This window comes from Haloleucobacter albus (assembly GCF_052492075.1).
The window spans coordinates 57,672-113,882 of the sequence record NZ_JBQWAS010000029.1 but is presented as its reverse complement, the minus strand read 5'-3'; the positions used below and the strand labels follow the sequence as shown (position 1 = coordinate 113,882).

Annotated in this window: 51 protein-coding genes, 1 tRNA gene and 1 riboswitch (2 of these 53 running past the window's edge); of the genes, 22 read left to right on the top strand and 30 right to left on the bottom strand. The window is 60.3% G+C overall.

The window, feature by feature from the left end; all coding sequences use genetic code 11:
- The 3 genes from ACT6QH_RS13015 to ACT6QH_RS13005 all read right to left on the bottom strand — a co-directional run.
- Positions 1-77, bottom strand: partial view of an SDR family NAD(P)-dependent oxidoreductase gene (locus ACT6QH_RS13015; RefSeq protein ID WP_444975249.1) — the start only. Its footprint begins 715 nt before the window's first position; only the first 77 of its 792 coding nucleotides appear in the window; it begins with the start codon at positions 75-77; its stop codon lies off the left edge, out of view.
- Between the two features lie 27 nt (positions 78-104).
- Positions 105-1,091 carry a magnesium transporter CorA family protein gene (locus tag ACT6QH_RS13010; RefSeq protein WP_444975248.1) on the bottom strand — a complete coding sequence of 329 codons (987 nt, stop codon included), beginning with the start codon at positions 1,089-1,091 and terminating at the stop codon, positions 105-107.
- A gap of 141 nt (positions 1,092-1,232) precedes the next feature.
- On the bottom strand, positions 1,233-1,466 hold the full coding sequence (locus ACT6QH_RS13005; protein WP_444975247.1) for a hypothetical protein: 234 nt from the start codon (positions 1,464-1,466) through the stop codon (positions 1,233-1,235).
- A gap of 312 nt (positions 1,467-1,778) precedes the next feature.
- Here ACT6QH_RS13005 and ACT6QH_RS13000 point away from each other — a divergent pair, with 312 nt between their 5' ends.
- Entirely contained in the window at positions 1,779-2,381 is a 603-nt protein-coding gene (locus ACT6QH_RS13000) for a L,D-transpeptidase (protein WP_444975358.1), read from the top strand.
- A gap of 80 nt (positions 2,382-2,461) precedes the next feature.
- Here the strand turns inward: ACT6QH_RS13000 and ACT6QH_RS12995 are convergent, their stop codons facing one another.
- Entirely contained in the window at positions 2,462-3,373 is a 912-nt protein-coding gene (locus ACT6QH_RS12995) for an extensin-like domain-containing protein (RefSeq protein WP_444975246.1), read from the bottom strand.
- A 197-nt stretch (positions 3,374-3,570) separates the two neighbouring features.
- Here ACT6QH_RS12995 and ACT6QH_RS12990 point away from each other — a divergent pair, with 197 nt between their 5' ends.
- Entirely contained in the window at positions 3,571-4,311 is a 741-nt protein-coding gene (locus ACT6QH_RS12990; RefSeq protein WP_444975245.1) for a hypothetical protein, read from the top strand.
- Positions 4,312-4,325: 14 nt separating this feature from the next.
- Here ACT6QH_RS12990 and ACT6QH_RS12985 read toward each other — a convergent pair whose 3' ends face one another.
- The 3 genes from ACT6QH_RS12985 to ACT6QH_RS12975 all read right to left on the bottom strand — a co-directional run bounded on the left by ACT6QH_RS12985 (position 4,326) and on the right by ACT6QH_RS12975 (position 6,789).
- Positions 4,326-5,003: an SOS response-associated peptidase gene (locus ACT6QH_RS12985; RefSeq protein WP_444975244.1), complete on the bottom strand. Its 678-nt coding sequence runs from the start codon at positions 5,001-5,003 to the stop codon at positions 4,326-4,328.
- A gap of 3 nt (positions 5,004-5,006) precedes the next feature.
- On the bottom strand, positions 5,007-5,921 hold the full coding sequence (locus tag ACT6QH_RS12980) for an MBL fold metallo-hydrolase (RefSeq protein ID WP_444975243.1): 915 nt from the start codon (positions 5,919-5,921) through the stop codon (positions 5,007-5,009).
- A gap of 166 nt (positions 5,922-6,087) precedes the next feature.
- Positions 6,088-6,789 (bottom strand): outer membrane protein, encoded by a 702-nt coding sequence (locus tag ACT6QH_RS12975; RefSeq protein WP_444975242.1) that lies wholly within the window; start codon positions 6,787-6,789, stop codon positions 6,088-6,090.
- Positions 6,790-7,105: 316 nt separating this feature from the next.
- Between ACT6QH_RS12975 and ACT6QH_RS12970 the strand changes: the two genes are divergently transcribed.
- Positions 7,106-7,480: a hypothetical protein gene (locus ACT6QH_RS12970; protein WP_444975241.1), complete on the top strand. Its 375-nt coding sequence runs from the start codon at positions 7,106-7,108 to the stop codon at positions 7,478-7,480.
- 72 nt (positions 7,481-7,552) lie between these two features.
- Here the strand turns inward: ACT6QH_RS12970 and ACT6QH_RS12965 are convergent, their stop codons facing one another.
- Positions 7,553-9,469: a propionyl-CoA synthetase gene (locus tag ACT6QH_RS12965; protein WP_444975240.1), complete on the bottom strand. Its 1,917-nt coding sequence runs from the start codon at positions 9,467-9,469 to the stop codon at positions 7,553-7,555.
- A 270-nt stretch (positions 9,470-9,739) separates the two neighbouring features.
- On the opposite strand from ACT6QH_RS12965, the gene ACT6QH_RS12960 reads away from it, so the two are divergent.
- From ACT6QH_RS12960 to ACT6QH_RS12945, 4 genes are all read left to right on the top strand, one after another.
- A complete protein-coding gene (locus tag ACT6QH_RS12960) occupies positions 9,740-11,368 on the top strand; it encodes an acyl-CoA synthetase (protein WP_444975239.1) in 1,629 nt (542 codons plus the stop codon).
- 249 nt (positions 11,369-11,617) lie between these two features.
- Positions 11,618-12,970: a H(+)/Cl(-) exchange transporter ClcA gene (gene clcA / locus ACT6QH_RS12955; RefSeq protein WP_444975238.1), complete on the top strand. Its 1,353-nt coding sequence runs from the start codon at positions 11,618-11,620 to the stop codon at positions 12,968-12,970.
- Positions 12,971-13,035: 65 nt separating this feature from the next.
- Positions 13,036-13,980, top strand: a complete 945-nt coding sequence (locus ACT6QH_RS12950) for an AEC family transporter (protein WP_444975237.1) — start codon at positions 13,036-13,038, stop codon at positions 13,978-13,980.
- A gap of 256 nt (positions 13,981-14,236) precedes the next feature.
- Positions 14,237-15,067, top strand: coding sequence for a universal stress protein (locus ACT6QH_RS12945; protein WP_444975236.1), 831 nt, complete (start codon positions 14,237-14,239; stop codon positions 15,065-15,067).
- A 64-nt stretch (positions 15,068-15,131) separates the two neighbouring features.
- Here the strand turns inward: ACT6QH_RS12945 and ACT6QH_RS12940 are convergent, their stop codons facing one another.
- The 5 genes from ACT6QH_RS12940 to ACT6QH_RS12920 form a co-directional block, all read right to left on the bottom strand.
- On the bottom strand, positions 15,132-15,920 hold the full coding sequence (locus ACT6QH_RS12940; RefSeq protein ID WP_444975235.1) for an ABC transporter ATP-binding protein: 789 nt from the start codon (positions 15,918-15,920) through the stop codon (positions 15,132-15,134).
- Positions 15,917-16,942, bottom strand: coding sequence for a FecCD family ABC transporter permease (locus ACT6QH_RS12935; RefSeq protein WP_444975234.1), 1,026 nt, complete (start codon positions 16,940-16,942; stop codon positions 15,917-15,919). Before ACT6QH_RS12935 ends, ACT6QH_RS12940 begins: the two co-directional genes overlap by 4 nt.
- A complete protein-coding gene (locus tag ACT6QH_RS12930) occupies positions 16,939-17,940 on the bottom strand; it encodes an ABC transporter substrate-binding protein (protein ID WP_444975233.1) in 1,002 nt (333 codons plus the stop codon). Before ACT6QH_RS12930 ends, ACT6QH_RS12935 begins: the two co-directional genes overlap by 4 nt.
- A gap of 173 nt (positions 17,941-18,113) precedes the next feature.
- A complete protein-coding gene (locus tag ACT6QH_RS12925; RefSeq protein ID WP_444975232.1) occupies positions 18,114-20,195 on the bottom strand; it encodes a TonB-dependent receptor plug domain-containing protein in 2,082 nt (693 codons plus the stop codon).
- A gap of 115 nt (positions 20,196-20,310) precedes the next feature.
- Positions 20,311-20,517, bottom strand: a riboswitch (cobalamin riboswitch).
- A gap of 183 nt (positions 20,518-20,700) precedes the next feature.
- Entirely contained in the window at positions 20,701-21,498 is a 798-nt protein-coding gene (locus tag ACT6QH_RS12920) for an enoyl-CoA hydratase (protein ID WP_444975231.1), read from the bottom strand.
- Between the two features lie 266 nt (positions 21,499-21,764).
- Here ACT6QH_RS12920 and ACT6QH_RS12915 point away from each other — a divergent pair, with 266 nt between their 5' ends.
- On the top strand, positions 21,765-22,568 hold the full coding sequence (locus ACT6QH_RS12915) for a proteasome-type protease (protein WP_444975230.1): 804 nt from the start codon (positions 21,765-21,767) through the stop codon (positions 22,566-22,568).
- 88 nt (positions 22,569-22,656) lie between these two features.
- Here the strand turns inward: ACT6QH_RS12915 and ACT6QH_RS12910 are convergent, their stop codons facing one another.
- The 3 genes from ACT6QH_RS12910 to coaD all read right to left on the bottom strand — a co-directional run bounded on the left by ACT6QH_RS12910 (position 22,657) and on the right by coaD (position 24,435).
- Positions 22,657-23,112, bottom strand: a complete 456-nt coding sequence (locus ACT6QH_RS12910) for a peptidylprolyl isomerase (protein WP_444975229.1) — start codon at positions 23,110-23,112, stop codon at positions 22,657-22,659.
- A 172-nt stretch (positions 23,113-23,284) separates the two neighbouring features.
- A complete protein-coding gene (locus ACT6QH_RS12905; protein WP_444975228.1) occupies positions 23,285-23,839 on the bottom strand; it encodes a peptidylprolyl isomerase in 555 nt (184 codons plus the stop codon).
- 86 nt (positions 23,840-23,925) lie between these two features.
- Positions 23,926-24,435, bottom strand: coding sequence for a pantetheine-phosphate adenylyltransferase (coaD, locus tag ACT6QH_RS12900; protein WP_444975227.1), 510 nt, complete (start codon positions 24,433-24,435; stop codon positions 23,926-23,928).
- Between the two features lie 291 nt (positions 24,436-24,726).
- On the opposite strand from coaD, the gene ACT6QH_RS12895 reads away from it, so the two are divergent.
- The gene (locus ACT6QH_RS12895) at positions 24,727-26,367 is read left to right on the top strand and encodes a Na+/H+ antiporter (RefSeq protein ID WP_444975226.1); all 1,641 of its coding nucleotides are present in this window, start codon (positions 24,727-24,729) and stop codon (positions 26,365-26,367) included.
- A 55-nt stretch (positions 26,368-26,422) separates the two neighbouring features.
- On the opposite strand, the gene ACT6QH_RS12890 is transcribed toward ACT6QH_RS12895, so the two are convergent.
- From ACT6QH_RS12890 to ACT6QH_RS12880, 3 genes are all read right to left on the bottom strand, one after another.
- Entirely contained in the window at positions 26,423-27,280 is an 858-nt protein-coding gene (locus ACT6QH_RS12890; RefSeq protein ID WP_444975225.1) for a DODA-type extradiol aromatic ring-opening family dioxygenase, read from the bottom strand.
- A 164-nt stretch (positions 27,281-27,444) separates the two neighbouring features.
- Positions 27,445-28,374 carry a histone deacetylase family protein gene (locus ACT6QH_RS12885; RefSeq protein WP_444975224.1) on the bottom strand — a complete coding sequence of 310 codons (930 nt, stop codon included), beginning with the start codon at positions 28,372-28,374 and terminating at the stop codon, positions 27,445-27,447.
- A gap of 140 nt (positions 28,375-28,514) precedes the next feature.
- Positions 28,515-29,504: an L-threonylcarbamoyladenylate synthase gene (locus ACT6QH_RS12880; protein WP_444975223.1), complete on the bottom strand. Its 990-nt coding sequence runs from the start codon at positions 29,502-29,504 to the stop codon at positions 28,515-28,517.
- 235 nt (positions 29,505-29,739) lie between these two features.
- Between ACT6QH_RS12880 and ACT6QH_RS12875 the strand changes: the two genes are divergently transcribed.
- The 3 genes from ACT6QH_RS12875 (at position 29,740) to ACT6QH_RS12865 (ending at position 34,288) form a co-directional block, all read left to right on the top strand.
- Positions 29,740-31,536 (top strand): acyl-CoA dehydrogenase family protein, encoded by a 1,797-nt coding sequence (locus ACT6QH_RS12875; RefSeq protein WP_444975222.1) that lies wholly within the window; start codon positions 29,740-29,742, stop codon positions 31,534-31,536.
- 453 nt (positions 31,537-31,989) lie between these two features.
- Positions 31,990-33,381 (top strand): c-type cytochrome, encoded by a 1,392-nt coding sequence (locus ACT6QH_RS12870; RefSeq protein ID WP_444975221.1) that lies wholly within the window; start codon positions 31,990-31,992, stop codon positions 33,379-33,381.
- Positions 33,374-34,288: a c-type cytochrome gene (locus ACT6QH_RS12865; protein ID WP_444975220.1), complete on the top strand. Its 915-nt coding sequence runs from the start codon at positions 33,374-33,376 to the stop codon at positions 34,286-34,288. Before ACT6QH_RS12870 ends, ACT6QH_RS12865 begins: the two co-directional genes overlap by 8 nt.
- Before the next feature lie 89 nt (positions 34,289-34,377).
- On the opposite strand, the gene pdxH is transcribed toward ACT6QH_RS12865, so the two are convergent.
- Positions 34,378-35,019, bottom strand: coding sequence for a pyridoxamine 5'-phosphate oxidase (gene pdxH / locus ACT6QH_RS12860; protein ID WP_444975219.1), 642 nt, complete (start codon positions 35,017-35,019; stop codon positions 34,378-34,380).
- Between the two features lie 14 nt (positions 35,020-35,033).
- On the opposite strand from pdxH, the gene ACT6QH_RS12855 reads away from it, so the two are divergent.
- The 4 genes from ACT6QH_RS12855 to pap all read left to right on the top strand — a co-directional run bounded on the left by ACT6QH_RS12855 (position 35,034) and on the right by pap (position 38,898).
- Positions 35,034-35,540, top strand: a complete 507-nt coding sequence (locus ACT6QH_RS12855; RefSeq protein WP_444975218.1) for an RT0821/Lpp0805 family surface protein — start codon at positions 35,034-35,036, stop codon at positions 35,538-35,540.
- A 132-nt stretch (positions 35,541-35,672) separates the two neighbouring features.
- On the top strand, positions 35,673-36,629 hold the full coding sequence (locus tag ACT6QH_RS12850) for a DnaJ C-terminal domain-containing protein (RefSeq protein ID WP_444975217.1): 957 nt from the start codon (positions 35,673-35,675) through the stop codon (positions 36,627-36,629).
- A 196-nt stretch (positions 36,630-36,825) separates the two neighbouring features.
- Positions 36,826-37,293, top strand: coding sequence for a MaoC family dehydratase (locus ACT6QH_RS12845; RefSeq protein ID WP_444975216.1), 468 nt, complete (start codon positions 36,826-36,828; stop codon positions 37,291-37,293).
- Positions 37,294-37,380: 87 nt separating this feature from the next.
- A complete protein-coding gene (pap, locus tag ACT6QH_RS12840) occupies positions 37,381-38,898 on the top strand; it encodes a polyphosphate:AMP phosphotransferase (protein ID WP_444975215.1) in 1,518 nt (505 codons plus the stop codon).
- 81 nt (positions 38,899-38,979) lie between these two features.
- Here pap and ACT6QH_RS12835 read toward each other — a convergent pair whose 3' ends face one another.
- Together ACT6QH_RS12835 and ACT6QH_RS12830 are read right to left on the bottom strand one after the other, a co-directional pair.
- Positions 38,980-41,535, bottom strand: a complete 2,556-nt coding sequence (locus ACT6QH_RS12835) for a PAS domain S-box protein (protein ID WP_444975214.1) — start codon at positions 41,533-41,535, stop codon at positions 38,980-38,982.
- A 331-nt stretch (positions 41,536-41,866) separates the two neighbouring features.
- Positions 41,867-41,941: transfer RNA gene (locus ACT6QH_RS12830), tRNA-Gln, on the bottom strand.
- 162 nt (positions 41,942-42,103) lie between these two features.
- Between ACT6QH_RS12830 and ACT6QH_RS12825 the strand changes: the two genes are divergently transcribed.
- Complete coding sequence (locus ACT6QH_RS12825) at positions 42,104-42,610, top strand: hypothetical protein (RefSeq protein ID WP_444975213.1); 507 nt, start codon at positions 42,104-42,106, stop codon at positions 42,608-42,610.
- Between the two features lie 138 nt (positions 42,611-42,748).
- Here ACT6QH_RS12825 and ACT6QH_RS12820 read toward each other — a convergent pair whose 3' ends face one another.
- The 6 genes from ACT6QH_RS12820 to folP all read right to left on the bottom strand — a co-directional run bounded on the left by ACT6QH_RS12820 (position 42,749) and on the right by folP (position 48,316).
- On the bottom strand, positions 42,749-43,531 hold the full coding sequence (locus ACT6QH_RS12820) for an enoyl-CoA hydratase-related protein (protein ID WP_444975212.1): 783 nt from the start codon (positions 43,529-43,531) through the stop codon (positions 42,749-42,751).
- Between the two features lie 353 nt (positions 43,532-43,884).
- On the bottom strand, positions 43,885-44,703 hold the full coding sequence (locus ACT6QH_RS12815) for a TIGR02186 family protein (protein WP_444975211.1): 819 nt from the start codon (positions 44,701-44,703) through the stop codon (positions 43,885-43,887).
- Positions 44,700-45,626, bottom strand: a complete 927-nt coding sequence (locus ACT6QH_RS12810; protein ID WP_444975210.1) for a sulfite exporter TauE/SafE family protein — start codon at positions 45,624-45,626, stop codon at positions 44,700-44,702. Before ACT6QH_RS12810 ends, ACT6QH_RS12815 begins: the two co-directional genes overlap by 4 nt.
- Positions 45,627-45,796: 170 nt before the next feature.
- Positions 45,797-46,786: a methylmalonyl Co-A mutase-associated GTPase MeaB gene (gene meaB / locus ACT6QH_RS12805; protein ID WP_444975209.1), complete on the bottom strand. Its 990-nt coding sequence runs from the start codon at positions 46,784-46,786 to the stop codon at positions 45,797-45,799.
- 139 nt (positions 46,787-46,925) lie between these two features.
- Complete coding sequence (folK, locus tag ACT6QH_RS12800) at positions 46,926-47,459, bottom strand: 2-amino-4-hydroxy-6-hydroxymethyldihydropteridine diphosphokinase (RefSeq protein ID WP_444975208.1); 534 nt, start codon at positions 47,457-47,459, stop codon at positions 46,926-46,928.
- Positions 47,456-48,316: a dihydropteroate synthase gene (folP, locus tag ACT6QH_RS12795; protein WP_444975207.1), complete on the bottom strand. Its 861-nt coding sequence runs from the start codon at positions 48,314-48,316 to the stop codon at positions 47,456-47,458. Before folP ends, folK begins: the two co-directional genes overlap by 4 nt.
- Positions 48,317-48,701: 385 nt before the next feature.
- On the opposite strand from folP, the gene ygfZ reads away from it, so the two are divergent.
- Positions 48,702-49,583, top strand: a complete 882-nt coding sequence (gene ygfZ, locus ACT6QH_RS12790; RefSeq protein WP_444975206.1) for a CAF17-like 4Fe-4S cluster assembly/insertion protein YgfZ — start codon at positions 48,702-48,704, stop codon at positions 49,581-49,583.
- A 1-nt stretch (position 49,584) separates the two neighbouring features.
- Positions 49,585-50,175, top strand: coding sequence for a DNA-3-methyladenine glycosylase I (locus ACT6QH_RS12785; RefSeq protein WP_444975205.1), 591 nt, complete (start codon positions 49,585-49,587; stop codon positions 50,173-50,175).
- Positions 50,176-50,236: 61 nt separating this feature from the next.
- On the opposite strand, the gene ACT6QH_RS12780 is transcribed toward ACT6QH_RS12785, so the two are convergent.
- The gene (locus ACT6QH_RS12780) at positions 50,237-50,860 is read right to left on the bottom strand and encodes a nitroreductase family protein (protein WP_444975204.1); all 624 of its coding nucleotides are present in this window, start codon (positions 50,858-50,860) and stop codon (positions 50,237-50,239) included.
- Positions 50,861-51,121: 261 nt separating this feature from the next.
- On the opposite strand from ACT6QH_RS12780, the gene ACT6QH_RS12775 reads away from it, so the two are divergent.
- Positions 51,122-52,189, top strand: a complete 1,068-nt coding sequence (locus tag ACT6QH_RS12775) for an RgsD C-terminal domain-containing protein (RefSeq protein ID WP_444975203.1) — start codon at positions 51,122-51,124, stop codon at positions 52,187-52,189.
- Positions 52,190-52,294: 105 nt separating this feature from the next.
- Here the strand turns inward: ACT6QH_RS12775 and thrS are convergent, their stop codons facing one another.
- Complete coding sequence (gene thrS, locus ACT6QH_RS12770; RefSeq protein ID WP_444975202.1) at positions 52,295-54,265, bottom strand: threonine--tRNA ligase; 1,971 nt, start codon at positions 54,263-54,265, stop codon at positions 52,295-52,297.
- A gap of 449 nt (positions 54,266-54,714) precedes the next feature.
- On the opposite strand from thrS, the gene ACT6QH_RS12765 reads away from it, so the two are divergent.
- Together ACT6QH_RS12765 and ACT6QH_RS12760 are read left to right on the top strand one after the other, a co-directional pair.
- Positions 54,715-55,344 (top strand): L,D-transpeptidase, encoded by a 630-nt coding sequence (locus ACT6QH_RS12765; RefSeq protein WP_444975201.1) that lies wholly within the window; start codon positions 54,715-54,717, stop codon positions 55,342-55,344.
- Positions 55,345-55,405: 61 nt separating this feature from the next.
- Positions 55,406-56,211, top strand: partial view of an amino acid ABC transporter substrate-binding protein gene (locus ACT6QH_RS12760; RefSeq protein ID WP_444975200.1) — the 5' portion only. It continues 220 nt past the right edge of the window; the window shows 806 of its 1,026 coding nt (coding positions 1-806); it begins with the start codon at positions 55,406-55,408; its stop codon lies beyond the right edge, outside the window.

Genomic DNA, 56,211 nt, shown 5'->3' with positions numbered 1-56,211 from the left:
ACCTTCCCGGCGAGGGGACGATCGGTAACATGCTCGGCAGGGGCCGGGTTCGGCGTGCCGGCGGGGCTGTCAGTCATGAAAGGATCTCAACTTTGTTGGCGGGCTCAAAGCCAGCCGCGCAATTTGAAGAAGACATAGGGCAGAATGCCGGAGAGCACCATGGCTGCAAGTGTGAGCGGATAGGCAAAGCTGACTTGCAGCTCCGGCATGTGGGAAAAGTTCATGCCATAGATGGAGGCGATCAGCGTGGGTGGCATGAGCACCACGGAGAGCACGGCGAATATCTTGATGATATTGTTCTGCTCCAGCCCCACCATACCGATGGTGGCATCCAGCATGAATTGCAGCTTTCCGCTCATGAAGGCTGCATAATCCGAAAGGCCGGCGACATCGCGGCTCATGGATTTGATGGAAATTTTCGATTCCCTGGTCACCGAAAGGCCGGCCGCATCCGCACCCAGGAACGACAGGAGGCGTTGCAGGGAGGCCAGGCTCTCCCGCGTGGCGGAAAGCAGGCGCTCCTTGCGGCCAATCTCGGCGAGAATATCGCGATAACGCTGGCTGGCGTTGCGCCGGTTGCCGTTTTCATCATGATCGAAGACACGCCGGGAGAGGCCATCCACCTCCATGCCGATCTGCTCGAGCATATCGGCGCCACGATCCACCACGGCTTCCAGAATTTCGATGAGAATTTTTTCGCCGGTCACGTCAAGCGGGCATGTGCGGGCCAGATGTGTGGCGACAGCCTTGAACACGCGGGGTTCGGCATAGCGCACGATGATGAGCTGATTGCCGCAAAGAATGAAGGTGACAGCCGTCCCTTCCGCAATCTGTGTATCCGCATCCCGGCAGAGCAGGGAGGCGGTCATGTAACGTGCGCCATTCTGCACATAAAGACGGCTGGATTGCTCGATCTCCACCATCTCTTCATGCGTGGGAATTTCGATTCCCGTCGCACGCTCCACCGCAGCTTCTTCGGCTTCGGTGGGGCAAATCATGTCAATCCAGACCGCCGATGGAAGATCCGGGCTGTTATCGGCCGGAGTTTCCGCTTGCAGATGCCCATCGGCGGGCAGGTAGGAGAGGATCATGGCGTGGGCTTTCGGGCAAACCTGCTTTGGGCATCCCTGTGAAGGGGCACCATGGACGGCCCCTTCTAGCCTTTTTATCCACGCATATGAAACTGCTCGTCATTCCCGGCCTTGCGCCACGCCGGCCGAAGCCGGTGTGGATCAGGCAAAGAGGTGGTCAATCTCCCGAAGGGTGACGATCCGCTTGGGGGTGGTGCCCCCCGTCTGCACGCTCTTGGGCGTGGCGGAATTTACGGTCTGCTGTTCGCCCGCCTGACGAGCGGCAGCGGCAACGGCGGGAATGCCGATCGTATGCCACTGCTGGCTCTGCGCCTGACGCGCGGGATCGTTCTCGAACCGCTGGGACTGCGCCTGCGACGACTGATGGGTGGACATGTCCTTCTCCTTGGCGACACCGTGCCTTCTGCACGGCACCTGAACTTTCAAGACCCCCATCGAATGGGCATGAACTGCGTCAAAACTATGCGCGCGATGCGTCTTCTCTGGGGTCTTGTGGATAGAAGGCACCTGAATGCTTGAGAAACTCCAAACATGCCTGCTGAAAGGTGAGAGCCTGCGGCATTTCTGCAACGCTTCATCAGAAGGCGACGCGCATGTTCGCTCAGCCCTTCAAGCGCGCCGGGCATTGGGTTAATGCAGTTTTGGTTAAGGGGGAGGCTCCCTTACATGGCATGGGGAAGAGACAAGATGATGTGGCGGGCTGCCGGGGCGCTTCTACTCGGATTGGCACTTGGCGGATGTATGAACGCAACCTTGGCGCCAACGTCGGACGGAGTCTTGACATCGCGAGATAAAAAACTGCTCGCGAACAAGCCATACCCGAATGTGAAGCCGCAGGGCCGGTATGCGCGGCATATTGTCGATTATCCGACAAGCAAAAAGCCGGGTACTGTCGTTGTCGATACGCCGAACAAGTTTCTTTATTATGTTCAGGGTGATGGCAAAGCCATTCGTTACGGTGTAGCCGTGGGCGAAGAGGCTCTGGCCTTCCATGGCAATGCCCGTGTGGGCCGCAAGGCCGAGTGGCCGGGCTGGACGCCGACGCCGGAAATTCATCAGCGTATTTCCGGTCTGCCGTCTTATGTGGAGCCGGGGGCGCATAACCCCATGGGCGCGCGTGCGCTGTACCTCTATCAGGGCAAGCGCGATACGCTGTACCGCATTCACGGCACCAATCAGCCGGAATTGATCGGTCAGGCTATCTCTTCCGGCTGCATTCGCATGCTGAATGAAGATGTGATCGACCTTTACAACCGCGTGCCCAGCGGCGCGGAAGTTGTTGTGCTTTGATTGTATCGTGAAGATCAAAAAAGGGCGTCGCATGTGAGTGCGACGCCCTTTTTTGTAGCTGTATGTTTGAGAAAGACCTCTCAGGGCATAAGCGGCTTTGGTGCAGGCAGAGGCACAGGGGCTGCTTGGGCGGTCTGCCGGGCAAGCACGGGCGTGCGGTTGCGGAGTTTCCAGCGGCAAAGCTTGTAAGATTTGCGCCGCTTGGCAAGGTCCACATGAATGTGGTCCTCATGATAGCCATCTGAGCCGGGGCCCAGCACAGTGGCGAATCGTTCGCAGGCGCTCTGCTTCATCGCCAGTGCGAGCGGGGCGGGAAGCCCTGCCTTGATGGTGAAGGTGCGCCCGTCGCTGAGTTCAAATCCACTCACATCCATGGCATTGCCAAAGCCATGCTCGCTGATGCGGGCGCCCTTCTTGCGATTGCGCCCCCGGCAGGCATAGGAGGAGGCAACTTTCAGCATTTCCAGACGCGCCCCGAGTTGTTCCACTGCGGGCGCAAGATCTTCTCGTGTCCAATCCAGAATTGCGACCACCATTTCGCAACTCATTGTGGCTCCGGGTCTGAGGCGAACAAGGTTGCCATCGGCCAGCCTTATACCATCCAGCCGCACCGGCTGGGGCAGAGAGCAGGGGCGGGGCACTTTCAGGTTTTCAACGGCCGCAGCCTCGATCACGCCGGCTTTGACAAGCTCGGTGCAGAGTGCCGGCATCTCGTCTTCCGTTGAAACATGCACGCCACGCACGGTGTTTTGTGCGGCAGCTGTTGCCGGCTGCTGCATGACCGTTTCTGCTGGCGCGCCATCGCGTAGTAGCTCCACCGGGCGGATTGGCGGCATGGGGGCAGAGGCCGGAGCCGCCTCTGCTGATGTGATGATGGCGACTGAAAGCAGGAGGCCAGCCCAAAGCGTGGTGCCTCTGCCCTTGGCAGGGGCGTGGCGCGGGAGATTGCGAGGCGCAGTGACGCCGGCGTTGGCGGAAGCGGATGTCAGCATATCCCGCTCACTTTAATGGGCGATGCCGTGAGGGTCGATCATTCCGTACCCTTCCCGAGAGGTCGCTCACAGTTTGAGGGGCCAGAGGAAAAGCGGAGCTTTGTCAGAAATTCAACCACTGAGTGTATGATCCGTTCTGGATGCGGAGGAGCATGATGTGGAAGCGATGCCTATATCGCGAGGGAAGAAGGTCGCCTTTGGCGCGCTGGAGCCTGCATTTGGCCTTCTTATCCGCTTTTCTCCTCCTTCTGGCATCCTATATGGCGTCCACGAACCAGATTTCGGCAATCTCCGCCGCACAGCTCATGATTGTGTCGTCGGGAGTGGCCTGTTTGGCCAGTGGGATGGGCAGCATTGCCTTTGTGCGATTATGGGAAAATGGCTGGATCGGAATGGGGCGCGCCTGCTGGGCCATAATCATCAGCGCTGCTGTGCTGGCGGGCCCTGTGATTCTGATCGCGCGAGATGTGGCCGGCTCGCAAATGCAGGATGTCTCCACGAATCCTGATGATCCGCCGCGATTTCGGGCGCTGATAATGGCGCATCCGCAAGATATTCTGGCTCTGCTAGGGCTTGAGGAGCTGTCACGTCGCCCGATGAAGAGCGGCGCGTTGAAGACACTTGAAGTGGCTTCTATGCCGGGAGATGTTTTTCAGAAGGTATTGGCAGAAATGCGAGCGCGTGGCTGGCGCTTTGCTTCGGATCTTACTGGAAAGTGTGGGGAAAATCCTGAACTCTGTGTAGAGGCTGTCGCGGACTTCTCTGTAACGCGCCGGACTTTTCACATTGTTTTTCGTGTGCGAGAGGCAGGAGGACTGTCTCTGGTAGATATCCGGCTGGTTCCTAGGGATGCGGGCTCTGGTTTCAGTGAGGGGGAGGCGCTGCTTCAGTCTGTTCTGACAAATCTCAAGCGCCGGATGCAGAGTGGTGATTCCTGAATGGCTTGCTCTTGTCAGGCCGGGAGCGGCTGCATGAGGTCCGGCCCGTCATTATGGACATTGTTCACGGCGCTGGAGACTGGCCAGGATTCAATATCCCGAGCCGGGCAGGGACGTAGCAGTTCATATGGGTCTGGTGCGGTGAGGAAGCTGCTGATGTCGTTGCGTGCCAGAATCACGGGCATGCGATCATGCAGCATTGCAACGGCCTCATTTGCGGGGCAGGTGAGGATGGTGAAAGTGCGTAGCCACTGGCCGGAGGCCGGATCTTTCCAGCCTTCCCATAAGCCTGCTAACGACATGGGCGCCCGGTTTTTGAGAGTGATGTAAAAGGGGCGTTTCGTATTTTCGTGGCGCTGCCACTCATAAAAGCCATCCGCTGGAATGATGCAGCGGCGCTTTTTGGTCCATGCTGCGCGAAAGGAAGGCTTTTCCCGCACAGTTTCGCTGCGGGCATTTATCAGTCGAGCTCCTCCGCTGCTGTCCTGGGCCCAGACAGGGACAAGCCCCCATTTCAGAAGGGAGAGAACGCGGTGTCCGTTTTCCGGATTGCGTCGCAAGACAAGCAGCTTCTGTGTGGGGGCGGCATTGTAACGGGGAGGTGTATTGGGCAGGGGCGCATCTTCCGCCTTCACACCATAGAGGCGTGCATAGGCGGTGGGAGGCATCTGCTGAACAAAGCGCCCGCACATGAGTCAGCGGATCAGGCGATAGTGGCCGGTGATGGAGGGGTCGCCTTCAGTGAAAACCCGCTCTTCTGACACGAGATGTTCCAGATGGGCGAGGACCGTGAGAGAGGCTGCGTCCACCAGGCGCGGATCAAGGCCAATATAAATACCGCGCACCAACTCCTGAATTGTAGAAGCGTTTCGGTCAAGCCCGCGCAGAATCGCAGCTTCGCGAGCCATGCGATGGTCCAGATAGTGTTTGACGAAGGAGGGCGCGTTCTGAACCGGGCCGCCATGGCCGGGCAGGTAGAGCTGTTCGTCACGGTGCCCGAGAATTTCCAGCGAGCGAATATAGTCCCCCATTGCGCCATCCGGTGGTGCGACGATGGAGGTGGCCCATGCCATGACATGATCGCCGGAAAACAGAAGGCCCTCTTCAGCCAGAGCAAAAGCCAGGTGATTGGCTGTGTGGCCGGGGGTAGCGATGGCGCTCAGGGTCCAGCCGGGGCCGGTGATGGTGTCCCCGTGCAGCAAGGTGAGGTCCGGGTTGAAATCCGTATCAACGCTGGCATCCAGCCGGTTGACTTCACCAATATGCAGGGGGCGCGCAGCTTCATGCGGGCCTGCGCCAACTGTGCGCGCGCCGGTGGCAGCCTTGAGAGGGGCGGCGGCTGGTGAATGGTCGCGATGGGTATGAGTGGCGATGATGTGGCTGACCTCTTCCCCCTTCACGGCGTGCAACAGGGCATCAATATGCGCTGGCAAATCAGGGCCGGGGTCGAGGATGGCGACACGACGATGGCCGATAATATAGGTGCAGGTGCCGGTAAAGGTGAAGGGAGAGGGGTTGGGCGCCACGATACGACGCACAAGTGGCGTGATTTGCTCCACCTGTCCGGCGGGAGCATCAAATTCACGCGAAAAGGGAATGTCCGCACTCATGCCTTAAAGCTAGAGCATTTTCGCTTCGACTGAACAAGCGAAAATGGACGGAAGCGCTATGGGGCTTTCCACATTTGTGGCCAGAGGCGATGTTCAAAGCATTGTGCAAACGGGAAAAGCCCGCTGCTTGCGCAGCGGGCTTCCCGATCAAGTCGACCCAGAGGGATCAGAACTTGTAGTTCACGCCAGCCTTGATGGTGTGATACTTGTTGTCGTGCTCAAAGGTCGGGATGTTGGTCAGGATGTTGTTGGTCGCGCCAGCAGCCGTGCCCAGATCGACGTACAGGTATTCAGCCTTGAACGTCCAGTTGTTGGTGATGGCGTATTCAGCGCCACCGCCGATGGTCCAGCCCCAGCGGGTGCTGGAGGAGTCAAGAACGTTCGGGAAGGTCGTGGTGTTGAACTTGGCCTTGCCGTAGGCAGCACCACCGGTGATGTAGGGCATGAACCGGTCGAAGGCGTAGCCGAGACGAGCGCGGATGGTGCCGAAGTAGTCAAGCTTCACGGAAGCCGTGTCACCACCGATCCAGTTCTCGGAGTACTTGGCTTCGATGTCGGACCACTGCAGGTCGGTCTCGAGACCGATCACCACATTGTTGGCCAGCTGATAGTTGTAGCCGATCTGACCGCCAGCGAAGAAGCCGGAGCTGTTCAGATCAACGCCAGGAGCGGTGACGGGAGCCAGAGTGGCGTAAGACACGTTGGTGTCGCCGCCGCCGAAGCCGAAGTTGGCACCGATGTAGAAACCGGTCCAGGAGAACACGGGGGCCGGAATGGCCTTGACCGGATACTTCACCGCCAGATCGGCAGCAGCAGCCGGGACAGTGAGCGCAGCCACAGCAGCAGTGGCGAGAAGGAACCGCTTCATATTATCCCCCTTGATGGGTTTACTACCCGATTTGAATATCGGGCCTCTCGGGTCGTGAACGTCGCCCCCTTGGGCCCGTTCAATGAATGTGGTTGTAGCAGGGTGTCGGCGGAATGTCCGTAGCTTTCATGCCACAGTGAGGAAAAATGGAGAGGCTTCAAACGAGGGAATCGCTACCATGATACCTATTTCACACAATTGCCTTAATTCGCCATGGTTTCGTACCGGTTTGGCGACGGCATTTGTAAATGAAGTGTAAATAAATCTTGCCTGGAGTGTTCTGAAATGGTGTGTCAAGGGGAATCGGGAACTCGGAATGGCTTGGGAGGGTCGTGTCATGCAGTGTAAAAGAAGCCTGAAGTTCGAATGTATTCAGGGTATGTGCAGAAGTCTTCTTGTCGTCGCGGCAGGACTCGCAGGCTTTTGGGGCGGTCCAAATCTGGAGGCGCGTGCGCAATCCATGCCTTCCACATTGAATATGAGTTGTGCCGAGGCTGTAAAACTTGTCGCGAAAGAAGGCGGGGTGGTGCTGCGTACCGGCGAAAACACTTTTGACCGCTATGTGTCGGGTCTCCGGTTCTGTTCCATGGGCGATAGCTTGCGCCCGGAATGGGTGCCAACACGAGACAAGAAGGAATGCTTCATCGGCTACACCTGTTATGTGCCGTCTTTGGATAACAAGTGGGATTGAGGCCTGAGGGCCGGCAATAAAAAAGGCCCGTCTGGTTGACGGGCCTTTTCCTGTTTTTGGGCGGCGTCTGCCTTAGCCGATACCACGCTGCTTCAGAATGCCTTCAATCTCCTCCAGCACCACCGGGTCATCAATGGTGGCGGGAATCGACCAGGCGTCGTGATCGGCAATCTTCTTCATGGTGCCACGCAGGATCTTGCCGGAGCGGGTCTTGGGCAGGCGGTCCACCGTCACAGCCAGCTTGAAGGCGGCGACCGGCCCGATGCGTTCACGCACCAGCCCCACCAGCTCCTTCTCGATGATATCGGTCGAGCGGCGTTCGCCGGCCTTCAGCACTACGAAACCGCAGGGTACTTCACCCTTCAGGGCATCCTTGACGCCGATCACGGCGCATTCGGCGACATCCGGGTGTGAGGCGATCACTTCTTCCATGCCGCCGGTGGAGAGGCGGTGGCCGGCGACATTGATGATGTCATCGGTGCGCCCCATCACGAAGATATAGCCATCTTCATCAATAAAGCCGGCATCTGCCGTTTTATAGAAGCCGGGATATTCGGTGAGGTAGCTTTCGGTGAAGCGCTCATCCTGTTGCCACAGGGTGGGCAGGCAACCGGGAGGCAGCGGCAGCTTTACCACGATGGAGCCCATTTCGCCGCGGGGCACCGGCTTGGCGGCTTCATCCACCACCTGCACATCATAGCCGGGCATGGCTACGGTGGGAGAGCCGAGCTTGATGGGCAGCAGGCCCAGGCCCACAGGATTCGCCGCGATGGCCCAGCCGGTTTCTGTCTGCCACCAGTGGTCCACCACGGGCACGCCCAGCTTTTCTTCAGCCCATTTCACCGTATCGGGATCGGCCCGTTCGCCGGCCAGGAAGAGGGTGTGCATGCAGGAAAGGTCAAGACCCTCCTTGTAGGTGCACTCGGGATCTTCCTTCTTGATGGCGCGCAGGGCCGTGGGAGCCGTGAACAGGGCGGAGACGCGATGCTCGGCCACCACCCGCCAGAATGCACCGGGGTCCGGTGTTCCAACAGGCTTGCCTTCATAAACAATGGTGGTGCAGCCCGCCAGCAAGGGGGCATACACAATATAGGAATGGCCGACGACCCAGCCGATATCGGAAGCTGCCCAGAAAACCTCGCCCGGCTTCACGTTATAGAGGTTCTCCATGGTCCAGGTCAGCGCCACCATATGGCCGCCTGTATCACGCACCACGCCCTTGGGCTTTCCTGTGGTGCCGGAGGTGTAGAGAATATAGAGCGGGTCTGTTGCCGCCACTTCCACACATTCTGCCGCCTTGCCAGCGGCCTTGGCGGCAGCGACAACGGCTGCCCAGTCATGGTCGCGGCCTTCGGTCAGCGCGCCGGGGCCCTGTTCGCGCTGCAACAGCAGGCAGGCTTCGGGCTTTACGGCCGACATGGTAATGGCCAGATCCAGAAGCGGCTTGTAGGGCACCACGCGGTTCGGCTCTATGCCGCAGGAAGCGGCCAGAACCACTTTCGGCTCGGCATCTTCAATGCGGGTGGCGAGTTCCTTGGCTGCGAAGCCGCCAAACACAACGGAATGAATCGCACCGATGCGCGCACAGGCCAGCATGCCGACAAGGGCTTCCGGCACCATGGGCATGTAAACGAGAACGCGGTCACCCTTGCGTACGCCCAGATCCTGTAGAACGGCAGCGAGCGCGCTGACATCGTCTTGCAGTTCAGCATAGGTCACGGTGCGCTTGGTGCCGGTGACGGGGCTGTCATGAATGATGGCGGGTTGTTCGCCGCGGCCAGCCTTCACATGCCGGTCTACGGCATTATAGCAGGTGTTGGCTGTCGCGCCGACGAACCAGCGCCCATAAATGCCAGCCTTTTCATCAAAGACGGCGGTGGCAGGCTTGATCCAGTCGATCTTGCTGGCCGCCTCACCCCAGAAAGCTGACGGATCATTGCGCCAGTGCGCATAGGTCTCAGCATAACGGCTGCTGGTGATCTCTCCCATGGACGTGTTCCTCCTCACGCATTTGTTGGCTTTGTAGTGCAGGTCGGCATTTTACATCGCAAGTGCGCTCTATTGCGTAAGACCTTGGTAGAACATGCCTCCCGCGCGGCGTTCGCACGCGCATGTGCGTGAGACTTTGGTTTTATTATTCTGACGATTGCGCGAACTATAGAGCCTAGCTAATTTCACCCGTCCTGGTTTCACAGGCAATCCGGCCCGGCGGGAAAAAAGCTGCGGGCAGGACGTAACTTTACGCTCCAGGGGGAGATCATGGCGGGCAATATCTTCGATTTTTACCTCGACCGGAATGAAGCCAATTATCGGCCTTTGACCCCCATCGGTTTTCTGGAACGCTCAGCCAGCGTTTTTCCGGAACGCACCGCGATTATCCACGGTTCCCAGCGTTTCAATTATCGCGAATTTTATGAGCGCAGCCGCCGTCTGGCCTCCTCGCTGTCGAAGCTGGGAATCGGCAAGGGCGACACTGTCGCGGTGATGCTCTCCAACGTGCCGGCCATGCTTGAGGCGCATTATGGCGTGCCCATGACGGGCGCTGTTCTCAATTCGCTCAACACGCGTCTGGATGCGGCCATTCTGGCTTTCACCATCGACCATGGTGAAGCCAAGGTGCTCATCACGGATCGTGAATTCTCGCCCATCATGCGCGCCGCGCTGGCCATGTCCGTGCGCAAGCCCATCGTCATTGACTATGATGACCCGGAATATACCGGCAAGGGCGATCGCATCGGCACCTACGAATATGAAGCCTTCCTCGCCGACGGTGATCCGGAATTCGAGTGGAAGGGGCCGGATGATGAGTGGGACGCCGTTTCCCTGAACTACACCTCCGGCACCACGGGTGACCCGAAGGGCGTCGTCTACCACCATCGCGGGGCGCATCTTCTCGCCGTGGGCAATGCGGTGACCTGCGGGCTGGGCAAGCATCCGGTCTATCTGTGGACCCTGCCCATGTTCCACTGCAATGGCTGGTGCTTCCCCTGGTCCATCACTCTGGTGGCGGGTACGCATGTGTGCCTGCGCCAGGTGCGCGCCAAGGCGATGTTTGATGCCATCGCCGATTATGGCGTGACCCATATGTGTGGCGCACCCATCATCATGTCCACGCTGCTGGGCGCCCCGGAAGCCGAAAAGCGTGAGCTGCCCGGCAAGGTGGAGTTCATCACCGCTGCGGCTCCCCCGCCGGAAGCCGTGCTGGCCGCCATGCAGGACGCCGGCTTCAATGTGGTGCATGTGTATGGCCTCACTGAAGTCTATGGCCCCTCCGTGGTGAATGACTGGCACGCCGAATGGGATGAGCTGCCGGCCAAGGAACGCGCCATCAAGAAGGCGCGCCAGGGTGTGCGTTACGCCGCCATGGATGCGGTGGATGTGCTGGACCCGGAAACCATGCAGCCTGTGCCGGCCAATGGCGAGACGCTGGGCGAAGTGATGTTCCGCGGCAATACGGTGATGAAGGGGTATCTGAAGAACCCCACCGCTTCGGATGCGGCCTTCGCCGGTGGCTGGTTCCACTCGGGCGATCTGGGTGTGAAACACGCCGATGGCTATATTCAGCTCAAGGACCGCTCGAAGGACATCATCATTTCCGGTGGCGAGAACATCTCCTCCATCGAGGTGGAAGATGCACTCTACAAGCATCCGGCCGTGAGCGCGGCTGCTGTTGTGGCCAAGCCCGATGAAAAGTGGGGCGAGACGCCGCTGGCCTTCGTGGAGCTGCGTGATGGCGTTTCCGCAACCGCTGAGGAGCTGATCGCCCACTGCAAGCAGCATCTGGCCCATTACAAGTGCCCGCGGCATATCCTCTTTGAGGAGATTCCGAAGACCTCGACCGGCAAGATCCAGAAGTTCCGTTTGCGGACGCTCGCAAAGGAGCTTTGAGCCATTCAGCTGCGGGCCTTCGGGCCCGCAGTTTTTTTTATGGGGCTTGCTGGTCGAATGTCGCGCTTGGGCAGAAAATGCGCGCCCTTTCTAATGTGGCGGGAACAAAAACGTTCTGTGCACTTGCGGCAGCCTTCAATCCTCCGGTAAGGGAGTGGGTCTGCGCTGTTGTCTTTTCGAGAGAAGTGGAGATTTATTCTCTTCAAGAAAAGGCATCAGAGAGGTTCCATCAGCTCGTCAGGCTTTGCCGTGAAACCATCCGCCTCTGAAACATCGCGTCAGATCAATGATCTGACCTATTATATCATTGCCGCGGTTATCGGTGCGTTGACCGGAATTATCGGGGCTGTCTTTCATATTCTGATTGAGTTTTGTACAAAGCAGTCCTTCCGAATGGGTGAAATTACTGGCCTGGAAGGGATGCCGCTGTATCTCTTTATGGCCGTTTTTTCCTCAGCCCTGTTTTGTGGCGCTGTTGCACTGGTACGCAACATCGCCCCGGAAGCCAGCGGTTCCGGTGTGCAGGAAATTGAAGGCGCCATGCAGGGGCTGCGCGTGGTGCATTGGGCGCGTGTGCTGCCTGTCAAGTTTGTTGGCGGCCTCATGGTGCTGGCGGGCGGCCTTGTTGCAGGCCGTGAGGGGCCAACCATTCATATGGGAGCCTCCCTCGCGACGGCGATCAGCACGCGCTTTACAATGGGCGTGCAGGAGGCGCGCGGGCTGCTGGGCGCTGGTGGCGCTGCGGGTCTGGCCTCGGCCTTCAATGCACCGATGGCGTCCATTCTCTTCATCATCGAGGAAGCGCGCACGGCATTTCCATATAATTTCCGCACCTATTGCGCAGTCATTCTGGCCTGTGCCTTCAGCTCCATTCTCACCATGCTTCTGACAGGCACCGCACCTTATATGGAACTGGCGGGCACCCAGCTTTCGGCCAGCTATACCCCTGTCTTCATGGTGTTGGGGGCCATTTTCGGGGTGATCGGCGTGGTGTTCAATCACACCATTCTGAAGGGGCTGGAAATTTCCGGCCAGATCGGGCTGAAGGTTTCCCCCTATCTCGTGCCTCTTATGCTGGGTGTGGTAATTGGCCCGCTTGTGGTGATTTTCCCGGATGTCACAGGCGGCGGCGAGGCTTTTGTGGTGAGTGTCGCCAACAATCCTTTGCCTCTGGGGTTGCTGGGCCTCATCTTGCTGTTCCGCTTTTTCTTCAGCGCAGCCAGCTATTCCGCTGGTGCACCAGGTGGCATCTTTGCCCCCATCCTCTCGCTGGCGACAACCATTGGTGTGTTGCTCGCCGGCATATTGGAGCTGGCGATGCCTTTGCCTGCGGGCGGCGTCATTGCCTTTGCTGTTGCAAGCATGGCGGCCCTGTTCGCCAGTACGGTTCGCGCTCCGCTGGTTGGCGTGGTGCTGGTGCTGGAGCTGACAGGCGCTATCAGCCTTGCGGTGCCGGTTCTGGTGGCCTCCGTATGCTCCAGCATCGTGGCGAATGCTTTGGGAGGGCGGCCGATTTATGAGCTGCTTCTGGAGCGGACCTTGCGTTTGTCCGGGACAGAAACGGCTCCGCGTGAGAAAGCGCCGGCTCTGGCTGAGAGCTGATGGTGCGCCTTATTCTGTGACCGTCTGCGGCCGGTCACAGATCGAGCGACTGGATTGGCAAATTCATGGACATTTCACTTGTGATTCATGTTGTCGGCCCAGTCTTTGTTTTGCTGGGGCTTGGGTATTTTGCCGGCCGGACACAGCAGTTCAACACGGAACAGATGCGGGGGCTGAGCCTTCTGGTTTTGCGCTATGCCATGCCGGCCGCCATTTTTCTGGGTATGGCGCACTTTGATCGGGATGTTTTGGTGCAGCAGGGGCCACTTGTGCTCGTCATGCTGTTTTTTTACAGCGGGCTTTTTGTGCTGGGCTATGGCCTGTTGCTCTTGTTGAAACAAGAGCCTCTGCGCGCTGCCTTGCTCTCCTACACCAGCACGTCTAAGGCCGCGACGGTTTATGGCCTGGTGGTTCTGGTGCAGCTTTTCGGTACGGATCTGGGGCGGGCCATGGTGGGGCTGAGCGCGCTCATCATGAATCTCACGCAGCTTTCGGCTGCCGTGTATCTTTTCAAGAGCGCAGCCGCGAAGGGAGGGGAGAGGCCCTCTCTCATTGCAGCAATACGGCGCACGGCTCTGGACCCGCTGGTGCTTGCGCCGGCGCTGGGCGCAGCCGTGGCGCTGAGCGGGTACAAACTGCCTTTCATGGTGAGTGATGTACTGGAGCCGCTGGCGCAATCCGCCGGCGCCATCGCTATTTTTTCCGCCGGGCTTGGCATGGCCACATTTCGTCTGCGCCTTCGCTCTCCTGTCATTGCCCTTGGGGGGCTGGTCAATCTGGTGGTCATTCCGGCCCTGTTTTTCGGGCTGCTGATATTTTTCGATATATCCGGGCCGGTGGCGCAGGCGGCCTTTATGGTGTGTATGTTGCCGGTTGCGACAAAAGCCCTTCTGTTTGCAGAGGTTTATGAGGAGGAGGAGGGGGAGGCCGCCTCCATCTTGTTGCTGACCTCTCTGGCCCTTCTGGTGACAATTCCCATTGGGATTGAACTCAATCGCTTTCTGGCGTGAGCGGGCGCTGGCAGAGGTCTTTTTCAATTCCGGGAACCTGCCGGCGCAAGCTGCGTTTCTTTATCAGCGAGCGCGGTTGCGCCCCCCCTTGAGACCGTGCCCGGGCGCGACCACCTGCCCCTGAGGTGGTCGCGCCATTTATATGTTCATCCTGTCGTTTAAGGTGCGTTCCGCGCATGCTCAGTCTCGTGGAACTGCGGGATTTTGATAGAATATGGCGAATCCACTCCGGCCCAAGAGGCAAAGGGGAAGGCAAATGATCCGCGATATTCTGGTCAATCTCACCGAAGGGGTTGAGAAGGATGCTGCCTGCGATTTCGCGGCCAGCATGGCGCTGCGTTTCCATGCCCATCTGACGGGTGTTTCCGTCTCCTACGAGATTGATGTGCCGCCCTTCTATATGGGCGCTCTGCCGACGGATTTCATCGAAGCGCAGTTCCGCGAGAATGAAGAGGCCGCGAAAAAGGCTGCCGCGCGCTTCAGCCAGAAGGTCTCCGCGCTGAATGTGCCCCATGAAGTGCAGACCCTGACGGCTTCTCTGGGGGTTGCGGCCCAGCAGTTTCTCGAAATGTCACGTCTGTATGATCTGACCATCGTCTCCCAGCCCAACCCAGACAAGCCGGGCCCGGAAGAGGTAATTGCCGAGAATGTGCTGATGGATTCCGGGCGGGCCGTTCTGGTGGTGCCCTATGAACAGGTCGAGCCTTTCAAGGGCGAGCGCATTCTTCTGGCTTGGGATGGCGGGCGCGCCGCAGCGCGGGCACTGGCGGAAGCCATGCCGCTTCTGAATCAGGCCAGCACCATTGATGTGCTGCGCGTTGGCGGGGATGCGGATGAGAGCAGGGTGAGTGTTGAAGAGCTGGAGCGCCATCTCTCCCGTCATGAGCTGAAGGTACAGGTGCACACGATTGCTCTGGAATCGGGCCAGTCCGTCTCGGGTGTGATTATGGAGCAGGCCCGCACTCTGGGTTCTGATCTTGTGGTGATGGGGGGCTATGGCCATTCCCGCCTGCGCGAGATGGTGCTGGGCGGTGTGACGCGGGAGATCTTCACCAGCATGAGCGTTCCGGTGCTGATGGCGCACTGAAGCGCCGCATCCGCTGTGAGAATCCAAGGCCATGGCGCTCTCTTGCGCCATGGCTTTTTCATGCTCATGCGTCGGTTTCAGCTCCGGGTGTTTGGCTGGCGCGGCTCCAGGGCAGAATGAAGGGCTGGCCGTGGCGCTGGCCGCATTCCACTTCAATGCCATAGACGTTGCGCAGGCTTTCGGGGCTCAGAACCTGTTCCGGCTGCCCCATGGCGCGTATCCGCCCCCGATGCAGCAGCGCAACCTTGTGGCAGAAGCGGGCGGCCAGGGTGAGGTCATGCAGAACCACGATGACTGTGGTTCCAGCGCGCGCCTGTGCGGCCAGAAGTTCCATGACATGAAGCTGGTGGTAAGGGTCCAGCGCCGCCACGGGTTCATCGGCCAGCAGCACCTTGCCTTCCACAGCCAGGGCTCGGGCGAGCAACACACGCATGCGTTCGCCGCCGGAAAGTGTGCCGGTGGTGCGCCCGGCAAGCGGCATGATTTCGGCCGCAGCCATGGCGCGGGCAATGGCTTCAGCATCGGCCTGGGGGCCATCATCATGGGGCAGCCGGCCCAGCGCCACCACATGCTCCACCGTCATCGGCCAGTGAATGGAACCGCCCTGCGCGAGATAGGCGATGGTGCGCCCCAGTTCGCGCCGGCCTAACTCCTGTGCACTGCGTCCCCCATACTGAATGGAGCCGTGCACCGGCTCTTCCAGTGCGCTCAACATGCGCAGAAGGGTCGTCTTTCCGGCTCCATTGGGGCCCAGAAGGCCCAGCATTTCACCGGGGCGGGCCTCAAGGCTCACCTTGTCCAGCACGGTTCGTGCCCCACGGCGAACTGTGATGTCGCAGGCTTCGACGATCATTCCGCCTCCGTTCTCAGGCGCAGCAGAAGGGCCAGAAAGAAGGGCGCGCCCACCAGAGCCGTTACCACGCCCAGCTTCAGCTCCGGCCGGGTAGGAATGAGCCGCACCAATATATCCGCCCCCAGAATGAGAGCCGCCCCCGCCAGTCCGCTCACCAGAAGCAGGCGGCCGGGGCGGTGGCCCACAAAGGGGCGCAACAGGTGGGGCACCACCAGCCCGACAAAGCCGATGGTTCCAGAAACCGCAACTGCCGCCCCCACGGAAGCCGCCGTGCCGGCAATGACAAGAAGGCGAATATTGCGCAGGGAAAAGCCAAGACTTGTGGCGGTATCTTCCCCCAATGTCAGGGCTTCAAGGCCGCGCCGTGTGGCCAGCACCAGCATGACGCCCAGCACAATGAAGGGCGTGGCCAGCAACACATGATCCAGACTGCGATCTGCCAGAGAGCCCATGAGCCAGAAGACGATTTCCAGCGTGGCATAGGGGCTTGGAGAGAGGTTGAGCGCCAGTGCGGTGAGCGCTCCGGCCAGGCTGTTAAGGGCAATGCCTGCGAGAATCAGGGCCGTGGTGGATATGCCACGTTGCGCCAGCGCCAGCAGCAGGGAGGTGGCAATGCCTGCCCCCAGAAGCCCTCCCAGGGGCAGGGCCAGAGAGAACAGGCTGGCCGCACCGAAATAGAATGCGGCTACGGCCCCCAGTGCGGCGCAGCCGGAGACGCCGACGACCCCTGGATCTGCCAGCGGATTACGCATCAGGCCCTGTAGTGCGGCCCCCGTTAGCCCCAGGCTGAACCCCACCAGAATGCCAAGCAGAGCGCGCGGCAAGCGCAATTGCACCAGCACAATGCTTGCCAGCCCGTCTTCTCCCGACATGATCTGATGGAGCGCTGTGCGCCAGTCCAGTGGTGCATAGCCAATGGCCAGAGAGAGCAGAAAGAGAGCCGCCACCAGCAGGCAGAGCAGGCTGACAAGCAGGAACTGGCCAGAGCGATTGTCGCCCGTATGGGCCGCAGGCAGCTTCACCGCATGGCCTCCTCGGCCCCGGAGGTGGCAGATTGTGGCATGTGCGCCGCATGATGGGATGGAGGATCGTCAGCAGATGCGGAAGGCGAAGGGCCCGCCTGTGCCGCGCCAGAGAGCCGGGCATAAGCCTCTGCCAGTTGCGGGCCGGCGCAGGCCCAAAGGCGTGTTGGCAGGTTCACCACCCGTGCTTCCGTCACCGCGTGGGTGAGGGCAGGGTGATGCATAATCATGCCGGCAATAGAGGCCGGGGCGTCCGGGTCCGTATCCAGAATCACCACTTCGGGGCGGGCTGTCACGATTTCCTCAAGCGAGAGCTGGCCCAGCTTGTCCGGTTTGAGGCGGGCAGCCACATTGTCCAGCCCGGCGCGGCGGAGCAGATCATCCGCCAGGGTCTGTCGCCCGGCAGTGAAGCCATTGGGGCGCACGACCACGGCTCGCAGCGGACGCATTTTCGTTTGACGGGGGGCGGAGGAGGGAATGGACGCCTGAAGTTCGCGCACCATCTCTTCGCCCTTTTCCGGCTCACCCAGTCGGGCGGCGACGGCGCGAATCTGCGTATAGGCTTCATCCAGAGATTGGGGCGGGGCAAGATCCATCACATCCACGCCAAAGCGGCGCAGGTTGGAGACGGTGGCCCGTGTGGTGAAAGCGCCGGCCAGAACAAGATCCGGCCCCAGCGGTATCACTTCTTCCGCCAACCCGCGATTGGTGGGAACCCCCTGGGCAAGATCGGCAACGCTGGAGCTCACGGTGTCGCTGGCCAGGGTGGTGACGGAGAGAATCCGGGCCTTTGGCACCAGCCGCAGCAGCAATTCATCCGCACACAGATTGAGCGAAACGATACGGGAGGGTTTGGGCGAAGGGGCAGGCGCGTGCTGGGCCATCACCTGTTGGGCCAGAACCGGGCTGAATGCGCCGGGTGCGGAAACCGCCATCAGCATGACAAGCCACAGCCTCGCCGCCTGGAACATGAGGCCAAACGCGGATTTTCGGGACATTGCGGCCTTGATGCAGGGCCTTGGCACAGCGGGCTCTTTCATGTTGCGCTGTTTCAGCCGGGCAGGCGACGCCATGCAGACATGGCCTGCCCGAATGGGACTGAAGCTTACAGCAAGAAACCACGCCACATATGCGGCGCGGCCTCAAAATCTGTCAGCTCAACCGGCCGGCCTCAATAGGTGAGGCGCACGCCGGCAATGGCGGTGAGGCCGGGAGCTTCCCAGCCATTGGGGTTTTCATAGCTTTCATCAAGCAGATTGTTGATGCGGCCGAACACCGTGGCGTTCTCGTTGATCTCGTAGTTCGCCGAGACATTCACGAGCGTATAGCCGGGCTGTTCCACAATGGCGGAGGTCACGCGGTTGATGTCCCACCAATCGGTCACGGTCACCAGCGTGGCGGTCAGCAGCAGCTGTTCAACGGGTTGCCAGTTGAGCGCGAGGCTGAACTTGTTGTCTGGCCGGCGCAGCGGATAGCAGGAGGTGGCGGTGCGCTGGGCGCAACTGGTGCCAAAGGACTGCCCCTGCGGGAAGTGCCCCACCGTATTGGTGTGGGTGTAATCGGCCCGAATGGAGAACTGCTCGGAAAGCTTCAACGCCAGAAAGGCTTCAACGCCATCACTCGTAGCGCTGGAGAGGTTCTCGTTGGTGTAGTTGCCGGTTGTCATGTTGCGGGCGGTGACAATAAGGTTCGTCACATCATTGTAGAAATAGGTCAGGCCGAAGCTGACTTTGTCATCCCACAGATATTGTTCAAAGCCGACATCCCAGCCGTCGCTCTCTTCGGGCTTGAGGTTGGTGTTGCCGTAATAGGGGGCATAAAGCTGATAGAGGGTCGGCGCCTTGAAGCCGGTGCCATAGGTGAACTTCAGCTTTGTGTTGGTTTCTGGAATCCAGAGCGCAGGCGCAATACGCCAAGTGGTATGGCCACCCCAGGTATCATAATCATCATAGCGGATATTGGCCGCGATGAAGAGACGATCCCAGAAAGACGTCTGAAGCTGAGCATAACCGGCCGTATCGTCGCTGCTGGCATCCATGCTGGTCCAGGCAGATTCGGAGGTCATGTAATCACGCTTGTGTTCCACGCCGACAAGCAGGTTCTGGCCGGGCATGAAATCATAGCTGGAACGCCAGTAATAGGTCTGGCGGTCACCGGAATATTCGCTGAGATTGTTCTTGTAGAGGCTGGTATTGTCGCGCGCATAATTTGTAGCGGCAACACCGAAGGTGTTGACCAGCGCGCCATCCAGCAAGGACCAGATGCCTTCACCCTTGGTGATGAAGGTCGTGGCGTGGGTCGTATCCTGGAAGGGGGCCGGCGCGCTCTCATATGTGGCGCTGTTCCACAAATCCGAGGTGTAATCGAGCCAGGCGTTAATGTAGCGGGCGGTGTAGTTGATGGTGAAATTGTCGCTCACATCCAGGTCGAAACGCCCGGAGAGCGTGAGGTTTTCATTCCGGTTGTCATTGTTCGGCATGCCGAAGGGAATGATGGATTGCGGCGTGACCGGAATGGCCGTACTGGCATAATTGCCGATATTCATATTGTAGGAGAAGCCCTGCATGGCCCCCTTCAGGCTCGCGACCTGATTGAAAGTGCCAAGGCCACCGGCTTCCAGATAACCGGAAAGCTGGGCCGGGCCGCTGCCGCGCTCGGTCGTCATGGAGATGACGCCGCCAATGGCCTCCGAGCCATAAAGGCCGCTCTGCGGGCCACGCAGAACCTCAAGCCGGGCCATGTCATTGGTGAACATGTAGCCGAGATCGAACGTATTGCCGGGGCTGGATGGGTCGGCAAGCTCAATGCCGTCCAGCATCACCTTGACCTGGCTGGAGCTGGAGCCACGAATGAACACGGAGGTTGAGCTGCCGGGGCCGCCCGTCTGCACAACATTCAAGCCGGGAACGGATTGCAGAACATCCGGGACGCTGCGCTCCTGACGCTGCTCGATCTCCTCGCCGGTCACTACGGTCACCGAGCTGGCGACTTCGCGGCTGGGTGTGGCCTGGGTGGTGGCGCTCACCACCACATCCGGCAGGGCGATCTGTTCCTGAATCTGGATCTCTTCAGCTTGCTGCGTGTTTTCGGCAGACTGGGCAAAAGCCGGAGTTGCGGCCATAGCGATGCTGATTGCCAGCAGGCTGGCGCTGGAACAACGCATATGGCGGGTAAGAGCCGCTGTATCAGGAGCCTGTTTTGTGGCGCCGAATGCAGCACGGAGCTGGTGGCTGAAGGGAGCGGAACGCGGCATGTGAACCTCTGGCGAAACGCCAATGTGGACACGTCACCGCGAACGAAGCGTCGTTTCCATGTCGGGAGACATGAAACTGTTCACCGCATCGGGGAGCCCCGCCCGACGTGCTCGCGTGTGACCACGGGTGACGGCAGGTCTCCTGGCTTGTGGGTCCCTGCCTGTCTCCACCTTCCCAGGCCCCTGATGCCCAGTGGTCTATTGGAGAGAGGCTCGCCACTCACAGTTGCGGGGGCAGCCATGGATTTGATGCGCAGATGCACATCTCACCACGTTCCCTTTTCATCCTTCTGGGAAGGATACCGTCGGAGATGGAAAATAGGGATTCGTAACGTCAAGCGTCAATGGACCTATTACAGTTTGGTAACATCTGTGGCCGCATTGCAACATAAGCATGTTCAGATCCGGGCGCGGGGACGGATATTCTGCGCCCAGCCCGCCTGCCGCGGCAGGTCCGCGGCAGACTGAAAGATGAGGCTTCTTCCCTGTGAGGGCGGGAAGGGGCTCAGCGGTTCTTGAATTCCGCTGCCCGCTTTTCGGAGAAGGCACGCATGCCTTCCTTCTGGTCTTCTGTGGCGAACAGGGCATGGAAGGTGCGCCGTTCAAACAACACGCCTTCATTCAGGCTCACTTCAAAGGCGCGATTGACTGCTTCCTTCGCGGAAAGCACGGAGGGTTTGCCATAATTGGCGATGGTGCGGGCGGTTTCCATCACCTCTTCCATATGGCGCTCGGCCGGCACCACGCGGGAGACAAGGCCGGCGCGCTCGGCCTCTTCAGCGCCAATCATGCGGCCGGTCAGCACCATGTCCATGGCCTTGTATTTGCCAATGGCGTGGGTGAGGCGCTGCGAGCCGCCCATGCCGGGCATGACGCCCAGCTTGATTTCGGGCTGGCCGAATTTGGCGGTTTCGGAAGCGATGATGAGGTCGCACATCATGGCCAGCTCACAGCCACCACCCAGCGCGAAGCCGGAAACCGCCGCGATCAGCGGGGTGCGGCAGTGCGCCACGGTCTGCCAATCGGAGAACCAGTCATCCAGCAACATGTCCACGGCAGAGCGCTCTGCCATTTCCTTGATGTCGGCACCGGCGGCGAAGGCCTTTTCGGAACCTGTCACGACGATGGCGCCCACGCCGGTATCCTGATCGAGCGCGGTGACAGCCTTGGCCATGGCGGTCATCACCTGGAAATTCAGGGCATTGAGTGCTTTGGGACGGTTGAGGCGGATAATGGCGACGCGCCCCTCGCGCTCTATGAGGATGACATCTTCAGCGGTGTTTTCGGTGGTCCCGTTGGACATGTGCTGCTTCCTCTCGACGCCAGCCGCCGGAGCGGCGGAAAAATATGCCGCGGCTGATCTGCCGGGGCGAGCCACCGCATATAAAGGAAAGAATGCGGGGTGTCGCTATTTCGGCATGTGGATGGAAGATCTGCGGCAGGCCATGTTGAAGGTGAGTGTGGCGGATGTGCCGCAGCCAGCCTGCGCCGCAGGGCCATGGCGGATCTCGCATTGCGGGGCAGGCCCGCCATTCCCTATAATTTCACGTCCTCAGTAAGGGGTGTGTGATGACATATTGTTGCGGCGTGCTTGTGCGTGAAGGGCTGGTGCTGCTTGCGGATACCCGGACAAATGCCGGGGTGGATAATATTTCCACCTTCCGAAAGCTCCACATTTTTGAAGAGCCCGGCCACCACGTGATCGGCATTGCCTCGGCAGGAAATTTGTCGGTGACGCAATCCGTCATCAGCCTGCTGCGTGAGGGCTTCGAAGATGAGGTGACTGGCGAGAACCGCCAGTTGCGTGATTGCCATGGCATGTTTCAGGCGGCGCAGCTTGTGGGGCAGGCCATTCGCCATGTGCAGAAGGTGAATGGTGTGGTGATGGAACAGAGCAGTTCCATCAATTTTGAAGTGTCTTTCCTGCTGGGCGGGCAAATTCAGGGTGGGCCGCTGCGCCTGTTCATGGTCTATCCGGCCGGAAACTTCATTGAATGCACCCCGGATACGCCCTTCTTGCAAATTGGTGAGCATAAATATGGCAAGCCGGTTCTGGATCGCGCCGTGCATTATGACATGCCGATTTCGGATGCGCTCAAGGCCGCGCTGATCTCGATGGATTCCACCATGCGATCAAATCTGGGGGTGGGCATGCCTCTGGATATGCTGGTGCTGTGCACGGACAAGCTGGAAGCGGAGCTGAACCACCGGATCGAAGCTGGCGACCCCTATTTTCATGATCTGCGCGAGCGCTGGTCGGCGGCCTTGCGGGCGGCCCATGCCTCCATTCCGCGCCCGCCTTACCTCAAGCAGATTCGTCATGTTGAGAGCGGGCATGGCGAACCCCGGAAGGAAGATGTCGTGGCGGTGTGAACGGGCGCATCCTGAATGTCTGAACATCAAAAGGGCGCCGCAAGGGCGCCCTTTCTTTCATGTGCGGCATGATGCCGGAAAGCTGGTCTCAGCCCTTGGGCTGCAACTTGGCGCTGACGATCTGGTCCGGGTCCTGCACCGGTTCGCCGCGCTTGATCTGGTCAATGTTTTCCATGCCGGAGACCACTTCGCCCCACACCGTATACTGGCCATCCAGGAAGCGGGCATCAGCGAAGCAGATGAAGAACTGGCTGTCGCCGGAATCGGGGTTCTGGGCGCGCGCCATGGAAACGGTGCCGCGCTTGTGCGGCAGGGCGTTGAACTCAGCCTTCAGCTTCTTGCCGGAGCCACCCATGCCGGTGCCGGTCGGATCGCCGGTCTGGGCCATGAAGCCTTCGATGACGCGGTGGAACGGCACGCCGTTGTAGAAGCCCTGCGAAACCAGCTCCTTGATGCGGGCCACATGGCCGGGGGCAGCTTCGGGGCGGAACTCGATGGTGACGGGACCCTTGGTGGTCTCCAGAACGAGCACTTCCTCACTCATGTCGAAATCCTTGTCTGTGCGGGGAGGGGGCCGGTGATGTTCCGGCCCGTCCGGGCGAAGCCGGGATGGCGGGGAGCCTGGCCCGGCGGAAAGCGGCGCAGGGCTGCCTGCATCGCTTCACTTTCGTGGAAGCCCTGAATGGAAGGGCTTTGGATGGGGGCGTTCGTGGCGATCAGCCGCCCACCTTGGCCTTTACGATCCGATCCGGGTTGGTGACCGCACCATTGAGGGCGGCAGGGCCCTTCTTGATCTTGTCCACATTGTCCATGCCGGAAACCACTTCACCCACAACGGTATACTGGCCGTTCAGGCTGGGGGCCTCATTGAGCATGATGAAGAACTGCGAGTTGGCGCTGTTGGGCGAGGCGGCGCGGGCCATGCCCACCACGCCACGCTTGAATGGCACATTGGAGAACTCCGCCGGCAGATCGGCATATTTGGAACCGCCAGTGCCATCACCCCGTTCGCCGTCACCCGTCTGGGCCATGAAGCCGGCAATGACGCGGTGGAAGGGCACATCATTATAGAAACCCTCGCGCGCAAGGGTCTTCAGGCGTTCGGCATGCTTGGGGGCAAGATCCGGGCGCAGGGCGATGACGACCGGGCCCTGGGTGGTTTCCAGAATCAGGGTGTTCTGCGGGTCTGCCTTGCCTTGCGCGGCCGCCGGCAGGGCGAAGGCCAGAGCCAGCAGCAGGCCGCCACACAGGCGGGCGAGAATGCGCATCATGAAGGTCTCCTCAAGGGTCGCCCGCCGGGAAACAGGCGCGGGCTCAGGTGCGGACGAAAGGTGCGGAAAAGGCTTCGCCATCCGCTTCAGCGCGAAAATTTCTGTTTCAGCCGCGCCAGCACCTCGGCCGGCACGAAGGTGGAGACATCTCCACCCATGGCCGAAATCTGGCGGACCAGCGTGGCGGTGATGGGGCGAACCTGTGGGGAGGCGGGGAGAAAGACAGTCTGAATATCCGGCGCCATGGCTCCGTTCATGCCGGCCATCTGCATTTCATAATCAAGGTCGGTACCGTCGCGCAGACCGCGGATCAGCATGCGGGCACCGATCTCGCGCGCCTTGTCGACGATGAGGCCATCAAAGGTGATGGCTTCGAGCCGGGCGTTTTCCTGCTGCGCCACGGGCCCGCAGATCTCCAGCAGCATGGCCAGCCGCTCCTCGGCTGAAAACAGGGGCGTTTTGCCGGGGTGGACGCCCACAGCCAGCACCAGCCTGTCGGCCAGCCGGCAGGCCGAGCGCACGACATCCAGATGGCCATTGGTCATCGGATCGAAGGAGCCGCCATAAATAGCGGTGCGGGGTGCCGTCTCATTCATGTGAAAAGGGGTAGCCGGGCCGCCGGCCAGACGCAACGGGCAAAGTGCATCTTGTGCCGCAGCGCAGCCCCTGTTTGCACCGGGAACAGCGGGGAGGCATGCAAATGCCGGCGGGGGGATCGCTGGCGTTCGCCCTGTTTCGGCTCTATGTGCAACACTTCGTTCTCATGCGTTGGATGGCCATGCTGTCGCCATGTGCGGACAGCCATGTGCAGGCAGCAATAACGCCTCTGATTCTTCCGTCCCTGAAGTGGCCATACCACCCCTGAATCGCGTGCGACCGAGCCTCCAATGGAAATGATAACAACCGTTCTTGTTCTGTTTGTTGCCGTTGTCGTCAGCGGATGGATCACGCGGGCCTCGCCGGTGGCGGTGCCGCTGCCGTTGGTCCAGATCGCTCTGGGGGCGATGATCGCACAGATGGCGGATGTGGCCGTGGAGTTGCAGCCGGATATCTTCTTCCTGCTGTTTCTGCCGCCATTGCTGTTTCTTGACGGCTGGCGCATCCCCAAGGAAGGCTTGCTGAGAGACAAGACGCCTATTCTCTCGCTGGCTTTGGGGCTGGTGGTGTTCACTGTGCTTGGAGTGGGCTTCTTCACGCACTGGATGATCCCCGCCATGCCGCTGGCTGTCGCCTTCGCTTTGGCTGCCATCTTGTCGCCGACAGATCCAATCGCCGTTGCGGCCATTGCCGAGCGTGTGCCGGTGCCGCGCCGGTTGATGAATATTCTGGATGGAGAGGCGCTGCTGAATGACGCCTCCGGCCTGGTGTGCATGAGCTTTGCCGTGGCGGCGGTTCTCACGGGCACCTTCTCGCTTGTGAATGCCGTGGGCGCCTTCGTCTGGCTGGTGGTGTGCGGGGCTTCGGTGGGCGTGCTTACCACGCTGGCTGTGACCTATGTGAAGCAGTGGCTCACGCGGCGGCTGGGTGAGGAGAGCGGCTCGCAGGTGCTTATCAGCCTGCTCATTCCCTTCGGGGCCTATCTGGCCGCTGAATATCTTGGGGGCTCCGGTATATTGGCGGTGGTATCCGCCGGTATCACCATGAGTTTCGTGGAGCTGGGCGGCAAGGTGCTGGCCGCCACCCGGATGCGGCGTTCCGCCGTGTGGGACATGATCGAATTTGCCGCCAATGGCGTCATCTTCGTGTTGTTGGGAGAGCAATTGCCGCGCATCATTGATGGGGCGGCGCAGGTGGTGCGTGAAGCCGGTGAGCGTGATCCGATGTGGCTGCTGTTCTATGTGGCGGCCATAACGGGGGCGCTGGTGGTGCTGAGGCTGTTGTGGTCGTGGGTGACCTTGCGGATCACCATGTATCGCGCCCGGCGCAGGGGGCAGCCGGTGGAGAGGGCGAGCTGGCGGCTCATTCTTGTCACCGCCATTGCCGGTGTGCGCGGCACGGTCACGCTGGCGGGGGTGCTTTCCCTGCCTTTGTTCATGGACGACGGCTCGCTGTTTCCTGCACGAGATCTGGCGATCTTTCTGGCGGCAGGGGTCATCATCCTGTCCCTCATTCTGGCCAGCATCTGTCTGCCTTTTCTGCTCAAGGGGGTGCGCCTGCCTGCGGAATCCACCGTGCAGAAGGAAGAGGCGCGTGCGCGGATTGCGGCTGCTCAATCCGCGATCAGGGCCATTGAACAGGCTCAGCACGTTCTGGGTGGCGGCCGGCGTAATGCGGACCTTTACACTGAGATTGGCGCGCGGGTGATGGCGCTGTATCGCCAGCGTATTGATGGACGCAATGTGACGGGAGACGACGCCGAACGCTTCCGCGAGGCTGAACAGATCGAGAAGGAATTGCGGCTCGCCGGATTGCGGGCCGAGCGTGAGGAGTTCTATCGCCGCGGCCGCCATATGGGGCTTTCGGATACGGCTGTGCGCAAGCTGGTGGAGGAGGTGGACCTCGTGGAGGCACGCATCACGGCGGAGTAAACAGGGCCGGGCAGATGCGGTGATCCACCCGGCCGGCTGTCCCGTCTGGCCCGTTTCAGCCGAACTGGAAACCGGAATGCGCCAGGCCGAAAACCGTATCGGCATAAGTGCGTCGCCCGCGATCCGTTTCAGCGGCTCCGGTTGCTACGAACAATGGCACGAGATGTTCACTTCTGGGGTGGCACAGGCGGGCGAAAGGGGCGCTTTCCCAAGCCCGCAAATGGCGTGCGCGCATGTCCGGGTCCGGCTCTTCAACAGTGGCTGCAAGCCAGTCATCGAACTGTTGAGCGGCTGCACGGGTCGCCTCATCCGGCCGCCAGAATCTTTGCAGATTGTGGAAGCTGAGCCCGCTACCCACAATCAACACGCCCTCTTCCCGCAAGGGGGCGAGGGCTTGCCCCAGTTCCATATGGAAGGTGGGGTCCAGATCCGCCCGCAAGGAAAGTTGCACAAGCGGAACATCCGCCTGCGGATAAATCAGCATGAAGGGGATGAAGGTGCCATGGTCGAAGCCGCGCGAGGCGTTTTCCGCGCTGTCTATCCCAGCATGGGCCAGAAGGGCGCGGGTGCGCGCCGCCAGTTCCGGCGAACCGGGGGCCGGGTAGCTCAGCTGATAGGTGTGCTCTGGAAAACCGTAATAATCATAAAGCAGGCCCGGATGCGGATGGGTGGAAACCGTCGGCAACCGTTCTTCCCAATGCCCGGAAATGACCAGCACGGCGCGTGGACGGGCGCCAATAGCCTGATCCAGCCCACGTAGACAGGTCTCCAGAGTGCCCCATGGGGCAGGCTGGCCGGGTGTGGGCTTCAGGAAAGGCCAGGGGCCACCGCCATGCGGGATGAAAAGAGTCGGCAGTCTGCCGACAGATGGGGCTCCAGCCGGGCCGGGCTGATATGTGTGACTTGAGGTCATCAGGGGAAATCCTCATACGCCGCCATATGGCGACCTTTCCCCATCATATGGACCGGATAGACCTGAACGGAATGCGCGCCCCGGCAAGGCCGCGTTTGCGGAATTGCAAGAAGGGCGCGCTTTTCCTCGCATCAGGGCAAGGGGCTGGTGTGGAGTTGAAACGCTCAGCCCCGCATGAGGGTGGTGACATGGGCTGCGGCCGAATTGGCCAGCGCAGTCAGGTCATACCCGCCTTCAAGCAGGGATACGATGCGCCCGTTGCAGATCCTGTCTGCCACATCCATCAGCTTCTGGGTGGCCCACACGAAATCGGCCTCCACCAGTAGCATGTTGGCCATCGGGTCATCCTTGTGGGCGTCGAAGCCGGCGGAAATGATGATGAGCTCCGGGTGAAAGGCTTCAAGCCGGGGCAGAATGCGTGTCAGCATGGCTTCGCGGAAGGCGACGCCATCATCTCCGGCCCTGAGTGGAGCATTGACGATGGTATCGGCCGTGCCGGTTTCGCTCAGGGCACCCGTGCCGGGGAACAGCGGCATTTCGTGGGTGGAGCAATACATCACTGTGGGGTCATCCCAGAAAATGGCCTGTGTGCCATTGCCGTGATGCACATCGAAATCCACGATAGCCACGCGCTCAATGCCATATTTGGCCTGCGCATGGCGGGCGGCGATGGCGGCCTGATTGAGCAGGCAGAAGCCCATGGGTTTGCGTGGCTCGCAATGATGGCCAGGCGGGCGCATGGCGACAAAGGCGTTGGCGACCTTGCCTTCCATCACCTCATCTACGGCAAAGCACGCCCCGCCTACGGCATAGAGCGCGGCATTCCAGCTACCGGGAGACATGATGGTATCGGAATCAATCCGCACAATACCTTCGGCGGGCGCAGCGGCGCCCATGGCGTCCACAAAATCCGCCGGATGAATGCGGATAATGTCTTCCCGCTCCCCCTTGGGGGCAAGATCACGGGCCAGCAGGGAGAATTTCTCCTGCTCCAGAATGCGATCCACAACGCGCAGGCGATCCGCACGTTCGGGATGGCCTTCAGGCGTGAGATGTTTCAGGCCAGCCGGATGGGTGACGAGCAGCGTAGACATGGTTCGGGCGCCTCCCAGCGGCATGGTTTTCTTTGAGCCATACCATATTCAGGCCGCCGGCATACAGCATTGAGACGCCTCAATTCGTAGGGGGAGAAGATGCTGCGCTGCACACGCAAATGCAGGCCGCGGAGGGCGGCTCAGCCGGGGCGTGGGGCCGCGGCCCGGCCCAGACGATCCGCAATGGCTTCTCCAAGGCCGGTGCGCGGGAGGGGCGCCACGGCAATGGAGGGAACGCCGGTCTCATCCAGTGCACGCAGGGCGCCGTAAAGGCGGGCGGCGGCTTCTGTCAGCCGGCCTTCCGGGCTGAGGTCCAGAATGGTGGCGGCTTGCTCCGTGCCTGGTGGCCGTGCACCGGCAAATGTCAACAAGGCTTCGCCGGGTGCGATATGGGTGGCCTCAAGCCGCACCCTGGCCCGTGGGGCATAGTGGGAGAGAAGGCGGCCGGGTGAGGCCGGGCGGGCGACATCGTTCGGCACGGCATCCGCCAGAGGCGCGCCGATCAGCGCTTCCACTTGCGCACGGGTGATTCCGCCGGGCCGTAACAGACGCAGTTCAGGGCCCGTAGCGTCAATGATGGTTGATTCTACACCGACCCGAGTCGGCCCGCTGTCGAGCACGGCATCAATCCGCCCGGCGAGATCTTCGCTCACATGGGCGGCTTCAGTTGGGGAAACATGGCCCGAACGGTTGGCGCTGGGCCCCACTACCGGCCCGCCAAAAGCCGCCAGCAGAGCATGGGCCACGGGATGATCCGGGATACGGATGCCAACCGTGCCGAGCCCGGCGCGCGCCAGCTCACAAACCCGCGCCCCGCCTTGATAGGGCACTACCAGAGTGAGGGGGCCGGGCCAGAATGCGGCGGCCAGTTTTTGGGCGGCGGCATTGAATGCGCCGATCTGCAATGCGTCTGACGCATAGGCGAGATGCGCAATCAGCGGGTTGAAAGCGGGCCTTCCCTTTGCGTCATAAAGGTGCGCTACCGCGTCAGGGTTCGCAGCGTCTGCACCAAGGCCGTAAACAGTCTCGGTGGGGAAGGCGACCAGGCCTCCGCTTCGCAAAAGATCGGCAGCAATGTCGATGGAGGCGGGGTTCGAGGCGGAAAGTGTTTGGGTGCGACGAGAAGGCATGCGCTGGATTATCCTGCTGCGTCTTCTGGAAACCCCCACATGTTGTACTGAATTTGCCTTTAACTCTCCTTTTGTGAGAGTGGGCAGGATAGTATCATCCGGAGGCCTCTTGACGAGGGGGGGCTCCGCCACGAATAGGAGCGGGCCGTTGCTCGCGCTTAGAGCGCGGACGGCGGGTCGGGTCAAGTCGCGCGTCCGCGTCCTCTGCGGAACTGCGCATCTCGAGGAGAATGTGATGGCTTATCGTGCACCGGTCGAGGATATTTCCTTTTTCCTGAAGACCTGCACCGCGCTCCCGCGACTGATTGATGAAGGGCTGGTGGATGTGTCCTTCGACCTGGTGGACCCGATCCTGGAAGAAGCGGGCAAGTTCGCTTCTTCAGTGGTCGAGCCGCTGGACCAGGTGGGTGACAAGGAAGGTTGCTCCCTGAAGGATGGCGCAGTCACCACTCCCACGGGCTGGAAGCAATCCTACAAGGCCTGGGGTGAGGCGGGCTGGAGCTCGGTGGCGGCTGAAGAAAAGTTCGGTGGCCAGCATCTGCCGCTCGCCGTCACCTCCGCGTTGACGGAGTTCTGGAACACGGCGTCGCCGTCATTCGGCATTGGCGGCGTGCTCTCCATGGGCGCGATTGAAGCCCTCTCTGCCCATGGCTCCGAGCATCTCCAGAAGACCTATCTGGAAAAGCTCGTCTCCGGCCAGTGGAGCGGCACCATGAACCTGACGGAGCCGCAGGCCGGTTCCGATCTTGCAGCCCTGCGCGCCAAGGCTGTGAAGCAGGATGATGGCACCTATCGCATCTTCGGCTCCAAGATCTTCATCACCTATGGCGAGAACGATATCTTCGAGAATATCGTCCATCTCGTGCTGGCGCGTTTGCCGGATGCCCCGGCGGGCACCAAGGGTATTTCGCTCTTCGTGGTGCCGAAGTTCCTGGTGAACGAGGATGGCAGCCTGGGTGCGCGCAATGATGTGTGGTGCACCGGCATCGAGCACAAGCTGGGCCTGCACGGTTCGCCCACCTGCACCATGACCTTTGGCGACAAGGGCGAAGGTGCGATCGGCTGGCTGGTCGGCGAGGAAAATCGCGGTCTGGCCTGCATGTTCACCATGATGAACAATGCCCGTCTGGCCGTTGGCATTCAGGGCGTGGCTGTAGCCGAACGCGCCACCCAGCGCGCTTTCGAATATGCGAAGGAGCGTCGGCAGGGCAAGGCGTCCAGCTGGAAGGGTGAGGGCATGGCCCCCATCATCGAGCACCCGGACGTGCAGCGCATGCTGTTGACCATGCGTGCCGAGACCGATGCCGCCCGCGCCATCTGCCTGATGACTGCCGATGCGCTGGACCGTTATCATCGTCTGCCTGATGAAGCTGCGCGCGCCAGCGCACATGCCGAGGCCAGCCTGTTGACGCCGGTCGCCAAGGCTTTCTCCACGGATACCGGTATTGAAGTGTCTTCGCTCGGCGTGCAGGTGCATGGCGGCATGGGCTATATCGAAGAAACCGGCGCGGCCCAGCATTATCGCGATGCCCGTATTTTCGCGATCTATGAGGGCACCAATGGCATTCAGGCCATTGATCTGGTGACCCGCAAGCTGTCTCAGCAGAATGGCGATGTCGTCAACGCGCTGATCGACAGCTACCGCGAGACCGCCGAAGAGGTGAAGGCGATGGACAGCGCGCAGTTCGGCCATGCCGGTCTGCGCCTGGCCGAGGCCGTGGAAGCGCTGGGTCGCTCCACCCGCCAGATGATGGACTGGCTGGGCGCTGATAACCAGAAGGTGCTGGCTGGCGCCACGCCTTATCTGCGCCTGTTCGCCCGTGCTGCTGGTGGTGCCTATCTGGCCCGCGCGGCTCTGGCTGCGGCCCGTGCGCAGAGCGAAGGCCAGACGGATCCGCGTCTTGCCGCGCGCATCGCTACGGCCCGCTTCTTCGCGGAGAATCTGTGTCCGCAGGCTTCCGGCCTGGAGCAGATTGTGGCTGGCGGCTATCACAGCCTGGCCGGTGGTGAGGTCGTGCTGAAGCTGGACTGAGTGCAGTCTTCAACGGAATGATGATGCGGGGTGGGGCGGTGACGCTCCGCCCCGCATTGCTTTGATGTGCCGGGCAGGCCCAATTCCGGGGTTGGCCGAAGGATAGTTCGTAGACAAACGATCTATTTTTACGCTTAAAAGTATTGGTGTTCTGGTTTTTTCTTTCAGAATATTTTGATCTTGGGCGCATGGGCGACAATATCTGTGTGAGTATTCTGTTTTATTTCATGGTGCTAAATGTTTTTGGCTGCCGTTTCTGTTTTCAGGCACTTTTCCATGTGAGACCTGTCTGTGCCTTGTTTTTGACAAAAAGCCGCAGGCTCATAAATATCATTATATATCAATAGCATGTTCAGACATCTCGGATCTCTAACGGCGTTGTTTTGATTTGCATCAATGTGAACATTCAAAAATTTGAAAGGTTATATTTGCTCTCTGACGAATGGTGAAAGCATGAAAAAGCTTGCCGTCATCGTCGTACTCGGTCTGGCCGCATTGGCAGCGGCCTATGGTGTTGCACTTTCGACGCCCTATTGGTTTGCGCCGAAACAACAGGCCGATGTCGATATTCGTGACCCTGAACTGATTGCCCGAGGGGCCTATGTTGCCCGTGCGGCAGATTGCGTGGCCTGCCACACCGCGCCGGGTGGAAAGCCCTTTGCTGGTGGTCTGGGGATGCAGACCCCGATGGGCACCATCTATTCCACCAATGTGACGCCGGACCGTGAAAGCGGCATCGGCGCTTATAGCTATGGGGATTTTGAGAGGGCTGTGCGTCGCGGCTTCCGGCCCGATGGCACGCCGCTTTATCCGGCCATGCCCTATGTGTCCTATGTCGTGGTGAATGATGCGGACATGAAGGCGCTCTACGCCTATTTCATGAGCTCGGTTGAGGCGGTGAACCAGCCGAACGCGCCGACCACCATGCCGTGGCCCCTTTCCATGCGCTGGCCTCTGGCGTGGTGGCAGCTTCTGTTCGCTCAGCCGCGGAGCTTCGAGGTCGCCGAAGGCACGGACCCGGTGATTGCGCGCGGAGCTTATCTGGTGGAAGGGTTGGCCCATTGCGGCGCCTGCCACACGCCGCGCGGTTTGGCCTTTGAAGAAAAGGCGCTGAAGAATGATCCGGCGGGCCAGTATCTTTCGGGTTCTGTGCTGGAAGGCTGGTATGCCAAGAATCTGCGCCATGAGGCGCGTGGCCTCTCAAGCTGGAGTGAGGGGGAGATCGTCGATTTCCTCAAGACAGGGCGCACCACGCACACGGCGGCCTTTGGCTCCATGGCGGATGTGGTGGGGCATTCCACGCAGTTTCTCACCCCGGAGGATCTCACGGCCATTGCCCGTTATCTCAAGCAGTTGCCGGCGCGTCCGGGGCATTCCGTGGAATGGAAGCCAAACCCGGATGTGACGACAGCCGCCCTGATGGCGGGGGATTACAGCGCACCGGGCGCGGCCGCCTATGTGGAACACTGCTCCTTGTGCCACCGTCTGGATGGGCGCGGCGCACCGCGGATTTTCCCGGCCCTGAAGGAAAATTCCATCGTCTTTGCGGAAGACCCATCCTCCCTCATCCAGTTCACGCTGACTGGAGGCACGATGGCACAGACGCCGGCAGATGTGATGACTTTCACCATGCCGGGCTTCGCCAAGCTCTCCAATCATGATGTGGCGCAGATTCTTACCTTCATCCGCAATGGCTGGGGCAACCATGCCGCGCCGGTGACGGCGGAGGAGGTATCTCAGATGCGGGGTATCATCGAGAACAAGCCCGTGAATTTCGTGCCTGAACACCCGGCAAAGGTGCAGGGCGAAACACGCGGTCCGGCGGATGAGGCGCACAATGGCTAGCTCTTACAAGATTGTGGGCGCCATACTTGGCGTGGCCATTCTGGCCGGCGGTGGGGCCTATGCCGCACTGGGCTTCAACCGCACCTTGAACGCGCCTCCACCCCAGACCTATCCGGTGGTGAACAAGGAGGGGCAGCAGGTTGGCATCTACCAGATCCCCGATGATACGGAGATTCCGAACCTGCCGAATGGAGAGCTTGTGCTCTATGGCAAGCGGCTTCTGAATGAAACAGCGCGGCTGCTGCCGGAGCATGTGGGCGACAAGCTGAATTGCAACAGCTGCCATCTGGGTGAAGGCAAGATCAATTACAGCGCGCCCTTCATCAACACCATCAATGATTACCCCACCTTCAAGCCGCGCGCCGGCAAGGTGATTGATATTGTGCAGCGCATCAATGGCTGTTTCCAGCGCTCCATGAATGGCAAGCCTCTGGCACCGGAATCCCGCGAGATGCAGGCCATGATCGCCTATATGGACTGGCTGCGGAACGGCGTGCCGAAGGGCAACCGGGTGCAGGTGGTGAATGCCGGCCCCATTGATATGTCACTGGTGCCGGACCCGGTGCGGGGTGAGCAGATCTATGCCCGCGAATGCGCCACCTGCCATGGCGTCAATGGTGAAGGCATGAAGGATCAGGCCGGAAATTTCATCTTCCCGCCACTGTGGGGGGATGAATCTTTCAATATCGGTGCCGGCATGGCGCGGACTTACAAGGCTGCGGCCTTCGTGAAATATTCCATGCCGATGAGCGTCAATCAGAACCATCCGCTGGGGCAGGGTGGGGTTCTGAACGATCAGGATGCGGTGGATGTGGCGGAGTTCTTCACCCATCAGCCGCGGCCGGATTTCGCCAAAAAGGCGGGAGACTGGCCCAACCAGCCCAAGCCGAAAGATGCACGCTACTGAAAGCACACCTTCCGGTGGATATGGAAAGGGGCGGCTCCTGGCGGGCCGCCCTTTTTTGGCTCTGCACAGCCAGGCCGTAGCCTGCGCCCTTACGGATAAAGACGGGTGCGTGTCCAGTCCTGATCCGGGGCGGGGCGGCGGAACACGATGCGATCATGCAGGCGGAATGCGCCATCGTGCCAGAACTCAATGGAGAGGGGGGGGAGGCGGAAGCCGGTCCAGTGCGGGGGGCGAGGCACGCTGCCCAGCGCATATCTGGCGGTGACTTTCGCCACGGCCGCCTCCAGTGCAAAACGCCCTTCCAGCGGACGGGATTGCTGGCTGGCCCATGCGCCAAGCTGGGAGAGACGCGCCCGGCTGGCGAAATAGGCATCAGCCTCTTCATCCGAAACCCGCTCTACCGGGCCGCGCACGCGCACTTGCCGACGCAGGCTTTTCCAGTGAAAAACCAGTGCTGCCCGCGGATTGGCCGCCAGCTCCCGGCCCTTTGCGCTTTCAGTGTTGGTGTAGAAGACGAAGCCGTGCTCATCCACGCCCTTCAGCAGCACCATGCGGGCATCGGGCATGCCCTCCTCATCCACCGTGGCCAGCATCATGGCGTTGGGGTCGTTCAGCTCGCTTTTGCCAGCATCGGAAAGCCATTCGGCAAACAGGCGAAAAGGCTCTTTTGCCTCGGTAAAATCACCGGATGTTAAGGAGTTCCGGGCTTCCTTGGGTTGATCTGTCGTCATTGTGGGAGCCCTCAGTGTCTCTGCCAGTTCCGGCCATGCCCGAACGGGGCCGGCTGCCCCCTTATAGAAGCCTTGCCGGCATTCGCGAAGGCTTGCGTGCGGGCCGGGGCATGCTTGTGCTGGCGCTTGTTGTCGCATGCACAGGCTGCGCGGGGCTGGAGGGTGCTTATGATGACCCTATGGTGGAAACCGGCTCTGTTCCCGCGCGGCAAGGTGTGTTTGAGCCGCCCATCGGCAAGGCCCCGGAAGGGGTTTCCGTCTCGGATTGGCGCATGGCCACGCTGGCGCTGGATGAGGCACTGAAGGCCCCCCAGATCGACACCAGTATTTCATGGGAAAATCCCATTACCGGTGCGCGTGGCACATCCACCCCCATCGGTGCGGAAGCAGATGGCCAGTGTCGGGATTTCATGATCGCCATTCTGGCAGCTCCGTCGGCCGATAGATGGGTGAGCGGGCAAGCCTGCCGCAGGACAGGAAAGACCGTGCTTTCGGATGTGAGGATGCTGGAGCGCAGCTGAATCCGCCCTCAGCTTTGCAATGCAACAAAAAATCAGGGTTGCATTTCTTGCGGGCGTTGCATTTTCTGCCGTCCGGGCCCACATCCTTCATGCGGCCGGCAGCAGAAGCGCTGGCCGGTGAGGTGAATTTTCATGCGTGATCCATACGACGTCCTCGGCATTTCCAAGACTGCCGACGAAGCCGAGATCAAGCGCGCCTATCGGCGTCTGGCGAAGAAACTGCATCCTGATGCCAATGCTGATGATCCCAAGGCGCAGGACAAGTTTGCGGAGCTGAACACTGCCCACGAGATTCTCGCGGACAAGGAAAAACGTGGCCAGTATGACCGCGGCGAGATTGACGCCGAAGGCAAACCGCGTGCGCCGGAATTTTCCGGGTTCGGGGGGCGGCGCGGTGGCGCAGGTGGGCCCGGCGGCTTCTCCGGTTTCGATGGCGATACCATTTTCGAAAGCTTCTCTTTCGGGCCGGAAGGGATGCGCCGCCAGAATGCGGGTGGGCGCGGAGCCGGTTTTGAGGATCTGGGCGATATTTTCGGCTTTGGTCGTCAGCGCCGCAGTGCGGGTGGTGGTTTCCAGCCTACACCCGGTGCGGATGTTGAGCTGTCTCTCGAAGTGAGCCTGGAAGATGCAACCGCAGGCGCAAAAAAGCGTGTGACCCTGCCCAATGGCAAGCAGATCGAGATCAAGATCGCGGCCGGCACGCGCGAGGGGCATCGCATGCGCCTGAAGGGGCAGGGCCAGCCCGGCCCGGCCGGTGGGCCGATGGGGGATGCCTATGTCACCATCAATTATGCGCCGCATGCCGTGTTCGAGCGCGAGGGGGATGACCTGCGCCAGAATGTTGATGTGCTGCTGTCCGATGCCGTGCTCGGCGCCAAGGTGCGCGTGCGCACACTGACGGGGCAGGTGGAACTGGCCGTGCCGGAGTGGACATCCGGCGGGCGTACATTCCGCCTGCGCGGCAAGGGGCTGCCAAAGGAAAAAGGCGGCCATGGCGACATGAAGGTGCGGCTCAACATCATTTTGCCCGAGGGCAGGGATGAGGAGCTGATTGCGCTGATGCAGAAGCGCAGGGACGCGGCCGCCTGAGCCGCGTTCTTCTTTCTGTCGTAAGCCCGGAGGCAATGCGGCGGGCTTTTGCCGCCGTTTCTGCGGGTGAAACTCAGTTGCGTGCAAGGGCAGAACTGTTTGCGGATATTGCCGAAATAATGAGCCTTTTGGCGTTTCATTACTCTGCGAATATGCCTACAGTTTGGGCCCGGCTATGAAAATCCAATGGTGGGCTATGTTCCTCGAACTGCAAAATCTGTATTTTGAAGATCTGACACTGGGGCAGACAGAGCGTCTGTCCAAGACGGTGTCTTCTGATGATATTGTGGGCTTCGCCGAATTGACCGGTGATCGCAACCCCATCCATCTCTCTGAACATTTCGCGGCGCAGACCACCTTTGGCGGGCGTATCGCCCATGGGCTTTATACGGCTGGCCTGATCTCGGCTGTTCTGGGAACCCGCCTGCCGGGGCCGGGCGCCATCTATCTCTCCCAGACTCTGAACTTCCGTGCGCCTGTTCGCATTGATGATACGGTGGATGTGGAAGTGAAGGTGGTGGAGCTGATGGCTGAGAAGTGCCGCGCGCGGCTTTCTTGTGTCTGCTCGGTCAAGGGCGAGGTTGTGCTGGATGGAGAGGCCTGGGTGAAGGTGCCTTCCTCCGTGCCGAAAGAGGAAAGAGAGAAAAAATCCTCGGCGGCGTGACAAAACCGGCTTTGAATGAGCCGGAACAGATGACACCGGGCAGCGTTGTTTTGCCCGGTGTGTTTTTCAGGGCTTGGGAGGGCGTGCATGTTTGAGTCGGCGAAGGTGGAGCACACGCTCGATAAAGCGGCCTTCAAGGCGCTGGAACCGGGCTTGAGAGAAGAGTTGCTCAACCTTCAGTTCCAGCTCATTGACCAGAACCGGCGCAGTTTGCTGGTTTTGATTCATGGGCCGGATGGTGCCGGCAAGGGCGCTGTGCTCAACCGTTTGTACGACTGGCTGGATATCCGAAAGCTGGACACGCTGACGTACAAATCCCTTTGCCATCGCAAAGGGCAGGGGGAAGAGCGCAGGCATCCGCCCATGTGGAAATACTGGCGTGGCCTACCGCCTTTCGGCGATATCGGCCTCATGCTGGGCTCCTGGTATCATGAGCCCCTTTGCAGATGGGCGCTGGAGCAGGGTGATGACGCCGACCTGACCAGCGACATCGACCATATCCGTCGTTTTGAGGCCATGCTGGATTCAGAAGGCGTGAGCCTGCTGAAGATCTGGCTGTATCTGGATCATAAAGAAGCGCGCAAACGCCTCAAGGCCCTGACCAAGGGCGCTTACAAGCGCCCGGTGGTGCGTGAGTGGGAAGAGCTGGATTCTCCTAAAGCGCGGGCGCGCGTGGGCCGGGTGGCGGAAGAGGTGGCCCGTTCCACCTCAACAGATTATGCGCCCTGGCAGGTGGTGCCGGCGAGCGACGCCAATTATCGCGATGCCACGATCGGTGGCGTCTTGCTGGAAAAATTGCGTCGCATGACTGCCGGTACAATGGAGATGAATGGCGGCAGCTCAACCGGCACCGTTGTATCCTCACATAATCCCAGCGCCTTGCCGCATTTTTCCATTCTTTCCACGCTGGATCTTTCCCAGAAGCTGGAGAAAAAGGATTACGAGGTCCAGCTGGCGCGGGAACAGCATCGCATTACTGTCGCAACGTCTTCGAAAGCCTTTGCCGAGCGCGGCCTTGTCATCGCCTTCGAGGGCAGTGATGCTGCCGGGAAAAGCTCTGCCATCATGCGGTTGCGAGAGGCTTTGGACCCACGTTATTTCCGTGTCTATCCCATTGCGGCTCCCACGGATGAAGAGCGGGCACGGCCGTATCTGTGGCGCTTCTGGCGGCGGATTCTCTCCCATGGCCAGACGGCGATTTTTGATCGCTCATGGTATGGGCGCGTGTTGGTGGAGCGTGTCGAAAAGCTCTGCTCGCATGATGACTGGAGCCGGGCTTATGGCGAAATCAATGATTTCGAGGCAGAGCTTTCCGACTCCGGTCTCATCGTGGTGAAGTTCTGGCTCGCGATCAGCCAGGATGAGCAGGCGCGCCGCTTTGAAGCACGGGAGACTGTGCCCTACAAGCGCTTCAAGCTGACCCCGGAAGACTGGCGCAACCGTGCCAAATGGCCTCTCTACGAAGCTGCGGTGACAGAGATGGTGGACCGTACCTCCACCCGTATCGCCCCCTGGACACTGGTTGAGGCGGAAGACAAGCGTTTTGCCCGTGTGAAAGTGCTGCGCACTATTGCGGACAGGCTGGAAGAAGCCTTGGGTGGTTGAGACAATCACAATTGATCTGCGGAAGTGAAATCATCCGGGAAAGGTGAACCCACTCCGCAAGAAGAGAGTTCCCATCTGTTCTCAGGTGGGAATCTCTGCTTTTGAAACGCTGGTCTCCGACGAGATCTCTACGCGGCCCCGTCCATTTTCCTTCGCCTTGTACATGGCGCGATCCGCTGTATCCAAAAGGGCAGCGGCTGTGATGTCATCATGGGGTGCGGCCAGAGCCACGCCTACGCAGGCGCCGATGGAAACCGTCAGATCACCCAGGGGGAAGGGTTTGCACAGGGCTTCTTGCACCTTGTGCGCCACGAGAAGGCTGCTGGCCCTGTCCGTGACCATGGGCAGCAACACGACGAATTCGTCGCCTCCCAAGCGCCCCACCGTATCTTCTGCCCGCACGCTGGCAATCAGGCGTTCGGCCACAGCCTTCAGCAACATGTCGCCCACGGCGTGTCCATAGGTATCGTTGACGGGTTTGAAACGGTCCAGATCCACAAACAGAATTGCAACAGGCACATTGAGACGCTGGCTTTGGGTCAATGCCTGTTCGGCGCGGTCCAGCAACAGGGTTCTGTTTGGCAGGCTGGTGAGCGGATCAAAGTTTGCCTTGTGCCAAAGCTGATCTTCCTTCTCCTTGCGTTCTGTAATGTCGGAGAGCACGCCGACATAGCCCGTGCACGCGCCGGTGGAGTGGTGGATGGCTGCGTTGATGACAAGGCGCTCAACAAAAGTACGGCCGCTCTTGTGGCGGTTGGTGATCTCTCCTTCCCAGGACCCTTTGGTCGCCAGGCTCTCATACATGGCGCGGAAGAAGGCGGCATCATGCACCCCCGAGGACAGGACATTGGGATGCTTCCCGATGACCTCCCGTGCGCTGTAGCCGGTGATCTTGGTGAAAGCCTTATTGACCGCGCGGATCACACCCTTGGCATCTGTCACCATGATGCCTTCAGTGGTGGAATCAAAAACAAGCTGGCTGATGACCTGCTTTTCCTTCTGGCGGATCAGTTCGGTCACATTGCTGAAGCCGATGATTGCGCCTGAGGCATGGCCGTCCGCATCTGTGGGGATGCGCCTGGAATTGAATGTCGCCCACACGCGCTGCTTGTGTTTATCAAGCGTATAGAGCAGCTCATCTTGCAGATCCTGCATCAGTGCGCGCCAACTGGGGCGTTCCTTTTCCCTCAGTTCGCGCCCGGTCGGGTCGAAGAGGGGCTTGGCACGACGCTTCAGATCTTCTTCATGCGTCGTCAGAATATCAAGGGCAGCGCTGTTATAGGCCACGAACTGGCCTTGCCCATCCACCACCACCATGCCTGCGGGAACAGCCTCGAAGATGGTGCGATAGCGGGCTTCACTTTCTTTCAGCTGGCGTTCAAGACGGAACCGCGACGTGACATCATGAATGATGGAATAGAGGACGGTGCGGCCGGTCAGATTCACTGGCCCGGCATAAACTTCCACCTGCCTGATTTCGCCATCCGCCAGACGGTGGGGAAACAGAAAGGAGGGGCGCTGGGCCGCGAGTGCTTCGGCCATGTGCTGACGAATTTCATCAACGGGCAGACAATTGACGTCGCTGATCTGAAGTTTGAGGAACTGTTCGCGCGTGTAACGATAGAAATCGCAAGCGGCCTTGTTCGCCTCGATGATCCGCCCGGTTTTGGGATCGGAGATAATCTTGATGGAATGGTTCTGGTCAAAGAGCCCATGGTAAAGGGCTTCTTGCTCCGCCAGTTCCTTTCGCTTCCGCTCCAGCCGCACCATGAGGAATACGATGGCCGCGATCAGTATGGAGAGAAGCCCCAGATTGGTGAAGGCGTAACTGCGATTCTCCTCAATATGCGTGTTTACCTCATGAAGAATGCTGGCCTCAGAAAGAGAGACGGTCACAATAACCGGGTAAACGGCAAGATGATCCCACGCTAGAACGCTATCGGTTTCCGGTGACGAGGGGTTCTTGTTCTTGAAAAGAACGGAGCCTCTATGGGACGCGCTTGTTTCCAGATAGGGTACATCAGCAGGCACTTTGGCACCAAACTGGCCGGGCTGGCTGCTGGCCAGAATCTGGCCATCGGGCACAAGCACAAGCTTGGCGCTATCGCCCGGAGATTGGGTGATGCTGGCCAGTTGAGATGAAAAATAGGTATGCGGAATATCGGCAACCATCGTGCCGACGACCCTTCCGCCCTGCACCAGCGGACGCGCGAAACGCACCTCGGCATTTTTCGTGGCGTCATCATGAGCGCCCACAATCAGATAAGGCCCATTCAGTGGCAGGTGACGGGCCCTCAGCACCGTACTTTGCGCCGTGGTGAGGCGCATGGGCGCTTGAGCTGGGTCTGTTGAGGCCCGCAGCTCTCCCGATGCGCGATACAGCGAAATGCGGGCTTCTCCCGGCAAGGGGAAGAAAGAGAGCATCCGCGCCACGGAATTCTCGAAATTCGGGGAGGTGTGCAGACCTTCCTGCTGCAACCCGAGCAGAAAGCGATCTATCGCCCGAAAGGTGGATTCGAATTCCTGATCCAGCACATGGGCAACTTGTGTTGCGCGGGCCTGCGCAGAAATGCGGGCCGTATCCCGGCGCTCTTCATAGGTGCCTTCGAGGTGAACCCAATAGGCGAAAAAAAGCAATATTATAAATGAGATAAGGAGGGCAATCCGTCTTTCGGAATAGAATTTGAACAGACGCATCACACCTTACTCACTGAGCGGCAACGGCTCTTGGTTCCCCAAGCTGCCCTTAGGGTATCAAAGCTACATTACGTATTTTTACGGGAAACGAAAGACGTAGATCCAACGACCCCATGGAATGGACCTGAGGTGGAGGGTCTGATGGGGCGAAGCGGCTATGAACTGAACGGATAGAGTACATATTGTGCCCGTTATTGCGCATGCCGCATTCTCTTTCTGTTCCCTTATGTTCGGATGCCTGTGCCACATACATCTGAAAATAAAAGGAAACTGGCTGGGGCGGGAGGGTTCGAACCTCCGCATGGCGGAATCAAAATCCGCTGCCTTACCACTTGGCTACGCCCCAATCCGGCCGGGCGCGCAACATATCGCTGCTGATGGCATCTGTCCAATCCCTTGTGAATGAGATGTGCATATCTGCGCAGGAAAAACTGTTTTTTGCCTGGCATGGCCGGTTCATATGTCAGGTGTTATCTGGTTGTACCCGGATCACAGGTGGAGAGAGTGGATGATGTTTCCCGGCTGGCGCTTTCATGTGCGCACAGTGTGCTGGAGTGGGCTGCTAGCTCTGGCGCTGGTATTTGTGCTGCCGTTTTCTGCGCATGCCGTTGCGGGCGAAAGCCGTATGAAACGGTGTGGTGATGAATGGTCCGCGGTGAAGGCCGCCGGGAAAGTACCGGCCAGCCAAAGTTGGAAAGAATTCTACGCCGCATGCAGTGCACGCCTGAAGAAGCAGGATTCTGCGCAGCAGAAGAGAGGCGAGGACGGACGCAGAAAGCCTATGGCGCAAGCATCGTCATCTGCTGGAAGCGCTGAGGCACACCGCAAATCCGCAACCTCGCAGAAGCCCGGCAAAAAGGAACCGACACCGGGCCAGCGCGCGGCTCGCCAGCGGCAGAAGAAATGCGGTGCGGAATGGCGTGAACAGAAGGCGGCCGGGAAAATTCAGGCAGGGCAGAAATGGCCGCAATTCTGGAGTGATTGTAACGCCCGGCTCAAGCGCTCAGGGCAGTAGATGGGTTTGTGTCATATGGCGAACATGTGGGCAAAAAAGATTTCTGGATCTTCTCTGGTCACGTCTTGAATGCCGGCTGACGTTCCTCGGCTCGCCAAACCTTGGGACGCCAGCCATGCGTGCAAACAGAATGTTGGCTCAGTTTCCGCTGAAGCGGGGCGCGCGCTTCTCTGCAAAGGCGAGGCGGCCTTCACGATAATCCGCACTGGCATTGGCCTGCGCGGTGGCCTTGCGGGCTTCAGCCAGTACAGCTTGCGCTCCGCTTTCGGCCGCCCGAATGCCAAGCTTGGCGGCTTTCAGCGTAATAGGGGCATTTTCGGCGATGCGGCGCGCCAGTTTTTCGGCGGCGTCATCAGCCTCAGCTGTTGTGGTGAGCTGGTCGATCGCCCCCATTTCATAGGCACGCTGCGCACCGATCCGATCGGCCGTGAAAAAGAGCTGTCGCGTGCCCTGGCTGCCGAAGGCGCGCAACAGCCGGTTCATGCCGCGCGGATCATAACCCAGCCCCAGCCGTGCGGCGGGAATGGCAAAGAAAGCGTCATCTGAAGCGATGCGCAGATCGCAACTGGCGGCCAGCGCCGCCCCCGCACCAACACATGCGCCGCGGATCAGCGCAATAGTGGGGCAGGAGAGGCTTTCCACCGCCGCGCAGGCGGCTTCCACGAAATCATCATAGCTTTGCGCGCCGGAAGCATCTGAGCGGGCAGCATCAAAATCCGAAATGTCGGCACCACCTGAAAAGGCTTTTTCCCCTTCGCCGCGAAGGATCGCTGCGCGAATATCCTGCCGTCCTTTGGCCTCGGCCGCAAAGCTTGACAGCGCCTGCCACATGGCGCTGGAAATGGCATTTCGCCGGTCGGGGTTTGAAAGTACGAGGCGGGCAATGCCCTGCTCAATGGTTATGGCGATGGAGCCTGCCACCGTGGATCTCCCATTTTCAAGCCTGTGCTGCACCATGCAGGATGTTGCAACGGGGTGGCAGCCATATTGCGGCTGCGCAGAAGCTGCACATTGCCTGAAAAGCGGCAGCATGGCCATGGGCGTGGAAGATGATGCGAAAGGGAAGGCGAAACAGGGCGGCACCGCAGGGTGCCGCCCCGTCCCGACGGGTGCCGGTCAGGGCTTGGCACCCGAAGCCAAGAATGGAGAACATTCTTGATCTAAATCGATTCAGTTCGCGTCTTCTTTGAAGCCTTGCGCAGATAACTGCAAGGTCGAAGGCGCTGAAAACGGGCGCAACCGTTATTTTTTGAGCGGGTCGGGGCGAATGAGGCTTATTCCTTGCGGAAAACGACGCTGCCGATGAAACCAACAACCAGGCTGCCAATGGCTACGGCGATGCCATAGAAAAGGCCATCATTCTGGGCAAAGGTGGCCAGCTCCTGTTCAAAGCCACTTCTCTGGACATGAAAATGGTTGGTGGTGCGGGCAATCACCCGCCCTTCACGCAGCAGCTTCACGCTGACTTCATATTGCCCCAGCGGTGCGCGACCGGGAATCTGTAATTCCGCACGGAAGACACCGGGCGCGATGAAGCGGACGCCATTGGGGGCTTCCTGATAAAACTGCTCGCTCTCCTGAATGCGCAGAAACGCCGTGCGGAACGGATCTGTCGGCACCACATCGGCAAAATCCGGCCCTATCCTTTGCAGCAGAATGTTGCGCACAAGACCGATCTGCTCATTCCGCAATTGGGCAGGCGAGGCCATCTCCTCAACCGGGCGGGAGGATTGGACGCTGAGAAATGAGGGCGCTTCAACAAAGTTGCGCCGGTCTGTATTCACCCACAGGCCCAGAACCTGTGATTTTCGCCAGGTGACAAAGCTGGCTTTCGGGCCACGCACGGTAATCACCACATCGGGGTCCGGGTCTTTTTCATCAGCCTTTTCGGCTACGCCAAACAGCACCAGTTCCGCGCCGGTGAAGCTGGAAGTGATGCGCACATCCGGCTGGGAGATGGACAGCACGACCTTTTCCCGAGAGGTGCCCTGTGCACAGGCCGAAGATACGGCCACAACAGACAGAAAGCCCGTCACGAGCAGCATTGCGCACTGCCGGAAGGCCGAAAGACGGGCCATGCTGGTAGCAGTCATGGCGCAAGCTCCGTTTCTGTCACGACATAGAGATCGTGCGGGACACGCACCAGATCCACAGCCACGCGCACGCCAACGGAGAGCACCAGTAGCGCCAGCAGAAAACGCAGATTCTCCGGCCGCATGGTTTGCCCGGTGCGTGCGCCAAACTGCGCGCCCATGGTGCCGCCAATCATCAGCACAAAAGCCAGCATTGCATCCACAGAGCCATTGGAGGCCGCATGCAGAATGGTGGCGGAAGCCATGGTGGCAACGGTGAGCACCATGGAGGTGCCAACGGATGTGGTGGTAGGCACACGCAGCAGATAGATCAGCGCCGGCACCAGAATGAAGCCACCCCCCACACCCAGCACCGCGCCCAGCACACCAATCATGAAACCGAGCCCGGCTACAGGAATGGCGGAGACATAGATACGGGAGCGGCGAAAACGCATTTTCAGCGGCAACCGCATGATCCAGCTATGGGTTCCGGGCCGGCGTACAATCGGCTTGTTGCCCTTGCGGGTGCGGACAATGGCGCGCACGCTTTCCGTCAGCATCATCAGGCCGATGCCGCCCAGAAGCAGCGTGTAGGAAATGCGGATGATGAGATCCACCTGGCCGACACTGCTCAGCCATGTAAACAGCGCCACACCACAGCCTGTGCCAATCACACCTCCGGCGAGCAGTACGCCGGCAAGGGGCAGGTCCACGAGCCCCTTGCGCAAATAGGCCAGCGCTCCAGAAAATGAGGAGGCCGCCATATAGGGCGAAACACTGGCCACGGCCACGGTGGATGGAATGCCGGTGAAGATGAGCAGCGGTGTCAGCAAAAAACCGCCACCCACGCCAAACATGCCAGAAATGAAGCCTACTGCGAGGCCCATGGCGAAGATGGTGAAAATCGCCACCGGCAATTCGGCGATCGGCAGATAAATGGTCACTGGGCCCACCCGTCACAGGTCAGGGGGAGAAAAAGAGAACTGTGCGCCATTGGTCCCGGAGTCGGAAAAAGATGCAATCGGAAAGGCCATTATCTTCCAGACATCCTGCCCTGAAGCGTCCCTTGAAATGGCGTTTCGGGCCGGATGCCGGAAGATATGCTGCGAGGTTGTCACAGGCCGATCAGATGGGCGATCTCGGCGGCGGCGAGCGCCGGGGCCAGCGTACCCTGCGCCACGGCTTCCTCAAGGGCGGGCAATCGGGCTTTCACCGAGGCGTCGGTCATTACGCGTTCATTGAGGCGTTCATTCAGCAAGGTCCACATCCAGCGCACCTGCTGGGCCTGCCGGGTGGCCTGAAAGCTGCCGGCAGCTTCGCATTTCTGGCGATGCAGCTCCACCTGCTCCCACACTTCCGGCATGCCATTTCCGGTGAGCGCGGAATAGGTCAGCACCGGTGGAGACCAGTGCGCCTGACGTGCGCCCAGCAGATGTAGGGCGGCGCGATATTCACTGGCGGCAGCCCGCGCGCGCGGGATATTGTCGCCATCGGCCTTGTTGACGGCCACGATATCCGCCAACTCCAGCACGCCCTTCTTGATGCCCTGCAACTCATCGCCCGCACCGGGCAGCATCAGCACCAGAAAGGTGTCCGTCAGATCCGCCACTGCGGTTTCGGACTGGCCGACCCCCACGGTTTCCACCAGCACGACATCAAAGCCGGCGGCTTCGCACAGCAGCATGGTTTCGCGGGTCTTGGCGGCAATGCCCCCCAGCGTGCCGCCGGAGGGGGAGGGGCGCACAAAGGCGTTTGGGTCCACGGCCAGCCGGGCCATGCGGGTCTTGTCACCCAGAATGGAGCCGCCGGTGCGGGAAGAGGAGGGGTCTACCGCCAGTACCGCGACCTTGTGGCCCCGGCCTGTCAGATAAGTGCCCAGCTCATCAATGGTGGTGGATTTGCCAACGCCGGGCACACCCGTAATACCCACCCGGAACGCATTGCCGGTGCGTGGCAACAGGGATTGCAGCAGGGCCTGCGCCCGCTGGCGGTGGTCGCTGCGACGCGATTCCACAAGCGTGATGGCCCGCGCCAGCGCTGCGCGCTCGCCCTTCAGCACGCCTTCAGCAAGCTTGGCGTCATCCTCGTTCCGCACGGCCGTCATGCCTTTCGTCCCTCCCGCGCCTGTATGCGCCTGTTCAGAATGCATGGGGGGAACTCGTCATGCCCGGACGGTAAAGTCCAGCCCTATTTGTGTCGGAAAGGTTACAGAGGCCCGTAATTGTGGCGCGGAAAGCGGGGCATCATGAGGCGATGCGAAGGATTCCGCTGGTATCCACCTTGCGCAGGGCATCTGCGGCGCGGGTTCCGTCCACCACCAGATCCGGCGCGATCTCCACCAGAGGCACCAGCACGAAGGCCCGCTCCAGCAGGCGTGGATGGGGAATCTGCAACACGTCATCGTCGCAGGCCTGAGAGCCGAAGAGCAGAAGGTCGATATCAATGCGGCGAGGCCCGTAACGCACTTCCCGCGCCCGATCCCGGCCCAGCGTGCGCTCAACGCTGAGCGCCAGATCCAGCAAGGCATGGGCGGGCAGGGGGCTGGCCACCTTCACGACCTGATTAAGATAAGGCCCTTGCGGAATCGGTCCCCATGGCGGGGTTTCATACAGGGCGGAACGCTCTTCCATACGCACGCCGGCCGCTTCCAGCATCTTCAGAGCCTGAGCCAGCGTGGCGGCGCGATCTCCCACATTCGCACCAAGGCACAGATAGGCGGGTTCACCACTCAGAGGCGCAGCGGATGGTGCCGGAGACATGGCGATATCCTGAATCATGACGCGCCTCTTATGGCTTCGGCGATACGGGCAGCCTGAAAATGAGCCGCCACATCGTGAACGCGGATAATCTCCACACCGGCCATCAGGCCAATGACATTGGAGGCAATGGTGCCGGGCAGGCGCTGTTCCGGGGTACTCTCCACCAGCTTGCCGATGAAGGATTTGCGCGAGGTGCCCAGCAGAATGGGCAGGCCCAGCACGCGCAATTCCCCCAGCCGGCGAATGGCGTCCAGATTCTGCTCCAGGCTCTTGCCAAAGCCGATGCCTGGGTCCAGCACCAGCTTTTCGCGCCGCACGCCAGCCTTTTCCGCCTGCTCAATGGCGCGGGAAAAGAAGGTGCGCATGTCGTCCACAATATCCAGCGCGGGATCAATCTGCGTGCGATTGTGCATGAGGATGGCGGCTGCATCGAAATCCGCCACGACATGCGCCATCTCCGCATCATGCGAGAAGCCCCACACATCATTCACGATGACAGCACCCTGTTCCAAAGCGCGCCGGGCCACGGCGGCCTTGTAGCTGTCTATGGAAATGGGGAGGGCCGTTTCCTGCGGCAGGGCCGCCATCACCGGGGCAAGACGCGCCCATTCGTCTTCTGCTGAGAGGGGCGTGTGGCCAGGACGGGTGGATTCGCCGCCAATATCCAGAATATCCGCGCCTTCCGCCGCCATGCGCCGCGCATTGGCCAACGCATCTGTCACAGCAAAATTATGCCCGCCATCCGAGAACGAATCTGGCGTCACATTCAATATGCCCATCACCAGCGCCCTGGGCCCCAGCGTCAGTGCGCGCCCACAGGCCGTGAGCGTACGGGATGGCGCAAAATGAAACGGGGAGGAGGCGGATGCAGACATGAGAGGCCATGCAGTTTGTAGGGTGAAAGCGAATGAAGCCGAGCTTCGGAAAGGGCGCACTCAACTCCGCCTGTGCGTGCAAGGCAAGCGATAGGAGGCGAAACCTGCGAATTTCCCATGCCGCCGGGTGCTGGTACGGCGAAGTGGAGGGAGCCTCTCTCTTCGCCTTTTGCATCAATCCCGTTTATGTTCGGCACTATTGCATATGCTGCGTTCAGTTGGTCGATCTCGGGATAATTCCCCGCAAGAAAATGATTTCACCTTCAGTGTATATCACCCCTGTCCTCCCGTGAAGTGAGAAAGCGCGGGCGTTATGGAACATTCTCGTGTTTGTGGCCCATCAGGGTTGAAAGATCTGACATTTTGGAAACAGGGAGAGGCTGCAATGCCCGCCATTTATCTGGCTGATCGTGTGCTGATGCGCGCGGCTGGCTCGCAAGCCGGCCATTTTCTGCATGGGGTTGTGACCTGCAATGTCGTCGATCTGGCGCAGGGGCAGGCCCGTTATGGCGCCATGTTGCAGCCGCAGGGCAAGATCATTGCGGATTTCCTGCTCTATCGCGAGAATGAGGAGAGCTTTCTTCTGGATGCGCCGGCCGAGGTGGCGGAAAACCTGCTCAAGCGCCTCACCCTGTTGCGTCTTCGGGCCCAACTGACGCTGGAAAGGCTGGATGATCTGGCTGTGGCGGCTCTGTTTGGAACGCAGGCCATGCCAGAAGGGGCTGTCGCTTATGCTGATCCGCGCCTTGAAGCGCTGGGACAGCGTCTGGTGATGCCATGCGCGGCGGCGGAAGGGCTGGAGCAGGATGTGGCCTTGTATGAGGCGCATCGCATCAGCCTCGGCATTCCGAGGGGCGGGGTGGATTTCGCTTATGGTGACGCCTTCCCGCATGAGGTGGATATGGACCAGATCGGTGGCGTCGATTTCGACAAGGGTTGTTATGTTGGGCAGGAGGTGGTGAGCCGTATGGAACACCGCTCCACACCACGCAACCGCATCGTGCAGGCATTGTTTCCTCGGGAGGCTGTGGCCGGTGGAGAGATTCTGGCCGGAGAGAAGGTGGCGGGCCGCATCACTTCCGCAGCCGGTCGGCAGGCGATTGCGACCGTGCGGCTGGACCGGACGGGAGATGCGCAGGCCAAAGGTGTGCCCCTGCTGGTGGATGGCGTGGAAATTGAACTGCAACGCCCCGCCTGGGCGCATTTCGACATGACATGGACCCGCAAGGAGAGCCCGCTGGATACCGTGCAGAAGGCCGGAGGCTGAGATGCAGGCGGATGCTCTGCTGCATGAGGATGGCCTGGCGCGCTGTCCGTGGTGTGGCACGGACCCGCTCTATGTGTCGTATCATGATACAGAGTGGGGCGTGCCGGAGCATGACAGCCGGGCCTTGTTTGAAAAGCTGGTTCTGGATGGTTTCCAGGCCGGCCTTGCCTGGATCACCATTTTGCGCAAGCGGGAGAATTTCCGCCGGGCCTTTGATGGTTTCGACCCTGCCCTTATGGCCCGTTATGATGCGGCCAGGGTGGACGTGCTGATGCAGGATGCCGGGATTGTGCGTAACCGCGCCAAGATTGAGGGGGCGGTGATTTCGGCCCGCATCTATCTGGATCTACAGCAGAAGGGTATCTCCTTCGCGGATCTGATGTGGGATGCGGTGGATGGGGAAACGCAGGTGAACCGCCCCATGAGCCTGAGCGATATTCCGGCGCAGACCGAAGCCTCGCGGGCCTTGTCGAAGCGCTTGAAGGGGCTGGGCTTCAAATTCTGTGGCCCCACCATTGTTTATGCCGCCATGCAGGCTTGCGGGCTGGTGGATGACCATCTCGCCACCTGCCATTGTGCGCGACGGAATTAAGAGGCGCTGAAAGGCGAAGCGCCGGTACGGGCGCTTCGCCATTTGTGGAACCGGATGCCGCTCAGAAGCGGGTAACGATTTTCGCCAGATCGGGGCGGGGGCGTTCTTCCAGCTTCTGCACCGGGGTGCCGACATACATGAAGCCGGCCACGCGCTCCTGTTCGCTCAGGCCCAGCGCTTCGCGGGCACGGGCGTCGAAAGCCGGCCATTCTGTAATCCAGGTGGCGCCATAGCCCAGAGCGATGGAGGCCAGCAGAATATTCTGGCAGCAGGCCGCAGCCGACATCATCTGCTCCCATTCGGGGATCTTGGGATGATGCTGGGGGGTGAACACAACGGCGATGACCATGGCCGAACGCAGGAAGCGTCCGCGTTCATCCTTCAGCCGCTGTTCGTCAGCCTCCGGGTTGTCCTGCGCCCAGATGCGGGCAAAGACCTCGCCCGCACGGGCCCGTGCATCGCCTTCAAACAGGATGAAACGCCAGGGGGCGAGCCGGGCATGGTCCGGCACACGGGAGGCGATGGTCAGCAGGGTTTCAAGGTCTTCTCCCGCCGGGGCGGGGGCTTGCAGATCCATCAGCCGGAAAGAGCGGCGCGTGCGCAGGAGGTCCAGTGCATCAGGCGAAGCGCCATTCACAGGGGCGGATGTGGGGGCAGGTGTGGAGGCAGGTGTGGGGGCAGGCATGGGGCAATGTCTCCGAACAACCCTGAGCGGAGCAGGGCCAAATGGGGGAAGCAATGGGCTCAAGGCAACAGGCCATGCGCAGAGCGTTCCCCGGCACAGCCAGCGGACCAAGCTATAGCTCAGCCCTGCCGGAAAGGCAGCCTTTCGCAGATATTGAGGCGGGTTTGCCGCAGTGGGCCATGAGATCTTTCAACGGGATCTTTCAACGGGATCTTTCAGCATGGACTTGAAAGCGCCTTGAATTTTGTGCACCTGAGAAGCATGACCCCATTGCACAGTTCGTGGATGGTTCGGGCGCTGCCCGGCCGCGTTCACTTTTCCCCCAGCGGGCGCAGTTTTGCGCGCATGGCTCTGGCAACCCTGTTGGCTGTGGGCAGCCCTGTGCTGGCTGGGCGGCCGGTGCAGGCGCAGACCATGCAGTTTTTAGGGATTACTCCGCCTTCGGAACAGACTGTGGGCCCTTTCTCGGGTTCGGGTGATGAGTTGTTGCAGCCCGGTGCACAGGGGCAGGAAACCCGGATGGGGCCTCACACCGTGTTGCCCGAGGCCCCGGAAGGCAAGGTGGCGCTGGGCCTGTTCGCCAGCTTCGGGGAGGGTAAAAAGCCGATCTCCAGAGGGGTGGTCTGGCGCGTGTTCGCGGCGCAACCCGATACGGAAACCGGGGCCTTCCCGCTGGTGGCGGAGCAGGATGGGGCGGCGCCCGTCTTCTTTCTCTCTCCGGGCAGCTACATTGTGCACGCCTCTTACGGGCAGGTTTCAATGGCGAAGGAGCTGAGCATTGGCCAGTTGCCGGTGCGTGAAGAATTTGCCCTGCCGGCCGGAGGGTTGCGGTTGAAGGCGGATGTGAAAGAGCAGCCGATCTCCACCCAGCTGCTGACCTTCGATATTTTTGAAGGTTCCTTCCTGCAAGGGCGGGCATCATCCCAGCCCTACTACAAGGGGGCCGCGCCCGGCGAAGTGGTGCTGCTGCCAGAGGGCACCTATCATGTTGTTTCCACTTATGGCGATGCCAATGCGGTGGTCAGCGCGGATGTGAATGTGGTGCCCGGCAAGCTCACGGATGCGACCATGCATCATCGCGCAGCAGAAGTGTCCATGACGCTGGTGCGCGATGGCAGCAGCAAAGCGGTACAAAATACCCAGTGGACCATAATTACCCCCGGTGGCGACACCATCAAGGAATCCATCAGTGCGGAGCCGACCTTCGTGCTTTCGGAAGGTATTTATACGGCCATCGGGCGGTATAATGGCACAAATTATAGCCGCGAATTCAAGGTGGAAGCCGGGAATAATCAGCGGATTGCAGTGAAGATGAAGGCGGAGAAATAAGCCGCTTTCTGCTGCGGTGCATTTCGGGAACGTGCTGTGCAAGCATGAAAAAAGCCCCCTGAGAATCCTCAGGGGGCTTTTTTTGTGTGGAGATGATGCACGGCCTCAGGCGGCTGGCGCAGCCTTGTCATTCAGATCAGGCGGCACGGCCTCCTTCACCAGTGCGGCCACCACATCTTCGAGTGCGCCGTTGGTCTGATCGCGCGAGCCGAGGCGGCGGATGGAGAGTGTGCGTTCGGCAGCTTCCTTCTTGCCGGCCACCAGCATCACCGGAACCTTGGAGAGGGAGTGTTCGCGCACCTTGAGATTGATCTTCTCGTTGCGCACATCCACTTCCGCCCGCAGGCCGGCTTCACGCAGCTTCGCCACCACCTCTTGGGCGTAATCATCGGCGTCTGAGGTGATGGTGGCGACCACCACCTGTGTTGGCGCAAGCCACAGCGGGAAATGCCCGGCAAAATGCTCGATGAGAATGCCGGTGAAGCGCTCCATCGAACCGCAGATGGCGCGGTGGATCATCACCGGGGTTTTCTTCTGGCCGTCCGCATCCACATAGAAGGCGCCGAAGCGCTCCGGCAGGTTGAAATCCACCTGCGTGGTGCCACACTGCCATTCACGGCCGATGGCGTCCTTCAGCGTGTATTCGAACTTGGGGCCATAAAATGCGCCTTCACCCGGCAGAATGCCGGTGGTGATGCGATCGCCATATTTCTCTTCAATCTGCTTCAGCACGCGTTGCATCACGTCTTCGGCGTGATCCCACACGGCATCCGAACCCACGCGCTTTTCCGGGCGGGTTGAGAGCTTCACGATGATCTTGTCAAAGCCGAAGTCTGCATAGGTGGAGAGGATGAGATCATTGATCTTCATACACTCTTCCGCCATCTGCTCCTCGGTGCAGAAGACGTGGGCATCATCCTGCGTGAAGCCGCGCACGCGCATCAGCCCATGCAGTGCGCCGGAAGGCTCATAGCGGTGTACCACGCCGAACTCGGCCAGACGCAACGGCAGATCGCGATAGCTCTTCAGGCCGTGCTTGAAGATTTGCACATGGCCAGGGCAGTTCATCGGCTTCAGGGCGAAGACGCGCTCATCGCGCACTTCATCACCGGCAGACTGCACCTTGAACATGTTCTCCTTGTACCAGCCCCAATGGCCGGAGGTTTCCCAGAGAACGGAGTCCATCACCTGCGGGGCGTTGACTTCCTTGTAATCAGCCTTCAGGCGGCGGCGCATATAGGCCACCAGTTCCTGAAACAGCGTCCAGCCCTTGGGGTGCCAGAACACCGTGCCGGGGGCTTCTTCCTGAAAGTGGAACAGGTCCATCTCACGGCCGAGGCGGCGATGGTCGCGCTTCTCCGCCTCTTCCAGGCGGTGAATATAGGCGTCCAGTTCCTTCTGGTCGTGCCAGGCGGTGCCATAGATGCGGGTCAGCATGGGGTTGTTGCTGTCGCCGCGCCAATAGGCTCCTGCCACCTTCATCAGCTTGAAGGCATTGCCAACCTTGCCAGTGGAGGGCAGATGCGGACCGCGGCACAGATCGAACCAGTCGCCCTGTTTGTAGATCTTCACATCCTGATCTTCAGGAATGGCGTCCACAAGCTGCACCTTGTAGGTCTCGCCCATTTCAGCAAAGACGCGCTTGGCCTCATCGCGGCCCCACACTTCCTTGGTGAAGGGGCGATCCCTGGCGATAATCTCGCGCATCTTCTTCTCGATGACCGGCAGGTCCTCGGTGGTGAAGGGCTCGTTGCGGGCGAAATCGTAATAGAAACCGTTCTCGATCACCGGGCCGATGGTGACCTGTGTGCCCGGCCACAGCGCCTGAACCGCCTCTGCCAGCACATGGGCGGCATCGTGGCGAATCATCTCAAGCGCACGCGGGTCTTCACGCGTCACGATCTCGAAGGTGGCGTCGTTGCTGATGGGCGCAGCCAGATCGGCAAGCTCGCCATCCAGAGTGACGGCCACGGCCTTCTTGGCCAGAGACTTGGAAATCTGGGCGGCAATTTCTGCGCCGGAAATCCCCGCAGGATATTCGCGCTTGGCGCCATCGGGGAACGTCAGTGCAATCATCTTTGTCCTCCTGCCCACTCCTGCGGACCGCGCAGGTAGGCTGAATCTGTCTCTATATGGGACGGCACCCTTTAAGAGGGAAGAGGCGCTGCGTCCAGAGCCTGCAACCCGCAATATATCTGCCATGCAGATGCGGCAGAGGGACGACGAGGCGGGATTTCAGGTGCGGGGGTGAAAAATGCAACCCGTCTGGGCCTGTCAGACAGCCACAATCAGCGGCCTTTCGCTTTTTGCCCCCTTTTCCCATGGGGCAGGCTCGGTTAATTCAGAAAGGGGGTGTGGTTCGGTGCTGCACGGCTTTGGAGGTGCGTTGCAGCCTTTGATCTCGAACCATGCGGAGTGGCTGGCGCGGAAGGATGGCAGGGCACATCCTTCGCCTGCATTAAGCAGGAGTTAATCAAGCCCGGTGAAACATGCCTCCCGAATGGGATGCGAGGAATGAGGCCGGAATGATATCACGCACCATCAAGACCCTGGCCCTCGCTGCGGTGTTGCAGACGGGCTGGTTCGGTCTTTCCGCTCAGGCTCAGGCGCCGGTGCCGCCGCGTGGCGTGGGCGCAACCATGGATATTGGCGACCAGCCCGGCTACGTCCCGCCAGCCGATGATTCCGCCATGCTGGAGCCGGCCTTCCGCCGCCAGCCCGTATATTTCCGCACCACGGAGCCGCCGGGCACCATCATCATCCATACGGATGAGCGCTTCCTCTATCTGGTGGAAGGCGATAACCGCGCCATGCGTTATGGAATCGGCGTGGGGCGCGATGGCTTCCAGTGGGGTGGGCTGAAGAAGATCGTGCGCAAGGCCGAGTGGCCGGATTGGCGTCCGCCGCCGGAGATGATCCAGCGCCAGCCCTATTTGCCGCGCTTCATGGCAGGCGGGCCGGGCAACCCCATGGGTGCGCGTGCACTCTATATTGGCGGCACCGTCTACCGTATTCACGGCACCAACCAGCCGCAGACCATTGGCTATGCGGTGTCATCGGGCTGTTTCCGTCTCGTGAACAGTGACATCATCGACCTGTATCAGCGCGTGCCCGTTGGCACCAAGGTGGTGGTGCGACAGAAAGCGGCCCTGTGAGGGGGAGCTTTCTGACCGATCTGAACTTCCTGCCTAACCAGCATCTCAACCGGGGGCATTCATGAAGAAGATCCTGGGCCTTCTGGCCGGCGCTGCGGCGCTTATCACCGCAGGGGCTACGGCCACAGGCGCCTCGGCGCAGACTCTGAACCAGGTCAAGGAACGTGGCGAACTGATCTGCGGGGTCTCCAAGGGGCTGCCCGGCTTCTCCGCCAAGGATGCCGAAGGCAAATGGACCGGCTTTGATGTCGATCTGTGCCGGGGGGTGGCCGCCGCCGTTCTGGGTGACGCCCAGAAGGTGAAGTTCGTGCCGCTTTCCGCAGATGAACGCTTCCCCGCCTTGCAGAAGGGTGAGATTGATGTGCTCTCGCGCAACTCCACCTGGACACTGGAGCGCGAGGGTGATCTCGGCCTGCTGTTCGCCGGTGTCTCCTATTATGACGGGCAGGGCTTCATGGTGCCCTTCTCACGCAACCTCACCTCTGCTCTGGAGCTGGGAAAGTCCAAGGTGTGCGTGCAGTCCGGCACCACGGCTGGCGGCAATGTGGAAGACTATTTCAAGACCAATGGCATGGAGCTTGAACTCGTCACCCTGCCGGATTCCGATGGCGTTGTGGCCTCTTACAAGGACGGCAAGTGCGACGTGATAAGCGCGGATATGTCCCAGCTTTATGCGTTGCGCCTGAAACTGGACAAGCCGGCGGACCATATCGTGTTGCCGGATGTCGTCTCCAAGGAGCCGCTGGGGCCGGTGGTGCGCCAGGGGGATGACCAGTGGTTCAACATCATCAAGTGGGTGCTTTATGGCATGATGAATGCCGAAGAGCTGGGCGTAACCTCTCAGAACATGGATGAGGCGCTCAAGTC

Coding starts and splice junctions, on each gene's coding strand:
- ACT6QH_RS12960 (WP_444975239.1), top strand. CDS start 9,740: ATGGCGGGCAATATCTTCGATTTTTACCTCGACCGGAATGAAGCCAAT.
- ACT6QH_RS12785 (WP_444975205.1), top strand. CDS start 49,585: ATGCAGGCGGATGCTCTGCTGCATGAGGATGGCCTGGCGCGCTGTCCG.
- ACT6QH_RS12850 (WP_444975217.1), top strand. CDS start 35,673: ATGCGTGATCCATACGACGTCCTCGGCATTTCCAAGACTGCCGACGAA.
- ACT6QH_RS12880 (WP_444975223.1), bottom strand. CDS start 29,504: ATGCCTTCTCGTCGCACCCAAACACTTTCCGCCTCGAACCCCGCCTCC.
- ACT6QH_RS12815 (WP_444975211.1), bottom strand. CDS start 44,703: ATGACTGCTACCAGCATGGCCCGTCTTTCGGCCTTCCGGCAGTGCGCA.
- pap (WP_444975215.1), top strand. CDS start 37,381: ATGTTTGAGTCGGCGAAGGTGGAGCACACGCTCGATAAAGCGGCCTTC.
- ACT6QH_RS12895 (WP_444975226.1), top strand. CDS start 24,727: ATGGAAATGATAACAACCGTTCTTGTTCTGTTTGTTGCCGTTGTCGTC.
- pdxH (WP_444975219.1), bottom strand. CDS start 35,019: ATGACGACAGATCAACCCAAGGAAGCCCGGAACTCCTTAACATCCGGT.
- ygfZ (WP_444975206.1), top strand. CDS start 48,702: ATGCCCGCCATTTATCTGGCTGATCGTGTGCTGATGCGCGCGGCTGGC.
- ACT6QH_RS12980 (WP_444975243.1), bottom strand. CDS start 5,921: ATGAGTGCGGACATTCCCTTTTCGCGTGAATTTGATGCTCCCGCCGGA.
- ACT6QH_RS12875 (WP_444975222.1), top strand. CDS start 29,740: ATGGCTTATCGTGCACCGGTCGAGGATATTTCCTTTTTCCTGAAGACC.
- ACT6QH_RS12915 (WP_444975230.1), top strand. CDS start 21,765: ATGACATATTGTTGCGGCGTGCTTGTGCGTGAAGGGCTGGTGCTGCTT.
- ACT6QH_RS12865 (WP_444975220.1), top strand. CDS start 33,374: ATGGCTAGCTCTTACAAGATTGTGGGCGCCATACTTGGCGTGGCCATT.
- ACT6QH_RS12890 (WP_444975225.1), bottom strand. CDS start 27,280: ATGACCTCAAGTCACACATATCAGCCCGGCCCGGCTGGAGCCCCATCT.
- ACT6QH_RS13005 (WP_444975247.1), bottom strand. CDS start 1,466: ATGTCCACCCATCAGTCGTCGCAGGCGCAGTCCCAGCGGTTCGAGAAC.
- ACT6QH_RS12950 (WP_444975237.1), top strand. CDS start 13,036: ATGGACATTTCACTTGTGATTCATGTTGTCGGCCCAGTCTTTGTTTTG.
- ACT6QH_RS12940 (WP_444975235.1), bottom strand. CDS start 15,920: ATGATCGTCGAAGCCTGCGACATCACAGTTCGCCGTGGGGCACGAACC.
- ACT6QH_RS12870 (WP_444975221.1), top strand. CDS start 31,990: ATGAAAAAGCTTGCCGTCATCGTCGTACTCGGTCTGGCCGCATTGGCA.
- ACT6QH_RS13010 (WP_444975248.1), bottom strand. CDS start 1,091: ATGATCCTCTCCTACCTGCCCGCCGATGGGCATCTGCAAGCGGAAACT.
- ACT6QH_RS12965 (WP_444975240.1), bottom strand. CDS start 9,469: ATGGGAGAGATCACCAGCAGCCGTTATGCTGAGACCTATGCGCACTGG.
- ACT6QH_RS12970 (WP_444975241.1), top strand. CDS start 7,106: ATGGCTTGGGAGGGTCGTGTCATGCAGTGTAAAAGAAGCCTGAAGTTC.
- ACT6QH_RS13000 (WP_444975358.1), top strand. CDS start 1,779: ATGATGTGGCGGGCTGCCGGGGCGCTTCTACTCGGATTGGCACTTGGC.
- folP (WP_444975207.1), bottom strand. CDS start 48,316: ATGTCTGCATCCGCCTCCTCCCCGTTTCATTTTGCGCCATCCCGTACG.
- ACT6QH_RS12910 (WP_444975229.1), bottom strand. CDS start 23,112: ATGAGTGAGGAAGTGCTCGTTCTGGAGACCACCAAGGGTCCCGTCACC.
- ACT6QH_RS12765 (WP_444975201.1), top strand. CDS start 54,715: ATGATATCACGCACCATCAAGACCCTGGCCCTCGCTGCGGTGTTGCAG.
- ACT6QH_RS12885 (WP_444975224.1), bottom strand. CDS start 28,374: ATGTCTACGCTGCTCGTCACCCATCCGGCTGGCCTGAAACATCTCACG.
- ACT6QH_RS12920 (WP_444975231.1), bottom strand. CDS start 21,498: ATGTCCAACGGGACCACCGAAAACACCGCTGAAGATGTCATCCTCATA.
- coaD (WP_444975227.1), bottom strand. CDS start 24,435: ATGAATGAGACGGCACCCCGCACCGCTATTTATGGCGGCTCCTTCGAT.
- ACT6QH_RS12905 (WP_444975228.1), bottom strand. CDS start 23,839: ATGATGCGCATTCTCGCCCGCCTGTGTGGCGGCCTGCTGCTGGCTCTG.
- thrS (WP_444975202.1), bottom strand. CDS start 54,265: ATGATTGCACTGACGTTCCCCGATGGCGCCAAGCGCGAATATCCTGCG.
- ACT6QH_RS12995 (WP_444975246.1), bottom strand. CDS start 3,373: ATGCTGACATCCGCTTCCGCCAACGCCGGCGTCACTGCGCCTCGCAAT.
- ACT6QH_RS12825 (WP_444975213.1), top strand. CDS start 42,104: ATGATGTTTCCCGGCTGGCGCTTTCATGTGCGCACAGTGTGCTGGAGT.
- ACT6QH_RS12975 (WP_444975242.1), bottom strand. CDS start 6,789: ATGAAGCGGTTCCTTCTCGCCACTGCTGCTGTGGCTGCGCTCACTGTC.
- ACT6QH_RS12845 (WP_444975216.1), top strand. CDS start 36,826: ATGTTCCTCGAACTGCAAAATCTGTATTTTGAAGATCTGACACTGGGG.
- folK (WP_444975208.1), bottom strand. CDS start 47,459: ATGATTCAGGATATCGCCATGTCTCCGGCACCATCCGCTGCGCCTCTG.
- ACT6QH_RS12780 (WP_444975204.1), bottom strand. CDS start 50,860: ATGCCTGCCCCCACACCTGCCTCCACACCTGCCCCCACATCCGCCCCT.
- ACT6QH_RS12985 (WP_444975244.1), bottom strand. CDS start 5,003: ATGTGCGGGCGCTTTGTTCAGCAGATGCCTCCCACCGCCTATGCACGC.
- ACT6QH_RS12925 (WP_444975232.1), bottom strand. CDS start 20,195: ATGCCGCGTTCCGCTCCCTTCAGCCACCAGCTCCGTGCTGCATTCGGC.
- ACT6QH_RS12775 (WP_444975203.1), top strand. CDS start 51,122: ATGACCCCATTGCACAGTTCGTGGATGGTTCGGGCGCTGCCCGGCCGC.
- ACT6QH_RS12930 (WP_444975233.1), bottom strand. CDS start 17,940: ATGTCCCGAAAATCCGCGTTTGGCCTCATGTTCCAGGCGGCGAGGCTG.
- ACT6QH_RS12945 (WP_444975236.1), top strand. CDS start 14,237: ATGATCCGCGATATTCTGGTCAATCTCACCGAAGGGGTTGAGAAGGAT.
- meaB (WP_444975209.1), bottom strand. CDS start 46,786: ATGACGGCCGTGCGGAACGAGGATGACGCCAAGCTTGCTGAAGGCGTG.